The 57,671-nt window shown below is 62.8% G+C and carries 50 protein-coding genes (1 of these 50 only partly in view); 29 read left to right on the top strand and 21 right to left on the bottom strand.

Annotated features, from left to right (window positions below; translation table 11 throughout):
* Positions 1-317 precede the first annotated feature (317 nt).
* Entirely contained in the window at positions 318-1,451 is a 1,134-nt protein-coding gene (locus tag NCT05_RS29345) for an MraY family glycosyltransferase (RefSeq protein ID WP_033536894.1), read from the top strand.
* Positions 1,452-1,662: 211 nt separating this feature from the next.
* On the opposite strand, the gene asnB is transcribed toward NCT05_RS29345, so the two are convergent.
* The 6 genes from asnB to NCT05_RS29320 form a co-directional block, all read right to left on the bottom strand.
* Positions 1,663-3,684 (bottom strand): asparagine synthase (glutamine-hydrolyzing), encoded by a 2,022-nt coding sequence (gene asnB, locus NCT05_RS29340; protein WP_250503814.1) that lies wholly within the window; start codon positions 3,682-3,684, stop codon positions 1,663-1,665.
* 46 nt (positions 3,685-3,730) lie between these two features.
* Positions 3,731-4,864 (bottom strand): glycosyltransferase family 4 protein, encoded by a 1,134-nt coding sequence (locus tag NCT05_RS29335; protein ID WP_008346158.1) that lies wholly within the window; start codon positions 4,862-4,864, stop codon positions 3,731-3,733.
* A 215-nt stretch (positions 4,865-5,079) separates the two neighbouring features.
* Complete coding sequence (locus NCT05_RS29330; RefSeq protein ID WP_175980294.1) at positions 5,080-6,414, bottom strand: glucosamine inositolphosphorylceramide transferase family protein; 1,335 nt, start codon at positions 6,412-6,414, stop codon at positions 5,080-5,082.
* Positions 6,415-7,412: 998 nt separating this feature from the next.
* Positions 7,413-7,541: a hypothetical protein gene (locus NCT05_RS36870; protein ID WP_275446092.1), complete on the bottom strand. Its 129-nt coding sequence runs from the start codon at positions 7,539-7,541 to the stop codon at positions 7,413-7,415.
* Positions 7,542-7,748: 207 nt separating this feature from the next.
* On the bottom strand, positions 7,749-8,195 hold the full coding sequence (locus NCT05_RS29325; protein WP_250503813.1) for an NUDIX domain-containing protein: 447 nt from the start codon (positions 8,193-8,195) through the stop codon (positions 7,749-7,751).
* 331 nt (positions 8,196-8,526) lie between these two features.
* Entirely contained in the window at positions 8,527-10,638 is a 2,112-nt protein-coding gene (locus NCT05_RS29320) for a phosphocholine-specific phospholipase C (RefSeq protein ID WP_175980295.1), read from the bottom strand.
* 494 nt (positions 10,639-11,132) lie between these two features.
* On the opposite strand from NCT05_RS29320, the gene NCT05_RS29315 reads away from it, so the two are divergent.
* Positions 11,133-12,299, top strand: coding sequence for a YbfB/YjiJ family MFS transporter (locus NCT05_RS29315; protein ID WP_250503829.1), 1,167 nt, complete (start codon positions 11,133-11,135; stop codon positions 12,297-12,299).
* 24 nt (positions 12,300-12,323) lie between these two features.
* Here the strand turns inward: NCT05_RS29315 and NCT05_RS29310 are convergent, their stop codons facing one another.
* The gene (locus NCT05_RS29310; protein ID WP_008346150.1) at positions 12,324-13,730 is read right to left on the bottom strand and encodes a replication initiation protein; all 1,407 of its coding nucleotides are present in this window, start codon (positions 13,728-13,730) and stop codon (positions 12,324-12,326) included.
* Positions 13,731-14,373: 643 nt separating this feature from the next.
* Between NCT05_RS29310 and NCT05_RS29305 the strand changes: the two genes are divergently transcribed.
* The 3 genes from NCT05_RS29305 to NCT05_RS29295 all read left to right on the top strand — a co-directional run bounded on the left by NCT05_RS29305 (position 14,374) and on the right by NCT05_RS29295 (position 20,032).
* Positions 14,374-15,585 carry a ParA family protein gene (locus NCT05_RS29305; protein WP_033536892.1) on the top strand — a complete coding sequence of 404 codons (1,212 nt, stop codon included), beginning with the start codon at positions 14,374-14,376 and terminating at the stop codon, positions 15,583-15,585.
* Entirely contained in the window at positions 15,582-16,559 is a 978-nt protein-coding gene (locus tag NCT05_RS29300; RefSeq protein WP_034470099.1) for a ParB/RepB/Spo0J family partition protein, read from the top strand. Before NCT05_RS29305 ends, NCT05_RS29300 begins: the two co-directional genes overlap by 4 nt.
* Before the next feature lie 1,424 nt (positions 16,560-17,983).
* Entirely contained in the window at positions 17,984-20,032 is a 2,049-nt protein-coding gene (locus NCT05_RS29295; RefSeq protein ID WP_250503812.1) for a TonB-dependent receptor, read from the top strand.
* Positions 20,033-20,047: 15 nt separating this feature from the next.
* Here NCT05_RS29295 and NCT05_RS29290 read toward each other — a convergent pair whose 3' ends face one another.
* Complete coding sequence (locus tag NCT05_RS29290; RefSeq protein WP_008346145.1) at positions 20,048-20,521, bottom strand: hypothetical protein; 474 nt, start codon at positions 20,519-20,521, stop codon at positions 20,048-20,050.
* Between the two features lie 31 nt (positions 20,522-20,552).
* Positions 20,553-21,020 (bottom strand): zinc-finger-containing protein, encoded by a 468-nt coding sequence (locus tag NCT05_RS29285; protein ID WP_175980297.1) that lies wholly within the window; start codon positions 21,018-21,020, stop codon positions 20,553-20,555.
* Between the two features lie 375 nt (positions 21,021-21,395).
* Between NCT05_RS29285 and NCT05_RS29280 the strand changes: the two genes are divergently transcribed.
* The 5 genes from NCT05_RS29280 to NCT05_RS29260 all read left to right on the top strand — a co-directional run bounded on the left by NCT05_RS29280 (position 21,396) and on the right by NCT05_RS29260 (position 24,861).
* Complete coding sequence (locus NCT05_RS29280; RefSeq protein WP_250503811.1) at positions 21,396-21,665, top strand: hypothetical protein; 270 nt, start codon at positions 21,396-21,398, stop codon at positions 21,663-21,665.
* 322 nt (positions 21,666-21,987) lie between these two features.
* Positions 21,988-22,353 (top strand): hypothetical protein, encoded by a 366-nt coding sequence (locus NCT05_RS29275; protein ID WP_250441626.1) that lies wholly within the window; start codon positions 21,988-21,990, stop codon positions 22,351-22,353.
* Positions 22,350-22,772: a c-type cytochrome gene (locus NCT05_RS29270; RefSeq protein ID WP_008346138.1), complete on the top strand. Its 423-nt coding sequence runs from the start codon at positions 22,350-22,352 to the stop codon at positions 22,770-22,772. The genes NCT05_RS29275 and NCT05_RS29270 overlap by 4 nt, the downstream gene beginning before the upstream one ends.
* A gap of 2 nt (positions 22,773-22,774) precedes the next feature.
* Positions 22,775-23,821 carry a catalase gene (locus NCT05_RS29265; protein WP_250503810.1) on the top strand — a complete coding sequence of 349 codons (1,047 nt, stop codon included), beginning with the start codon at positions 22,775-22,777 and terminating at the stop codon, positions 23,819-23,821.
* Positions 23,822-23,940: 119 nt separating this feature from the next.
* The gene (locus tag NCT05_RS29260; protein ID WP_008346134.1) at positions 23,941-24,861 is read left to right on the top strand and encodes an AEC family transporter; all 921 of its coding nucleotides are present in this window, start codon (positions 23,941-23,943) and stop codon (positions 24,859-24,861) included.
* 6 nt (positions 24,862-24,867) lie between these two features.
* On the opposite strand, the gene NCT05_RS29255 is transcribed toward NCT05_RS29260, so the two are convergent.
* Together NCT05_RS29255 and NCT05_RS29250 are read right to left on the bottom strand one after the other, a co-directional pair.
* The gene (locus NCT05_RS29255) at positions 24,868-25,833 is read right to left on the bottom strand and encodes a LysR family transcriptional regulator (RefSeq protein WP_008346131.1); all 966 of its coding nucleotides are present in this window, start codon (positions 25,831-25,833) and stop codon (positions 24,868-24,870) included.
* Positions 25,834-25,846: 13 nt separating this feature from the next.
* The gene (locus tag NCT05_RS29250; RefSeq protein ID WP_250437530.1) at positions 25,847-26,692 is read right to left on the bottom strand and encodes a helix-turn-helix domain-containing protein; all 846 of its coding nucleotides are present in this window, start codon (positions 26,690-26,692) and stop codon (positions 25,847-25,849) included.
* Positions 26,693-26,979: 287 nt separating this feature from the next.
* Between NCT05_RS29250 and NCT05_RS29245 the strand changes: the two genes are divergently transcribed.
* From NCT05_RS29245 to NCT05_RS29200, 10 genes are all read left to right on the top strand, one after another.
* Positions 26,980-27,852 (top strand): transporter, encoded by an 873-nt coding sequence (locus NCT05_RS29245; protein ID WP_033536889.1) that lies wholly within the window; start codon positions 26,980-26,982, stop codon positions 27,850-27,852.
* 25 nt (positions 27,853-27,877) lie between these two features.
* Positions 27,878-29,602, top strand: coding sequence for an FAD-dependent oxidoreductase (locus NCT05_RS29240; RefSeq protein ID WP_250503809.1), 1,725 nt, complete (start codon positions 27,878-27,880; stop codon positions 29,600-29,602).
* 5 nt (positions 29,603-29,607) lie between these two features.
* Positions 29,608-29,976, top strand: coding sequence for a c-type cytochrome (locus NCT05_RS29235; protein WP_250441622.1), 369 nt, complete (start codon positions 29,608-29,610; stop codon positions 29,974-29,976).
* 23 nt (positions 29,977-29,999) lie between these two features.
* A complete protein-coding gene (locus NCT05_RS29230; protein WP_008346123.1) occupies positions 30,000-30,446 on the top strand; it encodes a nuclear transport factor 2 family protein in 447 nt (148 codons plus the stop codon).
* 137 nt (positions 30,447-30,583) lie between these two features.
* Positions 30,584-31,075 (top strand): cupin domain-containing protein, encoded by a 492-nt coding sequence (locus NCT05_RS29225; RefSeq protein ID WP_033536925.1) that lies wholly within the window; start codon positions 30,584-30,586, stop codon positions 31,073-31,075.
* A gap of 38 nt (positions 31,076-31,113) precedes the next feature.
* Positions 31,114-32,109 carry a hydroxyquinol 1,2-dioxygenase gene (locus NCT05_RS29220; protein ID WP_250503808.1) on the top strand — a complete coding sequence of 332 codons (996 nt, stop codon included), beginning with the start codon at positions 31,114-31,116 and terminating at the stop codon, positions 32,107-32,109.
* A gap of 90 nt (positions 32,110-32,199) precedes the next feature.
* Entirely contained in the window at positions 32,200-33,663 is a 1,464-nt protein-coding gene (locus NCT05_RS29215; protein ID WP_250503807.1) for an aldehyde dehydrogenase family protein, read from the top strand.
* Between the two features lie 14 nt (positions 33,664-33,677).
* On the top strand, positions 33,678-34,733 hold the full coding sequence (locus tag NCT05_RS29210) for a maleylacetate reductase (RefSeq protein ID WP_250503806.1): 1,056 nt from the start codon (positions 33,678-33,680) through the stop codon (positions 34,731-34,733).
* Positions 34,730-35,548 (top strand): intradiol ring-cleavage dioxygenase, encoded by an 819-nt coding sequence (locus tag NCT05_RS29205; protein WP_250503805.1) that lies wholly within the window; start codon positions 34,730-34,732, stop codon positions 35,546-35,548. Before NCT05_RS29210 ends, NCT05_RS29205 begins: the two co-directional genes overlap by 4 nt.
* A complete protein-coding gene (locus NCT05_RS29200; protein ID WP_250503804.1) occupies positions 35,545-35,865 on the top strand; it encodes a Rieske (2Fe-2S) protein in 321 nt (106 codons plus the stop codon). The genes NCT05_RS29205 and NCT05_RS29200 overlap by 4 nt, the downstream gene beginning before the upstream one ends.
* Here the strand turns inward: NCT05_RS29200 and NCT05_RS29195 are convergent.
* Positions 35,858-36,766 carry a lipopolysaccharide biosynthesis protein gene (locus tag NCT05_RS29195; RefSeq protein ID WP_175980308.1) on the bottom strand — a complete coding sequence of 303 codons (909 nt, stop codon included), beginning with the start codon at positions 36,764-36,766 and terminating at the stop codon, positions 35,858-35,860. The two genes, NCT05_RS29200 and NCT05_RS29195, sit on opposite strands and share 8 nt — an antisense overlap.
* 40 nt (positions 36,767-36,806) lie before the next feature.
* Here NCT05_RS29195 and NCT05_RS37050 point away from each other — a divergent pair, with 40 nt between their 5' ends.
* On the top strand, positions 36,807-37,220 hold the full coding sequence (locus NCT05_RS37050) for a hypothetical protein (protein ID WP_350029144.1): 414 nt from the start codon (positions 36,807-36,809) through the stop codon (positions 37,218-37,220).
* A gap of 254 nt (positions 37,221-37,474) precedes the next feature.
* On the opposite strand, the gene NCT05_RS29190 is transcribed toward NCT05_RS37050, so the two are convergent.
* From NCT05_RS29190 to NCT05_RS29175, 4 genes are read right to left on the bottom strand one after another with little or no spacing between them, the layout of a single operon-like run.
* On the bottom strand, positions 37,475-38,218 hold the full coding sequence (locus tag NCT05_RS29190) for a FadR/GntR family transcriptional regulator (RefSeq protein ID WP_250503803.1): 744 nt from the start codon (positions 38,216-38,218) through the stop codon (positions 37,475-37,477).
* A gap of 19 nt (positions 38,219-38,237) precedes the next feature.
* Complete coding sequence (locus NCT05_RS29185; protein WP_008346100.1) at positions 38,238-39,029, bottom strand: ATP-binding cassette domain-containing protein; 792 nt, start codon at positions 39,027-39,029, stop codon at positions 38,238-38,240.
* Positions 39,029-40,039, bottom strand: coding sequence for an ABC transporter permease (locus NCT05_RS29180; RefSeq protein ID WP_008346099.1), 1,011 nt, complete (start codon positions 40,037-40,039; stop codon positions 39,029-39,031). The genes NCT05_RS29185 and NCT05_RS29180 overlap by 1 nt, the downstream gene beginning before the upstream one ends.
* Positions 40,039-41,145, bottom strand: coding sequence for a sugar ABC transporter substrate-binding protein (locus tag NCT05_RS29175; RefSeq protein WP_250503802.1), 1,107 nt, complete (start codon positions 41,143-41,145; stop codon positions 40,039-40,041). Before NCT05_RS29175 ends, NCT05_RS29180 begins: the two co-directional genes overlap by 1 nt.
* Positions 41,146-41,470: 325 nt before the next feature.
* Here NCT05_RS29175 and NCT05_RS29170 point away from each other — a divergent pair, with 325 nt between their 5' ends.
* Positions 41,471-43,213: an IlvD/Edd family dehydratase gene (locus NCT05_RS29170; RefSeq protein ID WP_250503800.1), complete on the top strand. Its 1,743-nt coding sequence runs from the start codon at positions 41,471-41,473 to the stop codon at positions 43,211-43,213.
* A 3-nt stretch (positions 43,214-43,216) separates the two neighbouring features.
* Here NCT05_RS29170 and NCT05_RS29165 read toward each other — a convergent pair whose 3' ends face one another.
* Complete coding sequence (locus NCT05_RS29165) at positions 43,217-44,140, bottom strand: DMT family transporter (RefSeq protein WP_250503798.1); 924 nt, start codon at positions 44,138-44,140, stop codon at positions 43,217-43,219.
* Between the two features lie 99 nt (positions 44,141-44,239).
* A complete protein-coding gene (locus NCT05_RS29160; protein ID WP_008346095.1) occupies positions 44,240-45,007 on the bottom strand; it encodes a DeoR/GlpR family DNA-binding transcription regulator in 768 nt (255 codons plus the stop codon).
* 224 nt (positions 45,008-45,231) lie between these two features.
* Here NCT05_RS29160 and glpK point away from each other — a divergent pair, with 224 nt between their 5' ends.
* Both glpK and NCT05_RS29150 read left to right on the top strand, forming a co-directional pair.
* Positions 45,232-46,755: a glycerol kinase GlpK gene (gene glpK, locus NCT05_RS29155; protein ID WP_175980313.1), complete on the top strand. Its 1,524-nt coding sequence runs from the start codon at positions 45,232-45,234 to the stop codon at positions 46,753-46,755.
* A gap of 1 nt (position 46,756) precedes the next feature.
* Positions 46,757-48,319 carry a glycerol-3-phosphate dehydrogenase/oxidase gene (locus NCT05_RS29150; RefSeq protein ID WP_175980314.1) on the top strand — a complete coding sequence of 521 codons (1,563 nt, stop codon included), beginning with the start codon at positions 46,757-46,759 and terminating at the stop codon, positions 48,317-48,319.
* Positions 48,320-48,330: 11 nt separating this feature from the next.
* Here NCT05_RS29150 and NCT05_RS29145 read toward each other — a convergent pair whose 3' ends face one another.
* From NCT05_RS29145 to NCT05_RS29135, 3 genes are read right to left on the bottom strand one after another with little or no spacing between them, the layout of a single operon-like run.
* Positions 48,331-49,521, bottom strand: coding sequence for a porin (locus NCT05_RS29145; RefSeq protein ID WP_250441612.1), 1,191 nt, complete (start codon positions 49,519-49,521; stop codon positions 48,331-48,333).
* Between the two features lie 31 nt (positions 49,522-49,552).
* Positions 49,553-51,967, bottom strand: coding sequence for a glycoside hydrolase family 31 protein (locus NCT05_RS29140; protein ID WP_250503796.1), 2,415 nt, complete (start codon positions 51,965-51,967; stop codon positions 49,553-49,555).
* Between the two features lie 24 nt (positions 51,968-51,991).
* Positions 51,992-53,278, bottom strand: coding sequence for an MFS transporter (locus NCT05_RS29135; protein WP_008346087.1), 1,287 nt, complete (start codon positions 53,276-53,278; stop codon positions 51,992-51,994).
* Between the two features lie 304 nt (positions 53,279-53,582).
* Between NCT05_RS29135 and NCT05_RS29130 the strand changes: the two genes are divergently transcribed.
* From NCT05_RS29130 to NCT05_RS29110, 5 genes are all read left to right on the top strand, one after another.
* A complete protein-coding gene (locus tag NCT05_RS29130; RefSeq protein ID WP_008346085.1) occupies positions 53,583-53,981 on the top strand; it encodes a VOC family protein in 399 nt (132 codons plus the stop codon).
* A 73-nt stretch (positions 53,982-54,054) separates the two neighbouring features.
* Positions 54,055-54,696 carry a twin-arginine translocation signal domain-containing protein gene (locus NCT05_RS29125; RefSeq protein ID WP_008346083.1) on the top strand — a complete coding sequence of 214 codons (642 nt, stop codon included), beginning with the start codon at positions 54,055-54,057 and terminating at the stop codon, positions 54,694-54,696.
* Positions 54,697-54,732: 36 nt separating this feature from the next.
* Complete coding sequence (locus NCT05_RS29120) at positions 54,733-56,316, top strand: GMC family oxidoreductase (RefSeq protein WP_008346081.1); 1,584 nt, start codon at positions 54,733-54,735, stop codon at positions 56,314-56,316.
* A gap of 90 nt (positions 56,317-56,406) precedes the next feature.
* Complete coding sequence (locus NCT05_RS29115) at positions 56,407-56,736, top strand: ribbon-helix-helix domain-containing protein (RefSeq protein WP_033536923.1); 330 nt, start codon at positions 56,407-56,409, stop codon at positions 56,734-56,736.
* Positions 56,737-56,931: 195 nt separating this feature from the next.
* Positions 56,932-57,671 carry the 5' portion of an MBOAT family O-acyltransferase gene (locus tag NCT05_RS29110; protein ID WP_250479349.1) on the top strand. It continues 817 nt past the right edge of the window, so only the first 740 of its 1,557 coding nucleotides appear in the window; its start codon is at positions 56,932-56,934; its stop codon lies beyond the right edge, outside the window.

Genomic DNA, 57,671 nt, shown 5'->3' with positions numbered 1-57,671 from the left:
CGGCCCGCTGGGCTCTAACGCAGGGAAAAACGTACCGGCCCTCAGAAGAATATGCGCGCGAAGGTGGGCTTGCGTACGGACAAGGCGCGAATTTCAAAAGCGCGCATTAAGTCCTTTATATGGAATCCGTGTTTTAACGCGCTATTAATTTCGGGTTTGTATGAATAATCGGGGGAAGCCCCAATAAAATCGCAGTAGGCTCGGTTTCACACATTAAAGCGCCATAAATGCGTGGACAATGGCAGGGGTTGTACCTACCATAGGCTTTCGGGTATTGATATTCGAAAAGAGATGCGCCCTCTTCGTGAGTGAAAAAAATGTTAAACCTTGCGCTTGGCTTCATCAGTTCTTTCTGCATGACGCTACTTATAGTTCGATTCGCGGGACGCTACGGGGCGCTTTCCCTGGATCATGATTTGAACGGGGTTCAAAAGAACCATTCTCATCCGGTTCCGCGGGTCGGCGGCATCGCATTGATGGTCGCGGCCTGCGTGACGTTTCCCATCGCCGCGATCTTCGGCGGCAATCCGCGCGACGAGTCCCTTTTGCTGCTGCTTTGCGCAGCGCCCGCATTCGGAAGCGGCGTGATCGAAGACCTGACCAAGCGCGTGAGCGTGCGGGCGCGGCTCCTGAGCGCGATGCTGGCCGCGCTGCTCGGCGCGTTCATTCTCAACGGCGTCGTCGGCCGTGTGGATCTGCCGCTCGTCGATCCGATTCTCGCCGTCACGCCCATTGCGATCGGACTCACCGTGCTCGCGGTCGCCGGACTCACCAACGCGGTCAATATCATCGACGGTTTCAACGGACTCGCCGCCGTCGTGGCGATTCTGATCTTCGGTTCGATCGGCTATGTCGCGCATGAAGTCGGCGACCTGCTCGTGATGAGCACCGCGCTCACGATGATCGGCGCGATCGGCGGCTTCGCGATCTGGAACTATCCGGCTGCGTCGATTTTTCTCGGTGACGGCGGTGCGTATTTCATCGGCTTCACGATCGCCGAATTGCTCGTGCTGCTGGTCGCGCGGCATCCGAACGTCTGTGCGTGGTATGCAATGGTCGTCGCGATTTATCCGCTTTTCGAAACGCTCTTCTCGATCTACCGCCGCCGGATCGTGCGCGGGCGTCCGGTCGGCGCGCCCGACGGCATCCATCTGCACACGCTCATCTTCAAGCGAGTCGTGCGCAAAGGAACGGACCCGCGTCAGCGTCAGCGCAGAAACGCGCGCACGTCGCCGTATCTGTGGGTGCTGAGCATGATCGGCATCGTGCCCGCGTCGCTCTTCTGGCACAACCCGGTGGTGCTCGCGGTGACGGCGGTCGTGTTCGCGGTGGCGTACGTCTGGCTCTACACGGCGATCGTGCGGTTCAAGACGCCGCGATGGCTCCTCGGCAGTCAGCGGCGCAGCGTCGTTGCCAGCGCGGTTGCCGAGCAGACGACACATCACAAGTGATCCTGAGCAGTTCGTAGGAACGTAATCACGAAAGGCCCCGGTCGAATCGACCGGGGCCTTTTAGTTTTAGCGATGCAGTCAAGCGGTGAAGCAGCGATGCACTGAAGCCTGAGCAGTGAGGCGCGTGCAATCGACGCATAAAAAAAGGCCTTGATCGCTTCCGATCAAGGCCTTCGTCATTCGAACCGCGTCGAGCGCGGCGCATTCGATATCAGCTTGCGACGCTCGCGAGATCCGCCGTGCGCGACGCGAAGAGCGGGATCGACGATGCCTGCTGGTGCTCGAGCCACTGCTGGAACATCAGCACGTTCCACAACTGACGATGCCAGTTCTGCTCGCCCGACAGATGCTGCTGCCATTTCGCGCGCACCGTGGCGGCGTCGAAGAAGCCCTCGCGACGCAGCCGCGACGCATCGAGCAAGGCCTCCGCCCAGTCGCGCAGCTCGCCGCGCAGCCAGTGCGTGATCGGCACGCCGAAGCCCTGCTTGGGCCGCTCGATCATCGCGCGCGGCACATGGCGATAGAGCACCTGGCGCAGCGCCCATTTGGTCTGTCCGTCGCGCACTTTCATCGATTGCGGCAGACGCCACGCGAACTCCACGACGCGATGATCGAGGAACGGCACGCGCGTTTCGAGCGACACGCCCATCGCGGCGCGATCGACTTTCGTGAGAATGTCGTCGGGCAGATAGGTAATCATGTCGAGCGCCATCATGCGCTGCACGTCGTCGAGGCCGGTGAAGGCCGGCGCATTGCCGGTCATCAGCGTGGGCGGCTGGTATCCGCCGATCACGAGCGCGGCGGGGTCGTTCCATTGCGACATGAGATGCAGATACACCTCGTCGCGCGACTGGCACGACAGCAGTTCGGCGCCCTTGTGCAGCTTGTCGCCGACCTTCACGCCGCGCAGCGACGACGGCAGAATCGGCTCCATCAGGCCCGCCATGCTGTTCCAGCGCTTCGGCGAGATTCCGGCTATGCCCGATGCCGCCAGCTTGCGCAACGGCGCCGGCATCATCGTCATCTTGTCCCACATGCCCGGCGCGGTCTTGTAACGCTGATAGCCGCAGAAAAGCTCGTCGCCGGCATCGCCGGACAGCGAGACCGTGACGTGCTGCCGCGCGAGTTGCGAGACGAGGAACGTCGGCACCTGCGACGAATCAGCGAACGGTTCGTCGTATAGCTCCGGCAGACGCGGGATCACATCGAGCGCCTGGCGCGCCGTCACGTACATCTCGGTGTGCTCCGTGCCGAGATGCCTGGAGACGGCCTTCGCGAGCTTGGCTTCGTCGAAATCGCTTTCGTTGAAGCCGATGGTGAAGGTCTTCACCGGACGCGACGACTGCTTCTGCATCAGCGCGACGATCGTGGACGAATCCACGCCGCCCGACAGAAACGCGCCGAGGGGCACGTCGGAAAGCATCTGCTGACGGATCGCGTCCGTGAGCAGATGCTCGAGTTCATCGACGGCGTCTTCGGCGCTGCCCGCGAAACCGCGTGCGGATCCGTTGACCGCCGCATCGACGCCCGACCAGTACGACCACACGCGCGGCTCGCGCCGTTCGAGCGAGACGGTGAGCATCTTGCCCGGTTCGAGCTTGCGGATGCCCTCGAAAATGGAATACGGCGACGGCACGCAGCCGTGGCGGATTTGCAGCGTCAACGCGCCGCGATCGACGTTGTTCTCGAACGCGGGATGCTCGCGCAGCCCTTTGAGCTCGGAGCCGAACAGGAACGCGGCTTCCTCGCCCTGCCCTTGCCAGCCGTAGTAGAGCGGCTTTTCGCCGAGCCGGTCGCGCGCGAGCGTGAGCTGGCATTCCTGCCGGTCCCACACCGCGAACGCGAACATGCCGACCGCGCGCTCTATCGTCGCCTGAATGCCCCACGCATCGAAGCCCGCGACAAGCGTCTCGGTGTCGGAGCTGCCGCGCCACGCGGGCGCGCGTTGCGTGTCTTCGAGCTCGTCGCGCAGGTCGAGATGGTTGTAGATCTCGCCATTGAACGCGATGACATATCGCCCGCTGCCCGACGCCATCGGCTGATGTCCCGCCGACGACAGATCGATGATCGCCAGCCGCCGATGACCCAGCGCGATGCCGCGCAGATCATCGGTCCAGTCGCCCGCGTCGTCGGGGCCGCGATAGGCGATGGCGAGCGCCATCTTCCGCACCGTTGTCTTCGAGTCGCCCGCGCCGAAGCCGCGTCCACCCAGAAAGCCGACGATACCGCACATATTGGTTCTCCTTACGATCCGGCCATAGGCCGCGCTTATGCGATGCTCATTTCTCTTCGACGAGCCGCAGGTAGATATCTTCGAAACGCTCGCGCGCGCGCATCATCGTGAATTCGGCGTGGATGCGCGCTTTCGCCATCTGACCGAGACGAAGGCGCTCGTCGGGTTTCATGTCGACGATGCGATCGAGTCCCGCCGCGAGCGCGTCGCTGTTTTCCTTCTCGACGACCACGCCCGTATTCGCGACGAGCATGGCCGCGTCGCCCACGTCGGTGACGACGCACGGAAGCGCCATCGCCATCGCTTCGCCGACGACATTCGGAAATCCTTCGGTGCGCGACGACAGGCAGAACACATCCATCGCCGACAGGCACGCGGGCACGTCGCGCCGCTCGCCGAGCAGCACGAAGCGCGATGCGAATCCCGTCTGCGCGATCCAGTCCGCGAGCTCGCGATTGTTCGCGTCGAGATCGCGGCCGACGAGCATGAAGCGCACATCGGGATGACGCGCGGCCAGCATGCCCGCCGCGCGCACGAAATTCTGGTGATCCTTCACCGGATGAAAGCGTCCGAGCACGCCGACGACGACGTCGCGCTCGCCGAATCCGCATTGCTCGCGGATCGCGCTGCGTTGCTCCGGCGTGGCGCACAGGCGCGCGACGTCGAAGCCGTTCGGCACGACCATCATGCGGCTCGCGTCGTAGCCGACCGACACATGCGCGCGGCGCGACGCCTCGGCCGCGCAGACGATCGTCTGCGGCACGTAGTACGACAGCCACGCGCAAATCTTGCGCAGCAGCACAGTCACGCGCGAGCCGCCCGATCGGACATCGGTGGTGCGCACGCCCCAGACGATGCGCTTGTGCGCCGCGATCCGTCCGGCGAGCCCGCCGAGAAAGTCGGCGTGATACATCCACGTCTGAATGATGTCGGGGCGTTCTTCGCGGATCAGTTTCACGAGGCGCATCAACGCGCGCGGAAAGCCGAGCGGGGATTTCATGCCGAGGCTATGAACGTCGATGCCGCGCGCGGCGAGTTCTTCGCCGATCTTGCCGGTGGTCGTCAGCGAGCAGACGACGTGACGAAATCGCGGATCTTCGATGTGCGACTCGATGAGGCGCTGAAGCATACGTTCAGCGCCGTCCGCATTGAGCGCAACGATGACATGGAGAAGCTTCATGGTCCCGGCTGCCGTTTTTCTACGATGGGCCCGTCTCCAGGCAACCGACGCGCGCGTCGCTGGCGGCAATGCTTGTGCTGACGGGTGTGTTTTATGACGATGGGCTGCCTCGCCGGGGCACGCTCCGGCGAGTCATCAATGTAAGCCGGCGCGGTGGCACGCACTGTGCGACGTGCCACACGCCGGTTCTCCTGTCCGCGCGCGTCCTGCGGGCGTCAGGCGCGCCTCATCGCACCGCGCCACGGATTCCATTTGCGAAGCTGCGTCTTGAGATCGATGACCGTGATCCCGCCGACCGCATTCCACGTATGCAACCCCTGATGACCGCGCGGCGGCGTGCGAACCGACACCGTGCGCTCGGCATAGGTCGTCGTCGTGAGCTCGGTGATCTCGCGGAACGTCAGCGCCGCGCCGTATTCGCGCTCGCAATTCTGCGCGGGGCGAATCAGGCGGTTCTGGCCGTCCTTGAACAGGTTGCCCGCCATGCGCGCGAGGCGGCAGTCGGAAACGACCGGGTTCATCGGATGCGCGGTCCATTCGCCGAACGGGCTGTCGGAATAGAAAATCGACAGTTCGTCCCAGTTCGATCCGCCGTCCTCCGTCATGCTCGTGAACATCCACCATGTCTTGCCGTCGTGATGGAGCGTCGTATCGGCGGCGACGACATCGCGCATGATCACCTTGTGCAGCACCCATTCCGTCGGGAACGACGCCGCGCGGTACATCTCGATCGTGCGGTTGCCACAGGTCTCCGGAATCATGAAGACCTCGCCCTCATGCTCGAAGAGGAACGGATACGACAGGTGATAGTTCTTGTCGAGCACGACGCGCGGCGTCTCTTGCCAAGTCTGCGTGGCCGGATCGAACGCGATATGGCTGATCGTGCCGCGATTCGTGTCGTAGGGCAGGCTTTCGAAGAACAGGTGATAGTCGCCGTTCTTGCCGCGCCAGAGGAACGGATCGGCATGGAACTGCGACGTCATGCCGGGAAGCGTCACCCAGTTGCGGCTTTCGTCGCCGTCCGCGGACGGGGCATCGGTGCGCCGATACGCCAGGACCCAGTGTCCGCGCTGAACCAGCAGCTTGAGCGGCTGATTCAGCACTTTGCGGCCGAGATGGCGCAGCGCGAAGCACGCCGAAGTGAAACCCGACAGACGCGCGGGCCGAGCCTTCGGCTTGACGAGCGGAAGATCGCGCAGCGGCGGGTTCGCGTCGAGCCGCTTCTGCGCCCGGTCGACGAGAACGGCGACGCGCTGCAGGCTCGTCTGCAACGACTTCAGGAAGAAAAGCTTCTCCGGTATCGCGACATACGACTCGGCGAGCAGTCGCATTTCGCCGGAGTCGGGGGACTTCCAGACGGCCTGGATATGTGGCGTTCGGCACTGAAGCAGCGCTTTCCACAGCGCCTCGATGTTCTCGTGGCCGTCGTACAGGACGGTGATTGGAGCACGAACGTGAGCGCGTCGCGGTGTCTCTTCGGGGTCGCCGTAGAGCCGCTTCTCGATGCGCGTCCACCATTCAAGCACGGAAGGATATGCGGGTTGCGCCATTTTCTTTTCCCTCAGACAGCAGCGGATTCGCCAGTCGATAGAATTGAAATCTTTAGCTAAGCGCTTAACTGTCTTTTATATGTGTTGTGTTCCGGCGCTTTCGAAATGATGAACCTACATTTCATGATGATGCCGGCGAAGAAAGACTAGAGTCTGGGGCACGTGACTGCGGTGCGCTATCGCACACAGTTGCGACAGCTAAATAATGCGAGGATTTTGAACGGCTGTGCCGGAATGGCTGCGCAGTGCGATGGCCGGCACGCCTGGCGCTGGCCACGGGCCGATACGGAGGGAGACCTAACTTGTTGGCGGATCAGGAAATTTTGTCGCGGATCAAGGCTCGTCGCGGCGCACGGCGACCTCGCGCCTGCGATACCACGTAGGCCGCTTATGAGCCGGCTTGCTCATTTCATCTGCCTTATGTTTGGAAGAAGGCGAAAAGATAATTTCGAACACGGCCAGCAAAGCGAGGCCGATTATTGCGAAAAAAACAATTGCGCCTATAACACCGCCTACAGACATGCTTCCTCCGCGCTCGTACGCGTTGAATCAAGCATTAGATAAAACCTGCCGCTGAAAGTTTTGGCCGAATGAAATTTTGATTTATTCGCGGATTATATCACATCGGAAATCGGCCAATTTCCGCGTGACGGACCTATGTGGATGATTTTCGGACGGATGCGGCCCGCGCAAATCCCTGAACAAAAGGGTGAAAGCGCATCTTTTCCGTGGACCGCTCGCCGGGCAGCGCGGCCGCGCGGGCGGTCGAACGGCATAGTGCGGCGCGGGCCGGGGACGCGCATCGACCGCTGCGACGCGAAGGCCGGCGCGATTTATTCGGAGACCGATGCAGAGCGTATTACACGTCGAGATGCGGATTTCGAAAGACAACGGCGCGTCATTCGAATGCGCGCGTCGATATTCCCGATTTGCCGCCAGTCGTCTCGCCTATTTGACCGACGATTAACCGATCATTTCAGCAAGTAAGAAAGCGCGTTTCACGCGAGCCCCTCTTTTTCCGCGGGTTTGTCGGACGTTGTCAAGAGAATGTCCGCTACCGCCAATAAGGAAAGGCCGACCACCGCCACGAACCCGACGGTTCCGGCGAATAGGCTGACGAGCTTCATGGTTTCCTCCGCCAGTCAAAGGGCGAATGCTTCCGTTGCTCAAGCTGCCGCTCGCGTCCGACGATACTCGCCGGTGCGCCTGGCAACCGTCCCAACGCTAGCATAGGCATAAGTTCGCCGGAAAAGTATTCATTTCGTGGCGAAACAGGTGCCTTCGCGATTTGCGCAGACGAAAAAAGCCTCGATGCGACCGATCGGCGACCCGATTCAGCGCCCGCGCCTGCCGGCGCCGGCCGTCATGGCCGCATCGGCGTCGCCGTTTTTCCACACGTGCCGCGCCGGCTCCCGGCTGCCGCCCATCGCGCGGGTCAGGATCGCGCGTGTGCCAGGCGTCGCACTGACTTGCGCGAGTTGAGGCGCATCGATCCACAGCAACTCATGGAATCGCGCGCCGGCTTTCGGCCGCAGATGCACCTCGTCCGGTATCGCAATGCGAAAAACATGATGCAGATGATGCGCCGACGCCTGCTGAAACAGAAACGCCGCAGCGCTCGCCTCGACGCCGGTGTCTTCGTGCAGCGCTCGGATCGCTGCAACAATCGTCAATTCGTCGTATGCCACCGCTCCGCCCGGCAGAAGCCACGGTCCGCCACGCTCCCGGACCAGCAGCACTGACTGGCGACGAACCAGCAGCACGGTTGCTCGTTCTCTCATCCCCGTCTCCGTGTTGCACCCCAATTCGTTATTGGATCGATGCTGCGATACGGCGCGCGGCGTGCCATTTTGATTTCACCGTCGCGTCGAACCTGAGCGTGAATTGACGTGCACGTTCGATCTTCACAGGCTTTGTCGCGCTTCGCAATGCGTGATGTCCCACGTATGTGCGCTGCACGACGAGGCTGGCCGGCAAAAAATGCCCGCCTTTGCGAGACTTTGGGAGTGGACTCGAGCTGCGGAGTTCCGCTGGACTGGCGGATGGCGGAGGAAAAGTCGACGCGGCCGCGCGGGTCGATGCGCGCGGCCGGCAATGCTCGACGCGATTGCGTCAGGCGCCGAACGCCGGATCGCTCATGCTGTCGCGCCCGGTTTCGACGTGACCCGCGAGACGGCGCAGGAACGCGGAATCGGTGTCGACCGTGATTTCGATGTCATACCAGCCGTGCGCGTCGCGCAGATCGACGTAGAGCTGCTCCGTGTCGCCGCCCCGCACGCGCCGCGTGATCGTCTTCGATGGATCGTAGGCATTCTTCACGCTGAAGGTGCATGCCGCGGTTCCGCGGTTCGCGAGCCGCAGTTGCAGGTTGCCGTTGGCGACGTCGTAGCCTTCGGCGACATCCGGCGCGGCCTGCTCGCGCGACCACCAGTGCGACTGCGCGCTCGCCTTGCCCGCGATCCGCCGCAGAAAGCCGTTCGGGCCGTGCACGACGAAATCGAAGCTGCCGTCCGCGTTCGCCGCGACGCTGTCCGCGAGACGCTTGCGCGCTTCGACCGTATAGGTGCGAGGCGCATCCGCGCTCGCATTGCGATACAGCAGAAAGACCGCGCCCGCGCGTCCGGTGTTGACGAAGTCGAACGAGACGGCGTCCTTCGACGCATCCGGGCGCGCGCGCACGAAAAGCTCGTACGGCAATGCGCGCGCGGCGCGCACGCCGGACTCCTGCTTCGGCAGCGCCTGCGCGGCGGGCGGGACAGGCACATAGTCGGGATGGCGCTGCTTGTCGGGCGGAACGTAGCCGCTCGTCGCCGGCAGCGTCGGCATCGCGCTATTCGGATTGCGGAAGTCGAACGCGGACGTCAGATCGCCGCAAATCGCGCGACGCCACGGCGAGATGTTCGGCTCGGCGAGGTTGTGCGCGCGCCCGAAGCGTTTCTGGATGAAGCGGATCACCGAGGTATGGTCGAAGGTTTCGGAGCATACCCAGCCGCCTTTGGACCAAGGCGACACGACGAGCATCGGCACGCGCGCGCCCAGGCCGTAGGGGCCGCTCGCGTATTTCGCGCTGCCCGGAAAGATCTCCGCGCTGGTATCGACCGTCGAAAGACCGTTCGCGCTCGACGTCGGCGGAAACGGCGGGACGAGGTGATCGAAGAAGCCGTCGTTTTCGTCGTAGTTGATGAGCAGCGCCGTTTTGCTCCACAAATCCGGATTCGACGTCAGCACCTGCAACACCTGATCGATATACCAGGCGCCGTAGTTCGCGGGCCAGTTCGGGTGCTCGGAAAACGCCTCGGGCGCGACGATCCACGAGACTTGCGGCAGCGTGCCCGCCGCCACATCGCGCTTCAGGATCGAAAAGTAGTCGTCGCCGGCGACCGCGTTCGTGCCGCGACGCGCCTTTTCATACAGCGGACTGCCGGGCTGCGCATTCTGATACTGCTTGAAGTACAGCAGCGAATTGTCGCCATAGTTGCCGATGTACGCGTCGTCGGTCCAGCCCCACGAATTCTTCGCGTCGAGCCCCGTGCCGATGTCCTGATAGATCTTCCACGAGATGCCCGCGCGCTCCAGCACTTCGGGGAACGTGGACCAGCCGTAGCCGGCTTCCGCGTTATCGACGACCGGGCCGCCGCCGGTGCCGTCGTTGCCGACATAGCCCGTCCACATGTAGTAGCGGTTCGGATCGGTCGATGTGTTCGTCGAGCAGTGATACGCGTCGCAGATCGTGAAAGCGTCGGCGAGCTGATAGTGGAACGGGATGTCGTCGCGCTGCAGATACGCCATCGTCGTCGTGCCCTTGAACGGCACCCATTGGTCATAGCGGCCGTCGTGGAACGCGCCCTTCCCGTCCGTCCATCCGTGCGGCAAATCCTGCAGGAACTGCAGGCCGAGATTCGCGGCGTCCGGGTGGAACGGCAGCACTTCGCCCGCACCGGACGCGATCGGCTGATTGAACACCGGCTTGCCGTTGGGCAGCGTCACGGCGGTCTTGTCGCCGAAGCCGCGCACGCCGCGCATGGTGCCGAAGTAGTGATCGAACGAGCGGTTCTCCTGCATCAGCACGACGATGTGCTCGATGTCCTCGATCGATCCATGACGGTTGTTCGCGGGAATCGCGAGCGCCTGGCGAATGCCGAGCGGCATCACGTTCAGTGCGGCGGTCGCGCCTGCGGCCTGGGCGGCCGCGCGCAGAAAGTCACGACGGTTCGTGTTTTTCATTCGTTTTGCGGGAAGTAAATGGATGGGTCAGTCAACCGTGTGAATCACCGGTGTCGCGAGCGGTTCCGACGCGGCTCGCGCTATCGCGGGCTGCGCCGCTTCATCGGATGCGCCTCCTGTGGCCTGTTTCGCCCAATTCTGAAGCTCGCTCGTCGCGGATGGGCCGGATGTCGCGGATGTTTCGGACGATACGTCGCGCGTGAGCCCGGCGGAGGCCGATGATTCCGTGTCCCGCTCGCCGCAACCGCAAACGATTGCACTGGCGCAAACGACGAGACACGCCACGAGCGCGTGACGGCATGCAACAGTGGACATCGGGTTCTCCGGCTTCGGTCGCAGATCGATACAGCGCTGCGAAGCTTAGCCACGGCTTGTGTAAGCAATATGACCGGTCCGCGATACCATAGGCCGCGTATCGACAACAGGACGAAAAGAGCGTGATACAGCGTGACGATGCAAACGGGGAACTTCGCAGACAGGCGCTTCTGCTCGCGATGGCGCTATCGCTCGGCAGCGCCATCGCGCTCGGGCTCGCGCGCTTCTCCTACGCGCTGCTGCTTCCGCCGATGCGGCTCGACCTCGCGTGGAACTTCGCCCAGGCTGGCGCGATGAATACGGCGAATGCGTTCGGCTACCTGCTCGGCGCACTCGCGTTCTCACGATTGTCGATGCGCGCGCCGTCGCGCACGCTGTTCGTCGCGGGCTGCGCGCTCACCGTCGTCCTGATGGCGGCGAGCGGCACGACGACCGATACCGACGCCCTGCTCACGTTACGCGTCGCGACGGGAATCGGCAGCGCGCTCGTCTTCGTGAGCGGCGGCGTGCTGGCGGCACGGCTCGCATCGATGTCGCCGCGCGACGCCGGACTCGTCATCGGCTTGTATTACGGCGGCACGGGCTGGGGCATCGTGATCTCGTCGATACTCGTTCCGCTGACGGTCCTGCCGGTCGCGCACGGCTGGCGCGTCGCGTGGTTCGCGCTCGCCGCGGGTTGCGCGGCGTGTTCCGGCGCCGCCGTCTGGGCCGCGCGGCGTATCGAATCCGCGCAGCCTGTTTCGGCGACGCGTCAAGGTACGGACAGCGCCGCGGGCGCGCCGGTTCGGCGGCGGCGTTTCGCGCTCGCGCTCGCCGGATACGGGTGCTTCGGTATCGGCTATATCGGCTACATGACGTTCATCGTCGCCCTGCTTCGCAACGCAGGCATGAGCGCGGCGGTCGTGATCGGCTTTTATATCCTGCTGGGCGTGGCGACGGTCGTATCGGCGCGGATGTGGTCCGGGCTGCTCGATCGCATGCGCGGCGGTCAGGCGCTCGCGATCCTCAACGGACTGCTCGCCGCCGCAACGCTCATTCCCGCGATGTTCGCGCATCCGCTGGCGGCGTTCGTCTCGGGTACGTTGTTCGGCGCGACGTTTTTATCGGCGGTGGCATCGACGACGGCTTTCGTGCGGCACAATCTGCCGGCGAATCAGTGGCCGCGTGGGATCAACGCGTTCACGATCGTGTTCGCGCTGGGGCAGATCGTCGGTCCGGTCGTGATCGGACGGGTGTCGGACAGCGCCGGGCTCACTCGCGGACTCGTTTATTCGGCGCTCATGCTGGCTGCCGGCGCGGTGCTCGCGGGCTGTCAGAAAACCTTGCTGAATAGACAGGATGGCTGAGAAATTCTCGACACTTCGCGCAGATCAGATTCGGTTGCCCGCACGCGCCTTCTTCATCTTCGCGTAGACATGCGAGCAGAAGGCGTCGGCGACCACGCGATTGACGGTGAGAATGTTGTCGGCGCTCAGGCTCTCGCGTGAAACGCCCTGCTTCTCGATGAGCCGCTGCGGAATCAGCTGGCTCACGAACGAGTGACACAGTTCCTTGCGTGCCGGCGCATCGACGGATTCGAAGTACTCGCGGCCGGCGCGGATCTCCTCGCTCATCTTGGCTTTGGCCGTATCGTTCTGAACCTGAATGCTGGCTTCAAGATGCGCCTGCGCCGTATCGCGCGAACGGCGGTCCTTCTTGTCGTCCTCGAGTTGCTTCGCCTTGATCGACGCCATCTTCCGGTCCGCTTCGCCGATGCGGTAATTCCCTTCCAGCGCCTTGAACAGATAGCCGCGCGGGCTGACCGTCACCTTGCCTTCGTTGAGCTTGTATCGCGTGTATTCGATCGCCTGTTCGAGCCGCTCGTCGGTCCACACGTCGCGCCGCTTCGCGAGGCGCTCGAAGTCGGGGGTATCGAAAGCGAATTCGTTGTGCAGAAGCAGATACATCGAATCCTGAATGCCGGCGCGCGCCGCGTCGGCGCCCTGCTTCTTCGTGAAGCGGAAACGGATTTTCAGCTTGTCCGCCGGAACGCGATCGGCATTGGGCTCCCAGCTGACATCGAAATCGGAGACTTCGTTGAGCTGGTCGATGGCGGGCTCGAGGAACCGCTTCTTGAATTCCTTCACTTCCTTGCGCGATTCGCCGACCTTGCCGGGCCATTCGAGCACGTCTTCGAATGCGAACCACTCGGTCACACCGTGGCCTTCGCACGGAATGAGGCGGTCGTAAATCGCGCGGGCGAGCGAAAGCGAAAAAGCCGTCGATGCGCGCAGGCTCAGCCAATGCGCCTTGTACGGGCTGATCAGATATTTGATGACCCGCCCGGCAAGCAGGACGCACACGACGTTGCGCTCGATGTAGCAGTCACCCAGCAAACTGATGGTGCCCCACGAGTCCTTCTCGGTCAGTTCCTCGATCGACGGCGCGGTCATGATTTCGACGCGCGCCCGGGCCGCGGCTCGCATCTGCGCGATCAGATGACTGTGGTTGCGGCTGTCGTAGCGCATCAACCACTTGAAGTAGTTGACGTCGGCCGTGAACGTATAGACCTTGTCGTCGATGAGTTCTTCGGGCGCCTTCGTCGCAACGATGAAGTACGCCGCATCGAGCACGCGCCGCGCGGCGATGCCCAATCCGCCGACCCGCGTGAAGATGTTGTTGCGCAGGAAACCGATGTCCCTCGTCGACTCGCAGATCGCCGATCCCTGCGCGGACATGTCTTCGTAGATGTCCAGCGCCAACTGCTGCGGTGTGACAGTGAGGTCTTGGTTTTCCATGCTTCCGATTCGGCTTCGATCCCCGGCACTCTATCAGGCGAGCGAGGGGTGTCAACACAAAAACCACCCCGCTCCTGCTTGACGTTATCCGCACAAAAATCGCCCCGTTCGCTGAGGCGGATCACAATTTCCACCCCGGTCGCCACAATTTCCGCCTCGTGCGGCCCAATTTGCGGCGCCGTCCGCACAAAAAGCGCCCTAGGCGTCACAAAAAGCGCCTCTATCCACAGGGTTGCGTGTTGATTTTTAAGGGAAATGGGTGGCGCTGTTTGTTGGTGGGTGGGTTTAGGTTTACAAAAAGACTGAACTGACATCGACTGAGTTTACGCTCGCTGCGGCGAATGAATTTCGTTAAGTCGTTGAATCTAATATAGAAAAGCGGATGAGAGCGAACCGCACAAAAACCGCCCCCGGGGTGGTTTTTGTGCGGACGCCGCAGTGATTTCACGATGCTAAGGATTCAACTCGTTCTTCGCCGTCTACTCAATTCAGGGCACTGAGCGGCCTATTTAGAAAAGAACGAAAAATCAAGGGGTTGGATATACACCGCTGGCCGATCGGTTAAAACTCGACGCAATACAACCTTGTTTACGCGTATTCGTGTATTCTGCGCTTCGACGTCAATACTTGGAGAAAGCGCAGAATGGCAAACGTAGGCACGCTACCTATGGAAGACCGGAAGGTTACGCTCCGCGAAGTTGCTGAGTTCGCGGATAACCTGGAACCCTTCTCGGATAACCTTCGTGAACAGATTCTGGCGCCGCGTCCGCGTAAGCTCGCGCCGTTCTATACGATTAGCGAACTGGCCGAGATGTGCAATCTGACTCGGCAGCAGATTCAATATCTGGTCACGAAGGGCGAAGGCGGGCTTCCGACAGGCACGCTGAACGGCAGCGGCCGCAGCCGGACATTTACTCTGCCTGAAGTGCGCGTCTGGGTGAAGATGGCTTCCGATATCTACCAGACCCGGCTCGACGACAGCAACGGCACCTTCAGAGGCAAGGTGCTGACAACGGCTCAGTTGAAGGGCGGCTCCGCTAAAACCACAACGACGGTTTGCCTCGCACAGGCTCTGACGCTTCTTGGCCGCAAAGTATTGCTCATCGACCTCGATCCGCAAGCTTCGGCTTCGGAGTTGTGCGGTCTCTATGCCGAAAAGGAAATCTCCGGCGACGACACCGTGCTGCCCTATATCTACGATCAAAACGTAGAGGGCGGTCTCGGTGCGAGCGTGCAATCGACGTATTGGGATGGCCTCGACATCATCCCCGGCCATACATTCTTATATGGAGCGGAGTTCTTGCTGCCGGCTCGCCAGAAGACCATTCAGGGCTACCGATTCTGGGCGGTTTTGCGCGAGGGTCTCGAGCCATTGCGCTCGCAGTATGACTACATCCTGATCGATACGTCACCGTCGCTGTCGTATATGAATTTGAACGCGCTGCTCGCCGCCGACGCGCTCGTCATGCCGATGATTCCCGAGAATCTCGACTTCATTAGTTCGCTCGCGTTCTGGCGACTCTTCTCGGATGTTGCCGAAGACTTCCTTCCTTACGAGGAGGATAAGGTCTACGACTTCATCTCTATTTTGTTGTCGAAGGTGGATTACGGCAAGACGTCGTCCGCGCCGGTTGTTCGGCAATGGGCGCAAAGCGCATACGGGCGCTGGCTCGACCCGTTCGAGATTCCGGCCAGCTCGGTCATGAGCGGAGGCGCGCTTTCCTTCTCGACGGCACTCGACGTGGTCAGCACGCATTCAACGGCGAAGTCGCTTCAGCGAGTGCGGCAGCCCATGATGCAATATGCCAAATGGCTGGATGATATGTTCGTCAAATCGTGGAGGGAGTCGGCATGAGTAATAACATCCGAGAACAACTCATGGCCAAGACGGCCAACCTGCCGAAGCCCGCGGATTTCAAAGGCGAGAACAAAAAGGATAAGACCACTCGTGGCCCGCAGACGATGCCGGGAATCACGAGTGCGCTAGCTGCTGCACAGCTTCGGATCCAGGAACTCGAAGCCCGAGGTGTCGACACAGAAATCTCGGTCGATGCGATCGTGCCGAATCCATGGCAACCGCGTCGTCAATTCAACGAAGGCAAGCTTTCCGAGTTGGCGCGGTCGATCGGTGAGGTTGGGCTGTTGCAGGCGGTAACGGTTCGACGAGTCGGAGAATCGTTCCAACTCGTTGCGGGCGAACGACGCTGGCGCGCACATAAGCTGATCAACAAGGCGACTGTTCGCGCAGTTGTGATCGACTGCACGGATCAGGACATGGCGGCTTTGGCGTTGATGGAAAACGTGACGCGCGATGATCTGTCTGATTATGAAATCGCCATCGCGATTCGTCGTGCGGAAGCGGAATTTCCGAACCGAACGCGGCTCGCGGAAGCTATGGGCATTACTCGTAGCGACCTGTATCGGTTTCTTGCATATGATGCGCTCCCGGACTTCGTGAAGCGGGATCTGGATTTGAACCCGTCCGTGCTCGGAGCATCGTCGGCTCAGGATATCGCGAACGCACTGAAGAAGACGGGCGAACATGGACTCAAGGTGCTGCAAGAATTATGGCCGATGGTGCTGTCGGGCGACCTGGTTCAGACGAAGGTTGCGCCGAGTTTGAATGCACAGGCCAGCCGTGGAGAATCGGCGACGGATGCCGGTGGGCGGAGCATCCTGAAGATCTTCGCCGGAAAGGTCCAAGCCGGGAGCATCACGAAGGATGTCAAGGGACTGACCTTCAAGTTCAAAGCCGGAGTGATGACAGAGGAGCAGGAAAGTCAACTTAGAGAACACATAGGGAAGATGTTCTCGATTCGGTCTGAGTGATTTTTTGAACCCGCCTCGGCGGGTTTCTATGGGCGACAAACCAAGTTTCGCGTGACGAAAGATCAAGGTCGAGAGTGGCATGTGTCCGAATTCGGACACATGTCCGGGTTCGAGCGCGTAGGCACGATGCGCGACCATTGTTGCCAACGACCTTGGTGTCCGAATTCGGACACATGCCCCGGTTCGACGGCGTAGGCAGGATGCGAGACCATCGTTGCCAGCGACCTCAGTGTCCGAATTCGGACATGTATGGCCGGCTTGCCCGCCGTGGGCTGCAGGCGAGGCCTTCGCTAACGGGCCTCGATCGCATGACGGAGCGCACCAGCCGAAAAATGTCTTCCGCTCCGACAGCGCGACCGTACCGAGCGATCCGAATCCGGGAAGGCGCGACGCTGCTCAGCCGTGTTCGGGACTCGAGGCCACCGATCACTTCGCTCCTCACCAGCGGAAGCCGTTGCACGCTGAGTGTCCGAATTCGGACACTCAGTGGGAGACGAGAACATCAAAACTCACGCAGTGAGTACATCGATTGGACAGCATACGACGACGAATCTCCGGCAATCGGTACGCGTGGAGGAATGCTCTGCCCGCGCCTGTGCTCCTCGCGTCTATTCGCGAACACCGCCATCTTCATTCACACCCCAAGCCGACGGACCGCGACCTTCTGCTTGCGACCGCGGAAAGCGGAAGTGCTCGACGGCACTCGAAAATGAAAAACGCTGAGTACGTCCCTGTCTCGCCCAATGAGGCGCGCCGACGCCGTTACCGCTGTTAAACCTGCAACCCGCCTTGGCGCCCGATTGCCATTAGCTGAAGTGAATGGCGAGGGTCGAGGAGGAGTGGTGATTCTTTATCGTTGCCGCCAGAGACAAGAGCGGACCATGCGACGCTATCCAAACTGGTCCATTCGCCACGCCATACCTTGTAGTTAGCGTGCATGGATAACGAATGTCCGCGGACTGACTCAACGGTGGCTCAGGACCATCGCAAGGCGAACAAAATCGGTGCTCGGTGCGGCCGGCCGATCATTCGTGGCTAGCCAAAGACCAATGCGCCAACGTGACGGGTATCGAAACCTCTACTCGTGCGTGGAACAAAGCGGACCACAATAGCATTCAAAAAACCAATTAAAAATCAATTGGTTATATAAACAAACTCAACTTGTTTCACGAAAAGAGGTCCACCGAACAGTCCGGATCATCGCGAAGCAGCCCGGTCGCCAAGTCTGAACGCCCGAAAGACACCCGCAACTCGCCGTCTGTATCAAACACTACATAATCCGTAAAGTTCAAGTCGTCGACCATTGAAAATCACCATAATCCGACCGAGCCAAATCACGCGATACGTTATATCATCTCGCCGTTCACAGCGGAAACGTTATAACATCACATCCAGCGACCGTGTTCAATCCAAACCCAACATCAATGCCCGCCCGCGCCCTCAACGTCCTGCCTTGGACGGCGCTCCTAATCACAACTGCGGCCAGCGCCCAATCTCAACCGATAAACGACACATCGCTCCAACCGATCTTCGTAACCGCGAACCCGCTAGGCTCAAACGCTTTGGCATCCCCGACAAGCGTCCTCGACGGCACTGCCCTCACACTGCGACGCGCCGACTCCCTCGGCGAAACCCTGAACGGACTCCCCGGAGTCTCGACGACAACCTACGGTCCGATGGTCGGAAGGCCGATCATCCGCGGCATGGACGGGGACCGAATCCGCTTGCTGCAGAACGGCGTCGCGGCTTACGACGCATCGTCGTTGTCCTACGACCACGCCGTGCCGCAAGAATCGCTCTCAGTGGAACGGGTGGAAATCGTGCGTGGGCCGGCGGCGTTGCTCTACGGCGGGAACGCGATCGGCGGAGTAGTGAATACGATCGACAACCGCATCCCGCGCGACCCGATCAAAGGCGTGTCGGGACAAGTCGATGCCAGCTACGGCGGCGCCAACGATGCCCGCGCCGGCGCCGCCCAAGTCGAAGGCGGAAATGGCCGATTCGCCTTCCACGTCGATGCCTTCGATCGCGAGACGAGTAACGAGCGCATCCCCGGATTCGCGCACTCGGATGGTCAACGCGCGCTCGACGGCCCCGATGTCGCGCAACCCTACGGCAGCATCCCGAACAGTGACGGCCGCTGGCACGGCGGCGCCGTCGGCTCGTCCTACACGTGGACGGACGGTTACGCGGGCATCAGCTACAACGGATACGAGGCGAACTATGGCTCGGTCGCCGAGGACGATGTGCGTCTTCGCATGCATCAGGATCACATCGCGGCGTCGTCGGAGATACGCAATCTGCAAGGCCCCTTCAGCCGGTTGAAGCTCGACTTCGCCTACACCGACTACGAGCACAAGGAGATCGACGACGGCGAGACCGGCACGATTTTCCGCAATCACGGATACGAGGCGCGCATCGAGGCCCGGCACCGGAAGATCGGTCCGCTCGATGGCGCGATCGGCGTGCAACTCGGCCAGAACACGTTCTCCGCGCTCGGCGATGAAGCGCTCGTGCCGACATCGCAGACGACGAACGCGGCGCTTTTCGGTCTGGAAGAGTGGACGGTCACGGATGCGCTGAAGTTGAGGATCGGCGCACGCTACGAACACGTGAACATCGATCCGACGTCGGGTGGAAACGAAAAATTCGCCGATTCCCCGAAGCGCGATTTCAACGCAGGCAGCGTCTCGGCCGGCGCGCTGTTCAAGCTGAACTCGGCGTGGAGCCTCGCCGGCAATGTCGCGTACACGGAACGCGCGCCCACGTACTACGAGCTTTACTCGAACGGTCCGCACGATGCGACCGGCCAATATCTGATCGGCAACCCTGACGCGCAAAAAGAAAAAGCGATCTCGACCGATTTGTCGATGCGCTTCGCGCGCGGCGCGAACAAGGCGAGCGCGGGCGTCTTCTACAGCCGCTTTCGCAACTATCTGACGGAATTCAACACCGGCCGGCTCGTCAACGACGACGATGAACCCGTCGCGCCCGGCACCGACGATGCGCTCAACGAAGCCGTCTATCGCGGCGTGCGCGCGGAGTTCTACGGCGTCGAACTGGACGGAACCTGGCGCGTCTTCGACAAGGGCGCGCAACGTCTCGATGTCGAAATCGTCGCGGACTACACGCACGCGCGCAACATCGATACCGGCGAGGCATTGCCACGCATCTCGCCGCTGCGCGCGACGCTCGCGCTCGACTACGCGTATGGGCCGTACGGCGCGAGAACCGAACTGGTTCACGCGTGGGCGCAGCATCGCGTGCCGGAAAACGAACTGCCGACCGCGAGCTACACCACGCTCGGCGTCATCCTGACGTACAAATTTCGCGTCGGCGCGACGAACTGGCTCGCCTTTCTGCGCGGTCAGAACCTGACTAATCAGGAAGTGCGCTACGCGAGCTCGGTCGTGCGGGACATCGCGCCGGAAGGCGGCCGCAGCGTGATGATCGGCTTGCGTACCGCCTTTTGACGGCGAACGCGAGCGTCAAACGCGCGCCGACTTGCGGGCTTGCGTCGACTGATACGGCTCGCCGGCCTTGAAGCGTTCGAGCCGTTCGCTCGCAACCGACAAGGCCGCGAGCGACGCGCGCCGCAACTGATGATCGTAGAGCGACACGATCGCCGCGATCCGCTCGAAGTCCTCGGGCGCGAGGATCCACGAACCGGACGTGCGTCCGATGTCGAAGACGGCGGCCATCGACTGATCCGCGAGCAGCAGTTCTTCGTGCGAGAAATCGCCGTGTCCCGCTTCGGCGAGGAACTTGGCGAGATAAATCGCCTCGGTGACATGCTGCGCCGGCGCGACGTCCGACGAACCCGAGCGCAACGCCGTCAGCGACATATGCGCCACGAGTGCGAGCTCGTCCGCCACTGCGCGCGGGATGGGAAGCAGCTGCGCTTTGCTGAGCCGCGCGCGCGTCGCTTGCGGCGAGCGCTGAAAAGGAATAGTGCGTGACATGCGAGGACCGATGAACGTTGACCTTTTCAGGTTAACGTTCATCGATCGTCGAATCTGAAGGGTGCCGGGCGCGTTCCTGTTCAAAATGTTCGACGACGGCGATCGCGCGCTCGCATTGATCGGCGTCCAGCGTGTGGATGCTGCATTTCTCCGGCTCGACGCCGATCGCCTGCGCGAGCCACTTCATGCCCTTGGAGCGCGCCTCGAAAACATTGCAGCCGTCGCGCCGGACCTTCGCCTGCACGAGCGGTTCGAGAACGGCGTGCAGTTTCACTTTGAGATCGCGCAGGCGGGCATCGGCGAGACGGCCGAGCGGGACGTTACGCGTGCTGCGTGGAAAGATGCCGATCCACGCCTGACAATCGGCGCACAACCAGAGCGGGCCGTGGTCTTCGCGATACGGATAGGCCTCGTCGCCCGCGCGCGTCAGGGTCGCGGGCGCGCCGCAGTAATCGCAATTCGGATGAGGCAGAGGTTTGACAGGTCGGCCGACACGCATCGTCGAAAATCCCGGGCGGGAAATCCAATATAGCAAAACCGTGCATCGTCTTCGAAACGCCACGCGATTGAAAGCTCGATGCATGCCGCGATATCGCAATCTGCTTAAGCAAGCGCGTTCGCGCAGATGCTGCCATGCGCGCCGGCCAAGGAAACCGCGGATCGGGAATTTACTTTTCCGATCCGCGGTATAGGGTAGGAGTGCGTGCTACCCGCCACGCGCTTTCGGGGCTTACAAGCCCCATCCTCAAGTTCGATCAGAAGCCCGGAAGGCGCGGCGTTTCGCGCTCGAAACCGGGTCCCAGCATGCGTGCCCGCGAGTTCGTCGCAGGCTTGCAGTCCTCAATCGGTTTCTTGACTCAAGAAGGTGATGGCGATGAGAGCAACTCTTCTATTGGCCGCATCGGCCGCAAGCGTCTTCGCGATGAGCGCCGTCGCGCAAACGCAGAACATGCAGATGGCGCCGGCCCAAGGCAGCACCGCGCAGCAGAATGCGCAAGACGGCAGCACGGCAACGAACGATTCCAGCTATGGCGGAGCGATGTCGACGAGCAAGTCCGGCAGCGCATCGCGCGATGCCTCGACGGGCAGCACGATGCAACTCTGCACGCCGGGCCTGAGCTGCAACATCTATAGCGGCCAGTAGCAATGTGCCGAAGGCGGCGGGGACGCCTTCGACGAATTCGATCCTCGTTCCATTTCGCAGTCCCCCAATGGCGGGGCTGAATCCCTCCCGATGCATGGTTTTTCCAGACGATCGTTCGGTCGATAGTTGAGCCCATCAAAAGACGGCCGCTCATCGGCCCCGCGTGGCGATGCTTCCACACGACAGACTCTTGTCCGCAGCGAAATCAAATAGTCAGCCACGCGGATCTCCGGGCTTCACATTCGTCGAGGCCACGTTCGTTCTCTATGCATAAGCCCATCTGGACAGCCGCGACCGCGCGGCCCGTAAGGAGGTACCCGAAATGAGATCCCAACAGACAAAGCGTGCGACGTTCCTCGCGATCACGATGCTCACGTGCGCCAGCACCTTCGCCGCGACTGCCGCGACCGACGCCGATCCGCTCGCGTTCACGGTTCAGACGCCAACGGGCGGAACGTCACGCCTCATTTACGCCGATGACGACGGCTGGCGCCTCGACGATCGCGATGCGAATCTGAAGCCGACGGAAGCGCGCATCACGCAGGCGTCGACGGAACCGCAAAAGGAAGCGTCGGCGGGCGAGCGGCCGATGACCGTGTTCATCGACGGTCCAACGGGCTTCACTTACGTATGGATACGCGATCAGGGATGGAAGTACGTCGGCCGAATCTCAGGACGCAATCATTGATTCGCGCAGCGCTTGCCGGCATCGTCGGCGTTTGGCTGGTCGCCCATGCTCACGCAGCGGCCGCAGCCGACAACTCGCTGATCGATGCATGGCGGGCCGTGCGCGTCGCCGACTGCGCGCGCTGCCATGGCAAGGATCATGAAGGACTCGCCGCGCCGTCGATCGTCGGCTTTGCGCGCACGCAGAGCCGCGAGCGCTTCATCGCCGCGATTCTCGACGGCAATCCGCCGTTGGGTATGCCGGCCTATCGCGGCAACGCGCTGATCGAGAATCACATCGACGCGATCTATCGCTACTTCGCGGCGCGCGCCGACGGCAGCATTGCGGCAGGCGCGGTGCCGGCGCGTGAGTCAGACGAGTCAGCTGACGCACCTACACTTAAACAGCGCGCTATCACTCCAGGCGCGAACGGAGGTTGATCGTGAACTCCCCTCAATCCGCCGGCGACGGCGCCGGCTGGACCGACAAGCTCGATGACGCCGCCACGCTCGCGATGCTCGTCACGGCGATCGGCGCGCAGCAGACGAAGCTGGCCGCGAGCAAACACACCGGGCTGAACGGACAGGTCGATCGAGCGCAACATCAGAAGTCATTGCTCCGCGCTTTCGGATTGCTTCGGATAGCTGATGATATTCCGGATGCCGCGCGATTCGGCCCCTTCGCGAAGCACCCGGCGACGTATCGCGCCGCATGCCGCATCTCCAACGGACAGCCGTGTCCGCAGCCGGACACGTCGCCGGACGTTCGCGGCATCGCGCTCAAGTTCTTCACGGAAGAGGGCGCCGAAACCGATCTGCTGATGACCAACGAAGGCGGTCGCTCACATGCGCGCGACGCCGCTCAGTTCATGGCGGTCGCCGATATCATCGTCGCGTTGCTTGCGGAAGGCACGGTGAGCGGGATCGCGCAGGGCTTGCGCGAGATGATGATGGCAAGACTCGGGCCCGTCGAGGGCGCGCGCATTCTGGCGATCCTTTTCAAGGAAACCAGAGTGCATCACGTCGACAGCCTGGCGACGGAGCATTACTGGGGATCGGTCGTGCAACTGGGGCAGGCGGCGATCAAGTATTCGCTGCATCCGCATCCGTCGACGTCCTCGGGGACGAACGCCGAGCGTCATGGCGACAACTATCTGCGCGCCGATATCTGCAATCGTCTGGAGCAAGGTCCGGTCAAGTGGCAACTCGGCGTGCAATTCTTCGTCGATGAAGAAACGACGCCCGTCAACGATGCATCCATCGCGTGGAAGTCGGATGTAGTGACCATCGGCGAACTCGAAATCGATGCACCGCCATCCGTCGACGACGAAGCGCGTATCGAACGGCTCGCGTTCAATCCGGCCAACGGCTTCGCGCCGCTCGGCATCACGCACGCACGCAAGGATGTCTACGCGGCGAGCGCCGCGAATCGCGAGGAGCGAGGTGTGCTGTCGAGCGAGGAAGCGAGAGCGTTGCTGGCAGCACGCTAGCGGACGAGCGTCGCGCGGCTGCGCAAGATCGCACGTCGCGCGTCGTTTTTCTCCGATAATGATGCCCATTTCAGAAGCGAGCGCTCGCGCCGGGCGCTGCATCGATATCGGAGCCCGCCATGCATCTTGCCGGCATGATCCTTCCGATCTTTGCCATCATTCTCACCGGATGGGTGGCGCGCGTGTCGGGCTACATGCCGCATGCGCTCGCGCCTTCCCTGATGCGCTTCGCTTATTACGTCGCGATGCCCGCGCTGGTTTTTCTGACCATCGCCGACGAGTCGCTTCGCTCGCTGCTCGAATGGCGCTTTCTCGCGGCGTTCGGCGGCGGCTCGATGATCTGCTTCGCCGCCGTGTTGCTCGTCGCGCGCATCGTGCGCGGCGCGAGTCTCGCATCCGCTGCGATGCTCGCCGCTGCCGTCGCGATGACCAACACCGGCTTCGTCGCACTGCCGATCCTGAAGACGCTCTACGGCAAGCCCGGCGTGCTCGCGGCGGCGGTCGCGACGGTGTTCGTCGGCGCGATCATGTTTCCTGTGCTTGTCGTGCTGGTCGAGATCGGCCGGATGGATGCATCGCGCAAGATCGATGTCACCGCGCTCGTTCGGCAGATCGCGACCAATCCCGTCATTCTCGCGACGATTTGCGGACTGCTGTGGTCCGTCGTCGGATTGACGCTGCCGGTTCCTGTCGCATCGTTTCTCACGATACTCGGCGAAGCACTGACGCCATGCGCGCTCTTCGCGATCGGTCTCGATCTCACGCTCGACGAGTTGCGCGGACGCGTCAATCTCTACGCGCTGTTGACCGCGCTCAAGCTCGCGATCGTGCCGCTCGTCGTGTACGCGCTGTGCCTCGCGACAAGACTTGGTCACGACGCGACCATCGCCGCGGTCGTGTGCGCCGCCGTGCCGACCGCGAAAAGCGCATACGTGCTTGCTTCGGAATACGACGTCGAGAAGGGCGTGGTCGGCGCGGTCATCTCGATGACCACGCTCTTTTCGATCGTCACCTTGCTCGCGTGGCTCTACGTGCTCTAGTTGCGATCACACGTCGCCGAGTTCTTCGTCGACGTTGCGCTCTTCGTCATCGGGCGGCGAAATGCCGAGTGCCTTGTCCCATTGCGGCTCGCTCAGATAGCGCTCGCGCAGGAAGTCGACGAACGCTTTCACCTTGGTTGTCGAACGATGCGAAGTCGGATACACCGCGGACAGCCACAACGGCGGCGCAGCGTAATCGGGCAGCACGCGCACGAGACGGCGTTCGAGCAGATCGCTGGCGGCGACCATCGTCGGCAGATAGACGACGCCCGCGCCCGCGCGCGCGAACTCGAGCAGCAGATGCACGCTATTGGTTTTAAGCACCGCGTTGAGCGCGATCTCATAGCACTCGTTGCCCTTCATGAGCGGCCAGTTGTCGCCCCACGGATAGTGCGCGTAACGCGCGAAATCGTGACGCAGCAAATCGAGCGGCGTCTCGATCGCAGGCTCTTCCTTGAGATACGCGGGCGTCGCGCACAATACGCCGCGCACCGGAAAGAGCTTGCGCTCGACGAGCAGGTTCGACGCGGGCGGATAAATCTGCAGAGCGAGATCGAAGCCTTCCTGCACGGGATCGATCACGCGATCGTTCACCGTCACGACGAACTCGATGCGCGGATGCGCCTCGCGAAACGCGATCAGCGCCTGCGAAAAGTGTCCGAGCGCGAAGCCGGGCAAGACATGAACGTTGAGCGTGCCACAGAGCGATTGCGTTTCGGGAATCGCGCGTCCCGACAGCTCGTTCACTTTCGACACGAGCAGCAGGCAATCCTGATAGTAGGATTCGCCGACTTCCGAAAGCCGCACGGCACGCGTCGAGCGATGAAACAGCGCGACGCCGAAGTGCTCCTCGAGTTGCTTCACACGCGACGTGACAACCGATTTCGCCACGCCGAGCTGCCGCGCCGCGCTCGCGAAACTCTGCGCTTCGGCTGCGCGAACGAAGGCCTCCATCGACATGAAGAGGTCCATGCTTCCTCCTGGCTTATCCCGCGGCTTTTCTATAGCGCAGTGGCGTGGTTCCGAGCCGTTTCGAAAAGAGCGCCGTCATGTGTTGCTGCGACGAAAATCCGCACGCGGCGGCGATATCGACAAGCGGCGCATCGTCCGCGCGCAACATGCGCGCAGCGGCGCCGATGCGCTTCTCCAGCACATAGCGATAGAGCGAATAACCGGTACGCGCCTTCACGCCATCGAAGACCGCGCGCACGGGCAGATCGAGCTCGGCGGCGATATCCGCGCAGGACAGGTTCTGATCGATGTTGTCGGCGACATAAGCTGCGAGCGTTGCGAATGTAGCGTCCGTCAGCGCCGATTTACGTTCGCGCGCGGCGCGTTCGAGATGACGCGTCGTTTCGATCCACGCGAGCGTAGCGACGCACTGCAGTTCCCACGGATCGATCTTGCCCGATCCGTCATGCGCTTTCTGACGCGCATAGCGCACGAGATGACGGATCGGATCGGCGTCGAGATTGCTGCGGCTGCCCGCGCGACGCAACGGTTCCGCGTTGCGATCGGCGATGCGGTCCACGAACGCATCGGCATATCGAAACGCGATGAAGCCATGCCGCACATCGTGCGCGTCGATACGCATGCTGCCGCCGCGCGGATGATACGCGGCCGTTTCCGCGCGAAACGTGAAGGGCGCGGCGGGGCCGTCGTCGTAGCGCGTATCGGAGACGATCGTGCCGAGCAGCAGGCAGATCATGTCTGACGAATTGCTCAATTCCAGCGAATAAGGTCGCGGGCCCGAGATGCAGTATTCGAGTCCCGGAACGCCCGCGAGCTTGCTGAAGCGGTCGATGCGAGCGGGCGCTGCAATGGCGCTCATCGTTACGTCTCCTTTTCTCGCGGCTTTCGATGCCGCTGTCCACGCGAGTATAGATGCGAGCGCAAAGCTCTTGCACGCGCGATGGGTCGCCGTTTGCGAACGCCGCGTGCGTGCTTTGTGCGTGGTGTAAACCCGCATCCGCCGGAATCTGTAATTTCCGAAACCTGAAAGACCGATACGCCGCGCCTTCGTAACGTTCGCTCATACGACACGAACGACCGGAGACGACGATGCAAATGCGGCACCCGAAATCAAAGATACGACGACGTCACGCATGCGCGCTCGCCATGCTTGGCGCAACCTGCACGATGGCCCACGCGTCGGGCATTCCCTTCGCGACGGACCGTCCGCAAACGTGGCAGTTCAGCAGCGACTTCGAAGGCACTTATGATTCCTTCGGCCAGAACCTCGAATGGAATCACGACAGCCGCGCATTCGATTCACACGGCAATCAGGTCGCGGGTCCGGGCACGAACACCTTCGTCGGGCTATCGACGTTCATCCACTACTGGAAAGTGCCGTCGCTGCCGCATGTCGGCTTCAACGCGAGCATCACGGTGCCCGCGATCCGCACGCAGGGCTCGCAATTCTCGGCAAGCGGCATTGGCGATCCGCTCGTCGGCGGGCTCGTCTGGTACAACCCCGCGCCCGCGACGACGCTCGGCTTTCAGACCTATGTACAAGTGCCCGTCGGGCAGAACGCGGTATCGACGAATACGTGGTCGTTCTGGCCGTCAGTCTTCTATGACGACTGGTACGGACACCTGAACGTAGACCTCCTGCTCGGCGGCATTCTGCGCGGACGCACGCTGCGCTCGGGTCAGGACGATCTGAGCCCGGGCAACACGTTCCATCTGAATTTGCGTGTCGGCTACAGCATCTCGCCGCCCGACAACCCCTTCGCGATTCCTTTCGTCGGCCTCGACTATCAGACGAGCGGGGGCACCTTCAATCAGACGGCGGGGATGCCGCTTTCCAACAGCGCGAGCCGCGAAACGACCGTGGGACTCGGCGTGCTGTTCCAGTTCAAGCCGAATAGCCTGCCGTTCCTGCACCAGAAGATGTACGACCAGCTTTCGATCCAATACCAACACTCGGTTTCGGGCCGCAACACCACGCTCACCAACGGAATTCTCGTGCAGGCGTGGCACTACTGGTGAGCACATTCAAACGATGGAGACAAACATGAGTGAGACGAACAAGCTTTCTGCCGCATCGCGGCGCAGCTTCATCAAGGCCGCTGGCGCAGGAACGGCGGCGGCCGCGTTCGGCGCGGTATCGCTCACGGCGCGCGCGGCGAGCGATGTCAAGTTCGACGCGGAGTATGACGTGGTCGTGTGCGGCGGCGGTGGCGGCGGATTGCCGTGCGCGCTGTTCTCGCGCTGGCTGGGAAACCGCGTGGTGATTCTCGAGAAGGCAGGCAGCGTCGGCGGCACGGCCGCGAAGGCCGCGTTCTGGTACTGGGTGCCGAACAACCAGCCGATGCGCCGCGCGGGCATCGCCGATCCGAAGCCTGATTACATGCGCTATGTCGCGCGTCTGTCGCGGCCCGAGCAATACGATCCGTCATTGCCGAAGCTCGGTCTGTCCGACTGGGAGTACGAGATGTGCGAGGCGATCTACGACAGCGCATCGCCGGCGGCGGAGTTGCTCGCGAGCAAGGGCGCGCTGCCGTATCGGCATGAAGGCGCGGTGCCGGATTACTGGGCCGAGTTGCCCGAAGACAAGGCGCCGCGCGGCCGCGTGCTGTTTCCTAAAGACGGCTTGCCGAGCATGTCGGACGGCGGCCGCGTCGCGATCCGCACGATGAGCGCGGCAGCACGCCGAGACGGCATCGACATCAAGACGGGTTATCGCGTGCAGAAAGTGCTCGTCGATGAAACGGGCGCGGTGATCGGCGTCGAATCGCTGACGGAAGAGGGCACGCTCTTTCGCGTGCGCGCAAAGAAGGCGGTGATCTTCGCGACCGGCGGCTTCACGCACGATCCCGAGTTGCGCAAGAACTTCCTGCACGGCGCGGTGTATGGTGGTTGTGCAGCGCCAACCAACGAAGGCGATTTCGTGCGGATTTCCAGCGCGCTCGACGTGCAGTTGCGCAACATGAACTACTCGTGGATGGCGCCGATCTCGCTCGACAAGGCCATCGCGAAGGATGGCTCGCTGTCCGGCATCTTCACGCCCACGGGCGATTCGATGCTCTACGTGAACAAGTACGGCAAGCGCGTCGTGAACGAGAAGCTCGCATACAACGAGGTGTGCGCGGCGTTCTCCGAATGGGACGGCGCGAAGGGCGAGTATCCGAATCTCACGCTCGTTTCCATCTGGGATCAGCAGGCGCAGGAGCATTGCGCAAGCGATGACTACGGCAGCCTCATCGTTCCCAAGGGATCGAACGACCGGCACGTACTGCGCGGCAACACGCTTGCGGAACTGGCGGGCGCGATTCGCGAACGCATGGCGAAGTACCAGAGCGCGCTCGGTAGCGCCACGTTGAGCGACGACTTCGTGCGCAGTCTCGACGGGACGATCAAGCGTTTCAACGGCTTCGCGAAGACGGGCGTGGATCAGGACTTCCATCGCGGCGAGCGCATCGTCGAGAAGCTTTTCAACGGACCCGTATCGAAGAAAGCCGATCAGAAGAACGAGACGATGTATCCGCTCTCGGCCAAAGGACCGTATTACGCGGCGCTCATCGTCGCAGGCAATCTCGATACCAAAGGCGGTCCGAAGACCAATTCGCATGGGCAAGTGCTCGATACGCGCGGCGAGCCGATCAAGGGTTTGTACGGCGTGGGCAATTGCGTGGCGTCGGCGTCCGCGCGTGCTTACTGGGCGGGCGGCGGCACGCTCGGACCGATCATCGCGTTCGCGTATCGCGCGGCGCAATCAGCCAATGGAGGTCAATCATGATTCGGATGGCTAACTTAATTACGATATTCGCGCTCGCCAGTTCTGCGGCACATGCGCAGCAGGACAGCGTCGCGATCGGCAAGAAACTCACGACGAACAACTGCGCCGTGTGCCACACCTTCGGCAAGGGCGAACCCAACGGACAAGGGCCGAATCTCTTCGGCATCGTCGGCAAGCCGATGGCATCGGAGCCCGGATTCAAGTATTCGGCGGGCATGAAGGCGGCCGCGTCGGGCAAGGTCTGGGACGACAAGCTGCTCGACGCGTGGCTCACCGACACGCAAGCCGTCGCGCCCGGCAACGCGATGACCTATTTCGAAGGCGACGAAGCACGGCGGCAAAAAATCATCGCGTATCTGCGCACGCTGCATTGAATCCGACATCAGGAGACTAAAGCATGAACCCCATCACCATGAGCGACGAACAGCGCAAGACCATCGCGCTCGAATATCTGCGCAGGCTCGATCGCGGCGCAGCATTCTTCGATCTCTTCGACGATCACGCCGAAGTGTATTTCCCCAAATGGGGCATCGCGACAGGCCGTGCGGCCTTTGAACAACTCTTCGCGGACCTCGGCTCGATCGTCGCGAAGTTCAAGCACGACCTCGCGTATCTGAACGTGATCCAGCAGGGCGATACGGTGGTCATCGAAGGCACGAGTTACGGCACGACGCAAAGCGGCGTCGACTGGCGCGCGGGCGTCACGCACGCGGGCCGCTGGATCGATGTCTTCGAGATCCGCGACTTCAAGATCCAGCGCTGCTTCATCTATCTCGACCCGGATTACGAAAGCGCGGACACGCAGCGCTATCCGTGGCTCGCGGATAAAAACGCGCAAAAGTAAGTACTTTCCCTAGGGCTGCGATCGAGCACGCATCGTTCGGCAAACGCGAACCTCGATTCATTGCCTCGCAGCCCTCGCCGCCCTAATCTTGATTCCAGCGCGACACCGCGAACGTGACCGCGGACATGGAGACAGACATGCAACAGACCCGACTCGGCAGCCTCGATAACTATCGCAAAGGCAATATCGAAATCATCAAGGGACAGGCATCGCATTACGTGATGTCCAACGTGTTCGACGTGGCGAGCCAATCCGCGCCGTACGAAAAAGTGGTCGTCGGCAAGAACCTCAAGTACGTGATCGAAACGCTGCGCGCGGAAGGCGTGTCGGCGTGGTTCACGGCATCGCACGATGAATTCGTCGTCGCGCTCGATGGCGAGATCGACGTGCACTTCATCAAGCCTTCAGATGGCGCGCTCGTAAGCGCCGATATCGAAGGCTCGGTGAAACTCGAAGGCGAACCCTCCGGCCAGAAGATGGGCTTCGTGCGCTTGCGTCGCGGACATCAGGCGCTGCTGCCTGCGGGCGCGGCGTATCGCTTCGAAGCGAGAAAGACCGGCGTGCTGCTCGTGCAGACGATTGCCGGCGCGGAATCGGTCGAGAAATGGGCCGACATCTGCATCCAGTAACGCCGCCGCGAACTCTCATCTTTCGGAGCAAAAACATCATGGATCAAGCCATTTTTCTGCAAAGCGTCGTCGCCACCGACCCCGATGCGTCCACCGGCTATCGCACGTTCAAGCTCGGCGAGTTCGAGTTCAGCCGCGACGCGTATTTCGTCACCGTGAAGTGGCCGGCAGAAGGACAGACGCGCTCGCATCAGATGCACGCCGACGACTTCCTGCGCGCGATGATGCGCGACGTCGCGTGGGGTTTCTTCTACGGCTGGGTCAATTTCGATGAAGTGATCGGCACGCGCAATCACTACGGCAAGGTCGACATGTATGCCGGCGCGTACAACGCGAGCTTCCGCGAAGCGGGCGTCGATTACACGCAGCAATTCGAAACGCCGATCATCATGGCGACGTTCAAGGCAATCCTGAAGGACTGGGTGAACGAAGGCTTCGATCCGTTCGCGGCTCCCGAGGAAACCGGCTCGGCATTCGGCGCCAAGCACGGCGACAACATCGCGGCGATCGACCGCACGCGCATCGCGACGAAGCGCATGCCGGGCCTCGAAGGCGATTCGCCGTTGCGCGACGACTTCCCGGTGAATCGCCAGTTCGCGGACGTATCGCAAGACGAGCCGGAGATTCACGCGGAGCCTGGATTCGAAGGGCAATTGCACGCGTTCAGCCTCTTCAAGTATCTGTCGCGTTCGGACGTGACGTGGAATCCATCGGTCACGTCCGTGTGCAAGCAAAGCCTCTTTTGCCCGACGACCGAGGAATTCGTGCTGCCGGTTTTTCACGGCAACGATCGCGTCGAGTGGTTCCTGCAACTGTCGGATCAGATCATCTGGGATGTGGCCGACAAGGACACCGGCGAGCCGCGCGCGCGCATCACGATGAACGCCGGCGATATCGCCGCGATGCCCGCCGACATCCGCCACAAGGGTTATTCGCAGAAACGCTCGATGCTTCTCGTCTGGGAGAACGCGACGCCCGATCTGCCGAGGCGCTACGAAAGCGGCGAACTGCCGCCGTATCCGGTCGCGTTCTAAGCCGCCTACGGTTTCCCTTCGACAAGAACGATGCCTTGAAAAAGGCGTCGCGGGGAACGCTTCGTCTTCAATCTTCGACACGAGCAAGACATGCAAACGCAACTCTTCATCGACGGCCGCTTCGTGGCCGCCCTGTCCGGCGAAACGCTCGCGACACTGAATCCGCACGACAACAGCGAGATCGCGCAAGTCTCGATGGCCGGCCGCGAGGATGTCGATCGCGCGGTTCAAGCCGCAAAAAAGGCATTCCCGGCGTGGAGCGCGATGGCGGCGGCGGATCGCGGACGCCTGCTCCTGAAACTCGCCGACGCGATCGAAGCGAACGCCGATGAACTCGCGCGCCTCGAATCGATGGACACCGGCCATCCGATTCGCGATACGCGCAATCTCGACGTGCCGCGCACGGCCGCGACGTTTCGTTATTTCGGCGGCATGGCCGACAAGTTCGAAGGCTCGGTGATTCCTGTCGAAGCCGGCTTTCTCAACTATCTGACGCGCGAACCGGTCGGCATCGTCGGACAAGTGGTGCCGTGGAATTTTCCGCTGATGTTCACGAGCTGGAAGATGGCGCCCGCGCTCGCGGCGGGCAATTGCGTCGTGATGAAGCCCGCCGAACTCACGCCCTTGTCGAGCCTCGCGATCGCGCAGTTGATGGCCGAGGTCGGCTTTCCGGCGGGCGTCGTGAACGTGCTGCCGGGTCTCGGTCACGTCGCGGGTCAATACATCGCGGAGCACCCGGAGATCGGCAAGGTGGCGTTCACCGGATCGACGGCGGTGGGCCGCAAGATCGTGCAGGCATCGAGCGGCAATCTGAAGAAAGTGCAGCTCGAACTCGGCGGCAAAGGGGCGAACGTCGTGTTCGGCGACGCGAATCTCAATGCTGTCGTGCAAGGTTCCGCGTTCGGCATCTTTCATAATCAAGGGCAGGCGTGCATTGCGGCGTCGCGGCTGATCGTGCACGAATCCATCGCCGATGACTTGCTCGAACGCTTCACGTCGCTCGCGCGCTCGATCCGCATCGGCGATCCGCTCGATCCGTCTACGGAAATGGGTCCGCTCACATCGCAGATGCATCGCGATCGCGTGCTTTCGTATGTCGATGTCGCGCGGGAGCAGGGCGGTCGCGTGCTCGCGGGCGGCAAGTCGCCGGACGCCGCGGGGCTCGCGAAAGGCTGCTATGTCGAACCGACCATCGTGCAGGCGAAGCCGACCGATCGCGTCGCGCAGGAGGAAGTGTTCGGCCCGTTCGTCACCGTCAGCACGTTCAAATCGGATGAAGAAGGACTGGCGATTGCCAACGGCACCGAATACGGCCTGGGCGCGGGACTCTGGACGCGCGATCTGCAACGCGCGCATCTCTTCGCGCGGCAACTGAAGAGCGGCATGGTGTGGATCAACTGCTACAAGCGCGTGAGTCCGGGATCGCCTTTCGGTGGCGTCGGCGCGAGCGGATACGGACGCGAGATGGGCTTCGAAGTGATGCGCGAATATACTCAGGCAAAGTCGGTGTGGGTGAATGTCGACGCCAATATTCCGCCTTACTATCCACGTTGAGCGCACCCGAAATCATGCAATCGTTCGTTTATCAGGGCATGCCGTCGCGCGTCGTGTTCGGTGCGGGAAGCATCGAACACGTCGAACGCGAGATCGAACGTCTGGGCGCAAGGCGCGCGCTCATTCTCTCGACGCCTCCGCAACGCGATCAGGCCGAAGCGCTCGCCGAACGCATCGGACATCGCGCGGCGGGCGTGTTCGCCGAAGCGGTGATGCACGTTCCCGTCGAAACGGCGCGCGCGGCGCGGGAGTATGCGGAGCGCATCGGCGCGGATTGCGCGATCGCCATCGGTGGCGGCTCGACGACCGGTCTCGGCAAGGCGATCGCGTTGACATCGTCATTGCCGATACTCGCCGTGCCGACCACTTACGCAGGCTCGGAAATGACGCCGATCTACGGCCTCACCGAAGCCGGCTTGAAGAAGACCGGCCGCGACATGCGCGTGCTGCCGAAAACCGTGATCTACGATCCGCAACTCACGGTCTCGCTGCCTGCGTCGCTTTCAGTGACGAGCGGCATCAACGCGATCGCGCACGCTGCCGAAGGACTGTACGCGCAGGACGCGAATCCCATCGTGAGCCTGATGGCCGAAGAAGGCATTCGCGCGCTCGCGCAAGGGATCGGCAAGGTCGTCCGGAATCCTGAGGATATGAATGCGCGCAGCGATTGTCTCTACGGCGCTTGGCTGTGCGGCGCGGTGCTCGGAAGCGTAGGCATGTCGTTGCATCACAAGCTGTGTCATACGCTCGGCGGTACGTTCAATCTGCCGCACGCGGAAACGCATACCATCGTGCTGCCGCACGCGCTCGCCTATAACCGCGATGCCGCGCCCGGCGCGATGAAGCGCATCGCTCGCGCATTGGACGCCGACGATGCCGCGCAAGGCACATTCGACCTCGCACGGGCGAACGGCGCGCCGACCGCGCTCAAGGACATCGGCATGAAGGAGAGCGATATCGACATCGCCGTCGATATCGCGTTGAAAAGCCCGTACTGGAATCCGCGTCCGGTCGAACGCGCGCCGCTGCGTGCGCTGATCGAAGCGGCCTACGAAGGACGACGACCATGAACGAACACCTCACGCAATCCGTCGCCGACGCCTTCGGCCAATGCGCCGATGCGCGCACGAAGGAGATCGTCGTCGCGCTGGTGCGTCATCTGCATGCGTTCGCGCGCGAAGTGAACCTCACGCACGACGAATGGCGACGCGGCATCGAGTTCCTCACGGCGACGGGCAAGAAGTGCGACGGCATCCGGCAGGAGTTCATTCTGCTGTCGGATACGCTGGGGCTTTCCATCGTGCTCGACGACATCAATCAGCATCACGATGAAGCCGCGACCGAGAGCAGTCTGCTCGGCCCGTTCTATCGCGATGGCGTGAAGGAATCGGCGTTCGGCGCGAACATCGCGCAAAGCGATGGCGAGCCGGTTTTCTTTTATGGCACGGTCGGCGACGTGAACGGCAAGCCCGTCGCCGATGCGCTGATCGAAGTCTGGCAGACCGCGCCGAACGGCATGTACGAAGGGCAAGACCCGGATCAGCCGGAAGGCAATCTGCGCGGGCGCTTTCGCACGAATGCCGACGGCGCGTACGCGTTCCATTCGATCAAGCCGACGAGCTATCCGATTCCGACCGATGGTCCCGTCGGCCAGATGCTCGTCGCTACGGGACGTCATCCGATGCGTCCCGCGCACATCCACTTTCGTATCGACGCACACGGCTACGAGCCGCTGACAACCGCGCTCTACTCGTCCGACGATCCGTATGTGAACTCCGATGCAGTGTTCGGCGTGAAGCGCTCGCTCGTCATCGAGTATGTGGCGAAGGAGGGCGGTTACGAGGTGGCGCGCGATTTCACGCTGCTCGTGAAGGAGCCCGCGTGAACGTTCTTTGCGCGCTCGACGACATTCCCGATGGCGGCGGCTTCGAAGCCGCGCCATCGGTTCTCGTTCTGCGACGCGGCGGCGATGCGTGGGCGTATCGCAACGTTTGCCCGCATTTCTCGGTACCGCTCAACTACGAGCCCGACGCGTTCTGGACCTATGAAGGCGCGCTGCTGATGTGCGCGCATCACAGCGCGATGTTTCGCTTCGAAGACGGCGTGTGCGTCGATGGTCCATGCCTTGGCGCGAGTCTCAGGCACATACCCATCCGCATCGACAATGGCCGCGTGCTGATCGAAGGCGAAAGCATCACATAGGATGCGCCGCGACGAAGTTCTTGTACGCGGCATAGGCGTCCTTCTGCGTGTGGCCGTCGTTCTCGAGCAAGCCGTATGCGCCGCCGCCCGGAAGACCCGCCGGATCGTCGTAGAGTTGGTACGTCTGAACCGATTCGATGCCGTAGGTCGATGCGAGCGCGACGAACTGCGCCAACATCTTGTTGCCGACGAGATATGCCGCGATCTGCTGATCGGTGCCGAAGTTCGGGCGCACGCCGGCCTCGTTGATCCAGATCGGCTTGCCGAGCGCCTGAAGCGCCGCGAGCACGTTGTGACAGCCCGTGCCGCCGCACGCGTTGGTGATGTCGTTCATGTCCGAGTACCAGTGCCACGCGGTGATGTCCCAATTCACGACCTCATGCCCCGTGCTGCCATCCGGCTCCGTGCCGGCCGCGAGCATTTGCGCGAAGCCGTAGTGCAGCCAGGTGCCGCCGCCCAGAATGATCTTCCCCGACGTATCGACCGACTTGATGCCCGCGATCATCCCGCGAATGACGCCGCGCAGGATCCTGAACTTGACGGCATCGTATTGCGACGGAAGCACGCCATCGACATTGCCGAGCAGCAGCGCCGATTCCATCTCGTTCGTGACCTCGTAATACGCATAGCGGCGCGAACTCGCCGTCTGTTGGCCGAGCGCGAAACCGGCGTTGTAGCCGTCGGTTTCGTTGATGAACGTGGCGATATCCATCAGGATCACCGGATACACGGTGACGCCGCCTGCCGCCATGATGTCGGCGATGCCCGCGAGCTTGTTCGCGGTGCCCTGGCTATAGACCTCGTTGCGATACAGCTTCGCGCCGAGATCCTGCAATTGCGAAAGCTGCAGCGCGGGGCTGGAGATATCGTAGGCGCCGCCTTCATTGTTGTGACCGTTCACGCCGTAGAAGAGTCGCGCGGACGGCGTCGGCGTCGGCGTCGTGGTGCCTGTGTTGCCGGTGCTCGCGTTATCGGTGCTCGTGCTATCCGTGCTCGACGCGGGAGCGGGCGCGCTGGCCGTGGGCGAAGATGTGCCGCTCGACGCGGTGTCGTCGGAGGTGTCGCTCGCGGTGGCGGGCGGGCTCGTCGTGAGCTTGGTCGTCCCCGTGCCCGATGGCGATGTATCCGATCCCGTCACGCTCGCGGAAGAAGCCGACGCGCTGCCGCTCTGCGCGGCGCTACTCGATGATGCGTTGTCGCTGCTGCCGCCACCGCCGCCGCCGCATGCGGCGACCAACACGCTCACCGCTGCAACGAGCGCAATAGACTTGAATCGGATGAAGCGGAAGGCCGGAGCGAAGTTCGTCATTTCAATACGGATTACTAAGTGGCTGACATCCATCTCCACGAAGTAGGCGTACGTTGCGCGAGTCGTCCGGACGAACGCGGACGGACCGGTAACGGACCTTCGTCCCGCGTCGGACGCAGGAACGGTGGAATGCTTGTCGATTAACCCCGGTGAGCCGTCCGGAAGAGGGCGCTGCCGGACACGTGGGGCGAAGAGGAGACCGCGTCGAAGCCGGTCTCAATAGGGTTTACGGCAGGGATGAACGGGACTTGAACGAATTTCGTCCGATGCAAACGTTACGACGCGAAAGATCGGGAAAACTTACCCGGAGAGGGGACGGTCCGGTTCGAGCGCCGCGCCGCCGAGGATGGACGTGGCGTCGGCGCGTGCGTTGTCGAGCTGCACGACGCTCGCCTGACGCGCCGCGAGCGCATCGCGGTTCGCGATCGCGGTGAAGATCGCCTTGTGACGCGGTAGTGACAGCGCGTGCGTATTCGGGTGGCGGCTCGTGAGCTTGATCGACTCGCTGAGCGCGAGCGACAGCATGTTGCCGATATACGCGAGCATGTCGTTGTGCGTGGCCGCCATGATCGAGCGATGAAACTCGAGGTCCGGAACGAGCAGATCGGCGGCGGTCTGCGCACCTTCCATGCGCTCATACGCAGCGCCGATGCGCGCGATGTCGTCATCCGTCGCGGAGATGGCCGCGAGCGCGGCGGCGGCCGGTTCGATGATCTGGCGGACTGTCATCAGCGAGCGGAAGAACTCGCCTTCGGGAAGATGGTTGATGGTCCAGACGAGCACGTCGGGGTCGAGCATGTGCCATTCGTCGCGCGCGCGCACGACGCTGCCCACGCGCGGCTTCGATACGACGAGCCCCTTCGCGACGAGCACGCGCGTCGCTTCGCGCAGCACGGGACGGCTCACGCCGTAGCTTTCGCAGAGCGTGGGCTCGGCGGGCAGACGCTCGCCCGGCGCAATGCGCCCGCTGACGATCTGCATGCCGAGCTCCTGCACGATGCGTCCGTGCATGCTCTTGCGTTGCTTGGGGTTGCGGTAATCCATGACGCGCAGCTCGAAACGGCTATTGAGCGGTCGTCGCGCGCATCGCCCGATATTCCCGTCTCACGATATCCATCAGTTCCGCGACCGATGTGTTCGCGCTGCGCTGCTCGTAAGTCACGCGGCCGCGCTGCATCAACATGATGCGATCCGCGATGTCCAGCGTCTGCGCATAGTTGTGCATGATCATGATGATCGAGAGGCCGCCCTTTTCCTTCAAACGCATCACGAGATCGATGATGAGCGCGGCCTCGCGCGCGCCCATCGCGGCGAGCGGCTCGTCGAGCAACAGGATTTTCGCGTTCGAATGCACCGCGCGCGCGACCGCGATCGCCTGACGCTGACCGCCCGACAGACGCTCGACCGGCAGATCGACCGAAGGCACATGTACGCCGATATCCTCGAGACATTGCGCCGCGCGCTCGCGCATCTGCTTGTGGTCGACGAGCCTGAACGGACCGCGCCGCACGATCTCGCGATTGAGGAACATGTTGTGATAAATCGACAGCGAATTCGCGAGCGCAAGGTCCTGATACACGCATTCGATGCCGAGCGCGCGCGCATGATCGACGGACTTCAGCAGCGTTTCCTCGCCGTGCACATGCAGCGTGCCGCTCGTCTGCTGATGAAAGCCCGTGAGAATCTTCACGAGCGTCGACTTGCCCGCGCCGTTGTCGCCGAGAATGCCGAGAATCTCGCCACGGCCGAGCGTAAGCGACACGCCGTCGAGCGCCGTCACCGCGCCGAAGCGTTTGACGAGCTTGTCGCCGCGCAGCGCGAGATCGGTGGCGGCTGCTGCTTGCGGGTCTGCCATCACCGTGCTCCCTTGCGGCGAATGCGGCCGATGTGGATATTGAAGATCATCGCTGCGAGAATCGCGGCGCCGAGAATGATGTTGAACGTGAACGCGTTGATGCCGATGAGCGTGAAGCCATCGCTCAGAATGCCGAGCACCGCCGCGCCGAGCAGTCCGCCGACAATCGTGCCCGAGCCGCCCGTCAAAGGCGTCCCGCCGATCACGGCAGCGGCCACGGCGAGGAACATGATCTGATTGCCGCCCGCTTGCGGATCGATCGACGTGATGCGAAAGCTTTCGAGAATGCCCGTGAATCCGGCGAGCACCGCCGCGAGCACGAAATTGCCGAGCCGCAGCCGGTTCACATGAATGCCCGCTTCGCTCGCGCCGAGCGGATTCGCGCCCGCCGCCTGCGTGTGCAGACCCCAGCGCGTATGCCGCAACAGCACATGCATGACGAACGCGATCGCAACGGTCCAGATGATCTCGCTATAGCCCCACGCGCCCATCACGGCGGCGAATTCCGGCGAGCCCGGCGTCGCGGCGGGCGTGCCGCGCGAGACGGTCAGCGTGATGCCGTTGATGAGAAAGAGCGTGCCGAGCGTCGTCACGAACGAAGGCAGGCGCAGAAAGACCGTCACCGCGCCGTTCACGAAGCCGATGATCGCCGCGGCGATGAGCCCCGCGATCACCGCGAGCCACATCGGCGCGCCCGCTTCGTTCGCGAACACCATCATGAACGGCGCGAATGCGAAGACCATGCCCGCCGACAGATCGATGTCGCCGCCGATCATCAGCATGATCTCGCCGAACGCGATGATCGCGACCGGCGCGACATACTGCGAAAGGTTGACGAGGCTCGCGTTGCTGAACAGGAAGTCGTGGTTGATGAACTGGAAGTAAGCCGCGAGCAGCACGGCCACGAGGAGGATGCGCAACTCCGGCGCCCAATGCGACGCCCACGCACCGCGCGGACTGGCGATCCGCGCGGGCGTCGTTGCTTTACGGGGTTCGTTCACTGTGTTCATCAGGACTTGATGGCCCCTTTCATCGGCACGATTTGCGGCTTGGTGGTCTTGCCTTCATAACGCGTCGACGTGTTGAGATACGGCTCGACCGTATCCTTCGTCACGAACTTGAGACCGGTATTGATGTTCGCCGGCCCGACGAGCCCGCCCGACGCGAGGAACACGAACGCTTCCATCACCGTGTAGAAGCCCTGCACATACGGCTGCTGGTCGATGGTGAAATCGAGGAAGCCTTCGTGGATGAGCTGGATCGTCTGCGGCAACAGATCGAAGCCGCCGCCATGCACGCCCTTCGACGGCAGGTTCGATTCCTTCATCACTTGCGCGACGCCTTGCGTGCTGCCGGCATCGACTGCGAACATGCCTTTCAGGTCCTGATGCCCGAGATAGAACGACTTGATCTTCGACAGTTCTTCGTTGACGGTCGCGCCCGTCGCAACGGTCTGAATGTCGATCTTCTTGCCGGATTTCTTGATCGCATCGCTCGCGCCGTCGAGACGCGGCTGAATGTTCAACTGTCCCGGCGTCGCGATGAAAAGCGCGACCATGCCGCTGTCGATCATGCTGGCGATTCGCTCGCCCATCTGATAACCCGACAGATACAGATCCTGTCCGATGTAAGCGAGCCGCGGATTCGTCTTGCCGCGCGGCGCATCGGCGTTGTAAGCGAATACGGGAATGCCGGCGTCGAGCGCGGCCTGAATGGGCTTGTCGAATGCGTTCGGATCGACGATCGGCACGGCGATCGCATCGGCTTTCGCAGCGATCGCAGAATTCACCGCGCGCACCATTTCGCCCGCGTCGGACGTGGCCGAGCCGGTCCACTGATAGTCCATGCCGAGCATGGAGCACGCATCCTGAATGCCGTATTGCGTCGGCACGAAGAACGGGTTCGTCGTCACATGATTGACGAACACGATCTTCCATTTCTTGTGCTGCGGAAACGCCGCTTCGGCCGCCTGCGCGGACGAGATCAAACCGCCGCCACCGGTCACGCCGCCCAGGAGCGACAGCGCCGCGCCGAGTCCCGCGCCCTGCATGATGCCGCGCCGGCCCGCGCTGATGAGCTTGCTGTCGTTTGCGTCGTCATCCCGATTCTGCGCCATGTGTTCCTCCGGTCTCTTCTTCGTTGGTCGATGGGTCGACTCATCGTCGATCGCTGTCAGATACTGGGTTTCACGGCACGTCATACACACGCGGCTTTCATCGATGAAAGAACGAAGCGTTGCGGATGACCGTGCGAACAGTGCGAGAGGGCGATTCGAGAGCGCGGCGTTTTGAACTAGTAATTGGGACGACGAAGCCCGCGCGCTGACTTCAATAGACAAACTATATGCAGAGTGTTTTGACGTGGCGATTAGCGTTTTCCCGGTACGCCCCATCGATATAGTCATGCTATTTATAGGTCTTTCCCATCAAGTGATCAAAGCCATGAGCGCCCCAAAAGCCAAGCTCCGTTCGGCCGCGTGGTTCGGCACCGCCGACAAGAACGGGTTCATGTACCGGAGCTGGATGAAAAACCAGGGCATACCGGACCACGAGTTCGCGGGCAAGCCGATCATCGGCATATGTAATACGTGGTCCGAACTAACGCCGTGCAATTCGCACTTCCGCAAGCTCGCCGAGCACGTGAAGCGCGGCGTGTTCGAAGCGGGCGGGTTCCCCGTCGAGTTTCCGGTGTTCTCCAACGGCGAATCGAATTTGCGTCCCACCGCGATGTTCACGCGCAATCTCGCGAGCATGGACGTCGAGGAAGCGATACGCGGCAATCCCGTCGATGCGGTCGTGCTGCTCGTCGGCTGTGACAAGACGACGCCCGCGTTGCTGATGGGCGCGGCGAGCTGCGACGTGCCCGCGATCGTCGTCTCGGGCGGACCGATGTTGAACGGCAAGCACGAAGGACGCGACATCGGCTCGGGCACGGTCGTATGGCAACTCAGCGAGCAGGTGAAGGCGGGCAAGATTTCGATTCACGAGTTCATGTCGGCGGAAGCGGGCATGTCGCGCTCGACGGGCACCTGCAACACGATGGGCACTGCATCGACGATGGCGTGCATGGCCGAAGCGCTCGGCGTCACGCTGCCGCACAACGCCGCGATTCCGGCGGTCGATTCGCGTCGCTATGTGCTCGGGCATCTGTCGGGCATGCGTATCGTCGAAATGGCGCTCGAGGATTTGCGTCTGTCCAAGCTGCTCACGCGCGAGGCCTTCGAAAACGCGATTCGTGCGAACGCGGCGATCGGCGGATCGACGAATGCGGCGATTCATTTGAAGGCGATCGCGGGGCGCATCGGCGTGAAGCTCGAACTCGACGACTGGACGCGCATCGGTCGCGGCACGCCCACGCTCGTCGATTTGCAGCCTTCGGGCCGCTTCCTGATGGAAGAGTTCTACTACGCCGGGGGCTTGCCCGCCGTCTTGCGGCGTCTCGGCGAAGCGAACCTGATTCCGCATCCGGATGCACTCACCGCGAACGGCCACACGCTGTGGGAGAACGTGAAGGAAGCGCCGCTCTACAACGACGAAGTGATTCGCCCGCTCGACAAGCCGCTCGTCGCCGATGGCGGATTGTGCGTGCTGCGCGGCAATCTCGCGCCGAATGGCGCGGTGCTGAAGCCGTCGGCGGCGACGGCTGCGTTGCTGAAGCATCGCGGGCGCGCGGTCGTGTTCGAGAACTTCGACGACTACAAGCACCGTATCGCCGATCCCGATCTCGATGTCACGGCGGACTCCGTGCTCGTCATGAAGAATTGCGGGCCGAAGGGTTATCCGGGCATGGCGGAAGTCGGCAACATGGGCTTGCCGCCGAAGCTGCTCGCGCAAGGCGTGACGGACATGGTGCGCGTGTCGGATGCGCGCATGAGCGGCACGGCGTACGGCACCGTCGTGCTGCACGTCGCGCCCGAGGCACGCGCGGGCGGGCCGCTTGCGATCGTGCGCGATGGCGACTGGATCGAGCTCGATTGCGACAACGGCGTGCTACGCATCGACATCGGCGACGATGAAATCCGCGCGCGCCTCGATGCGTGGAACGCGGCGAAGAGCGAGATTCCCGAGGATAAAACGGGTTATCGCAAGCTGTACGTCGAGCACGTTCTTCAGGCCGATGAAGGTTGCGACTTCGACTTTCTCGTCGGATGCCGTGGCGCGGAAGTGCCGAAGCATTCGCACTAGCCGCTATCTGCGCGGCTTCCATGTGGCGATGGCGACGCCGAGCACGGCGACGCCCATCGCATACCATGCGGTCCTCGGCAGCACTTCGTCGAGAAAGAAGTACGACAGCACGGCGGCTGCCGGCGGCACGAAGAAGAACAGCGACGCGACCTGCGAGACCTTGCCCGCACGCGTCATCGCGAGCAGCAGCGTGATCGCGATCAGCGAATTGCCGACGACGAGATACGCGAGCGTCGCGATGAATGTCGGCGTCCATTGCACTTGCGTGTGCTCGAAGAGCAAGGCCATCGGCGCGCAAAACACGAAGCCGACGCTGTATTGCACGAGATTCGATGTCACCGGATCTTGCGCGGTCCCCAGGCGCTTTTCATAGAGCATCGCGGCCGTGATGCCGACGAGCGCGCCGATCGCCATCAGCACCGGACCGAGCGATTCCGCATGCAGCGGCCCGCGCGCGACGATCACGCCGGCCGCGCCCGCGAGCCCGAGCAGCAAGCCGATCCATCTGCGCACGCCGATGCGTTCGCCGACGAACTTCGGCGCGAGCACGCCGACGAGAATCGGCTGCAACGACACGATCAGCGCGAGCACGGACGTCGCGATGCCCGCGGTCATCGACAGATAACTCAGTCCGAAGTACATCACCTGCACGAGAAAGCCGACGACGCCGAGATGCAGCCACGCGCGCGCGTTGCGCGGCCATTTCGGACGCTTCACGGCGCATACCGCGAGCAGCACGCCGACGCTCAATGCGAAACGTATTGCGAGAAACGTCAGCGGCGACGCGTAATGCAGGCCGGTTTTCGCAATCGGAAAGCCCGCGGACCAGAGCAGCAGAAAGAGAATCGGACCGCCGGTCGTGAGCCAGCGGCGTTCGTTGTGCGTGCTGCGGTCTTCCTTCCGGCCGATGTGCGGCGCTTGCGCCATGTTCGCGTCCCCGTGCTTGTAAGCGGATGCTGTCAAAGTACCCGATTGTAGTGTCCGCGACGCTGCGGACGACAAGGACCGTTCGCCGATCGCGTCGCCTTAATCCGCGACATGCACGGCGACATCGGCGAGACTTTCCGCGATCCATTCGGGCGGCGGGGCGTCGGTGAAGAGCGCGTCGATCTGGCTGAGATGCCCGAGTTTCACGAGCGCGGCGCGGCCGAACTTCGAATGATCCGCAACGAGAAACACCGTGCGCGACTGCTCGATGATCGCCTGCGCCACGCGCACTTCCGCGATGTCGAAGTCCCGAAGCGTGCCGTCTTCCTCGATGCTCGAAATGCCGATGATCCCGAAGTCCACCTTGAACATCCGGATGAAGTCGACGGCCTGCTCGCCCACGACGCCCTTGTCGCGCGCGCGCACTTTGCCGCCCGCGACCATCAGGTCCGCGTCGGACTCGTCCGCGAGAATGTTCGCCACGTTCAGGTTATTCGTGATGACGCGCAGGCCCGTATGCTGGCGCAGCGCGCGCGCCACTTCCTCGGTCGTCGTGCCGAGATTGATGAAGAGCGTCGCGTGATTCGGAATCTCCGCCGCGACCCGCCTCGCGATGCGACGCTTCTCGTCGAGAAACATCTGCTGACGCGCCGTGTACGCGGCGTTCTCGGAGCTCGTCAGCGCGCTCGCGCCGCCGTGATATCGGCGCAGCAGGTTCCGATCGGACAGCCAGTTGACGTCGCGCCGGATCGTCTGCGGTGTGACGTCGAATTGCGCCGCGAGGTCTTCGATGGTCGCGAAGCCGTCTCGGGCGACGCGATCCAGCAGCGCGCGCTGCCTGCCGTTCAGTGCTTGGTCGGATGTCATCGAAAGCTGCTCGGAATCGCAAAAAAATGAAAATTATCGGATGCGCGCAGTGTACGACGAAAGCCGCCGCCGACCAACGCCGGCTCTGAAATTGCCGGTTCACATGCGCTCGAACAGTGCGTCCGCCATCTTTCCGTCGGCGCCACGCGATGCTACGATGGTTGAAAACGAATATTCAGATTCGTATTCGAACATTCTCCGAACCGGCTGTCTGGAGTGGCCGCATGAGCCAGCGACGTTTTATCCTTGCCCTCGACCAGGGCACGACCAGTTCCCGCGCGATGCTGTTCGCCCATTCGGGCAGCGTGATAGCGAGCGCGCAGCGGGAGTTCGCGCAGCATTATCCGCAGCCGGGGCGGGTCGAGCACGATCCCGCCGACATCTGGCAGTCGCAACTCGCCGTCGCGCACGAAGCGATGCAGAAGGCCGGCGCGCGGGCTTCGGATATCGCCGCCATCGGCATCGCGAATCAGCGCGAAACCACGCTGCTCTGGGACCGGCAAACGGGCGCGCCCGTCGGACCCGCGATCGTCTGGCAGGACCGCCGCACCGCCGCGCATTGCGCCCGTCTGATCGAATCCGGCGCGGAATCGCTCATCGAAGAAAAGACGGGCTTGCGCATCGATCCATACTTTTCCGCGACCAAGCTCGCGTGGCTGCTCGACAGCGCGCCCGGCCTGCGCGCGCGCGCGTGCCGCGGCGAATTGGCGTTCGGCACCGTCGATAGCTGGCTCCTCTGGCAACTGAGCGCAGGCCGCCGCCACGTAACCGATGTATCGAATGCCGCGCGCACCGCGCTCTTCGACATCCGCGCAGGCGCATGGGACGACGGGCTGCTGGCGCTCTTCGATATCCCGCGCGCCGTGCTTCCCGAAGTCGTGGCATCGAGCGGAGCGATCGCCCATACCGACGCCGCGTTGTTCGGCGCGCCGATTCCGATCACAGGCGTCGCCGGCGACCAGCAGGCCGCGACCTTCGGGCAGGGCTGCGTCGAGCCGGGCCTCGTCAAGAATACCTACGGCACCGGCCTTTTCATGCTGATGAACACAGGCGCGCAGCCGGTCGCATCGCGGCATCGGCTGTTGACCACGATCGGCTGGGAATTCGGCGGGCAGCGCACCTACGCGCTGGAAGGCGCGGTTTTCATGGGCGGCGCGATCGTCCAGTGGCTGCGCGACGGTCTCGGGTTCATCGAAAGCGCGGCGGAAATCAGCGCGCTCGCCGCGCAATGTTCGTCGAGCGAAGGCGTCGTGCTCGCGCCCGCATTCGCGGGTCTGGGCGCGCCGTATTGGGATCCCTACGCGCGCGGCACGCTGCTCGGCATGACGCGCGGGACGAATCGCGCGCATATCGCGCGGGCCGCGCTCGAAGCCATCGCGTTCCAGACGGTCGATGTCCTCGACGCGATGGAAGCCGATGCCGGCATCGCCGTGAGCGAGCTGCGCGCGGACGGCGGCGCGTCGCAGAGCGACCTGCTGATGCAGATTCAGGCCGATCTGCTCGGCCGTCCCGTCGTGCGCCCGAGCGTCACGGAATCGACCGCGCTCGGCGCGGCCTGCCTCGCCGGACTCGGATCGGGCTTCTGGTCGAGCCGCGACGAAATCGCGAGCGCGTGGCCGCCCGCGCGCCGGTTCGAACCCGCGATGGCGTCGGCGGAACGCGCGATGCACATCGAGCGCTGGCATCGCGCGATCGATCGCGCCCGCGCCTGGGAACATCCCGCCGAAGAACCGCTTTCCACGGTCTGACATGAAAACGAACATGCCATCCGGACGCGCGGCGCTCTTGCGCGAAACAGATCAGACGCCGTTCTTCGATGTCGTCGTGATCGGCGGCGGCGCGAGCGGTCTCGGCACGGCCGTCGATGCGGCGTCGCGCGGTTATCGGACCTTGCTGCTCGAAGCGCGCGACTTCGCGAAGGGCACATCGAGCAAGGCCACCAAGCTCGTGCACGGCGGCGTGCGCTATCTCGCGCAGGGCAACATCCCGCTCGTTCGCGAAGCGTTGCGAGAGCGCGGACTGCTCGCGCGCAATGCGTCGCATCTCGTGCACGCGCTCGGTTTCATCGTTCCCGCGTACCGGCTCGGCGACAAGCTGACGTACGGCGCGGGCCTCAAGATCTACGACTGGCTCGCGGGCTCGCTCAACCTGCGCGCGAGCCGCAGCCTCGATCTCGCCGAAACCCGCGCGAAATCGCCGATGCTCGCCGAATCGCTGCACGGTCACGCGCTGCGCGGCGGCACGCTTTATTTCGACGGCCAGTTCGACGACGCGCGTCTCGCCATCACGCTGATGCGCACGCTCTTCGATCTCGGTGGCGTCGCGCTGAACAATGCGGCGGTGCGCGGCGTGCAGTTCGATCGCGCGGCGGGGCGTCATCGGCTGGAGGTGGAGGACGTCGAAAGCGGCGACCGGTTCGCGGTGAGCGCGCGCTGCGTCGTCAATGCGACGGGCGTCTGGGTCGATTCGATCCGCGCGATGGCCGAGCCCGGCGCGCGCCCGATCGTCGCGCCGAGCCAGGGCGTGCATCTGACCTTGCCCGGCCGCTTCCTGCGCAGCGATAGCGCGATCCTCGTGCCCAAGACGCAGGACGGGCGCGTGCTGTTCATCGTGCCGTGGCACGGTCACGCGATAGTCGGTACGACCGACACGCCGCGTCACGACTTGCCGCTCGATCCGCGCGCGAGCGACGAGGACATCGATTTCATTCTCGCGACGGCTGCCGATTATCTGTCCGTCAAGCCGACGCGCGACGATGTCCTGAGCGTATGGGCGGGGCTGCGTCCGCTCGTGAAGAGTGACGGCGCGGCATCGACCGCGTCGTTGTCGCGCGAACATACCATCGAAATGAACGCGACCGGCATGATCACCGTGACGGGCGGCAAGTGGACCACGTACCGTCTGATGGCGCAGCAGGTGATCGATCTCGCCGTCTCGAAGCAACTGCTGAGCGCTGCGCCGTGCCGAACGGCGTCGTTGCCGCTGCATGGATCGACGGCGGAGCAACACGGCTACTACGGTTCCGATGGGGCAATCATCGATCGTCTGCCGGGCGCGCAAAACGTTCTGGTGAAGGCGAGCGGCCTGACCGAGGCGCAGACGCGCTTCGCGGCGCGGGCCGAACTCGCGCGCTGCGTCGAGGATGTGCTCGCGCGGCGCAATCGCGCGTTGTTTCTCGATGCCGCCGCCGCCCGCGATGCCGCGCCCGAAGTCGCCAGAATCATGGCCGAAGAACTCGGGCACGGCGCGCAATGGCAAGCGGAGGAAATCGCGCGTTTCGATGCGTTCGCGCGAACCTGGATGCTGTCGTAGCGGCGCGTCGATCAGAACGCGTGCCGGATGCCGACCATCGCGACGAACTGCGACGGTCCCGACGAAGGCGACGCGTTCTGCGAATCGCCGACGACCGCCACGGCATTCGCAATCGCCACGCCGCCCGTTCCGCCCGACGCGATGAGCGACTGACCCCGCGCGTGCTGATACGCCTGCAGCGCATAGAACGTAGTGCGCGCCGACAGGCTGTACGTTTCCTCGAACGAAATCTGGTGATACTGCGCCGCATCGCCGATGCCGTTGGCCCTGCTCGCGCGCGTGTAGCTGTAGCCCGCCGCGACATTCACCGCGGGCGTGAACCGGTAAGTGGCGATGGCGCCGTAGCTGTTGAACACGGCTTCATCGGCGAAAAGCGAGCGCGAGCCCGGCGCATAGTGCACGTTGGAATAGTTGAGGCCGAGCATCAGATCGTTGTACGTGTAGCGCGCCGCCGCCGCGATCAGTTGCGCGCTTTGTGCGCTCGCGTAGCCGTTGTTCACCGGCGAGTTGATCGCGAAGCTCCCGAGCGCCGGGCTGGTCGCGATGTCTTTCAGCTTCACGTAGCCCGCCGCGATCGCGAAAGGCTTGTAGTCGTAGCGAAGCGCGGCACTGAAGTTGCTGCCGCTCGCGATGCTGCCCGGCACGCCGCCGAGCGCGTATTGCACGCTGAACGCGAGACCCGCGATCACCGGCGACGCATACGTGACCGCGTTGTTGAAGCGCAGCGTGGTGTCGAGGGCATCGACGTCGCCGGGATGCGCGCCGGTCGCGCCGGTCAGCACGCCCGTCGGTCCGAGCGCGCCGACCATGCTGAAGTAAGGCGTGTACTGGCGGCCGAGCGTCAGCGTGCCGTAACGCTCGTGGCTCAAGCCCGCATAGGCTTGACGATTGAACATCGCGTTTGCGCTGGCTTGCGCGCCCGTCAGCGAATTGAAGCCGCTTTCGAGCCGGAAGATCGCCTTCGTGCCGCCGCCGAGGTCTTCCGCGCCGAGAAGCCCGAACTTGCTCGCCTGCAGATTGCCCTGGCTCATGTAGACGTTGGACTGCCCGCGCTGGTTGCTGACATACGCGAACGCGTTATCGACGACGCCGTAGAGCGTGACGCTGCTTTGGGCCGTCGCCGTGCCGCTGAACAGGGCGACGGCGAGAGAAATGGACGTGAGGACGCCTGCGCGCGTCCGTGCGCGATTCAAGGACTTCATTGCTGATTACTTTCCCGTGAAGTGTTGAGGCTCAGTCTGCAAGACGCAGCGTGATATGACGCCAGCCGTCCGCGATGCGCTCGCCGGCCAGCTCGCCCGTCGCGCAGGTCGCGACGCGCGTATCCGATGCAGGCACGCTCACGCGGACTTCGTTCTGTACGCGTGGCATCGCGCCGTGGCGTTCTATCGCGATGCGCAGGCTTCGCGCATCGCTTTCGATGACGACGCGCCAGCGCCCGTGCACGCCGTCGCGCCACGCTTCGGTTTCGCCGTCGTCTTCGATGCAATCGCCGCGCGCGACGCCGGCGCCCGCGCAAGGCAACGCGATGAACGCGCGTTCATCGGCGGGACGCGCGAAGTGCTGCTCCGCGATGTTCAGCGGAATCACATGCCCTTCGCGGATCAGCATGACGGGGCGATCGTGCGGCGCGGGCAGCGTGACCGTTTGGCCGCCGTCGAAGACTTCGCCGCTCCAGTAGGACGACCAGCGCGCGCCCTTCGGCAGATGGATGCGTCGCTCGCTTTGCGCCGCCTCGACGACCGGCGCGACGAGCAGCGACGAGCCGAGCATCATGTCGTCGCCGTCTTCGAGGCAGAGCGGATCGTCGGGGAATTCGGCGAACATCGGACGGAGCACCGGTTCGTACGCGCGATGCGATCGCCACAGCAGTTGGTACAGGTACGGAATAAGCCGGTAACGCAGCTTGATGAGACCGGCGATGAGATTGGTAGTTTGCGGATACATCCAAGGCTCGTTGACGGTGCCGTCGTCGTTCCATGAGTGGATGGAAAAGCGCGGCAGAAAGATGCCGAACGCGACCCAGCGCGACAGCAGTTCAGGATCCGGCGCGGGCCCCGCGAAGCCGCCGATGTCATGTCCGCTGTTCGACACGCCCGACATCGCGAGACCGAGGCCCATCTTGAGATTGAAGCGCAGCGTGTCCCACGACGTGTAGTTGTCGCCCGACCACGTCTGCACATATCGATGCATGCCGACGCCGCCCGAGCGCGATACGAGAAACGGCCGCACGCCGGGCGCATGTTCGCGCTGCGCGTCGCGCGAGCCGCGCATCATCAGTTGCGTCTGCAGGACCTTGGCCTCGCGCGCCGGAAACGGCTCGCCGAAGCCGCGCGCGATTGCATCCGCGCTCCAGATTTCGAACTCGTTGTTGTCGTTCCACGTCGCGGCGATGCCGTGCGCGAGCAGGCTTTCCTTCACGCGCGCTTTCCACCAGTCGATGGTCCGCGGATTCGTGAAGTCGAGATACGCGCCGACTTCGTCCCAGAACTGCACCCACGCCGGTTCGCCGTCGCGCGTTTCGATCAGGAGACCGGCATCGGCGACGGATTCGAACAGCGGGTGATCCCGCAGCAGACACGGCTTGATGTTCGGACACAGCCGCACGCCTTCGCGCAGATAGCTCGTCACGAAACCGTCGATATCGGGAAACTTGTCGCGATTCCAGTTGAACACGTAGCGCTTGCCGCCAATCGACGTATAGCCCGACGAAAGATGGAACGAATCGCACAGGATGTCGTGCTCGCGGCATCGGTCGATGAATTCGGCCATGCGCTTTTGCGCGTGGGGGGCGTCGGTGTAGCTCATCGTCGAGCCGGAGTAGCCGAGGCCCCACTTCGGCATCCACGCGGGACGACCCGTCAGCCATGTAAAGCGGCGCACGGCGTGAAGCGGCGTGTCGGGCGACGCGATGAAGTAATAGTCGAGATCGCCGTGCTCCGCGATGAAGTGCCGATAGTGCCCGTGATAGTTGTCGAGCTCGCGGCCCATGTCGAAGCGGCAATCGGCGAGCGTGTCGTAGAAGAGACCGAAGCCCGTCGATGTCTCCGGCTGCCACGTCACGTAGAACGGAATGTGCTTGTAGAGCGGATCGGTCGTGCGGGCGTTGTAGCCCATCGCATCGACGTTGCGCATCTCGTAGCTTTGATTCGCGCGGTCGAGCGAACCCGCGCGTTCGCCGAGTCCCACGTACATTTCGCCCGGCTTGCGCGCGATGTAGTGATACACGCGCTCGTCCCACCAGCCGAAGTTGTACGCCTGCGTCTTGCGATCGTTCATGACGTGATGCCACTGGCGGTCGCGCACGATTTGCCACGAGCAGAAGCCGCCGTCGAGCGCAATCGTCAAGCGGATCATCGCTGTCTCGATGACGACGTGTTGGTCATCGTCCGACATCGTGAACGGTGCGCTCGCGAAGCCGCTCGTATCGTAGCGGTCGCGTCCTTCGAGCGGCACGTCGTCCTGTCCGGGCGCGATCGCCCAGGTGCGCGGCCCGCGCAGTTCGCCGTGCGGCAAGACCAGCACGCGGATGATGTCATCGGCGAGGACGAACAGTTCGATGCCCGCGCCATCGGCGGAACTCAGCGCGACGCGGTTGTCCGTTCGCTCCGAAATCGCGAAACGCGGACGATTCTTCAAGTTGGCCATGATGTGTCTCCCGTTCATTCGATCTCAGGCGGCCCGATGCGCCGCGCCGGGCGGATTCGCGTCGCTCGTCACGCCGCGCATCAGCACGACGAGCAGCGCCGCGCCGATCAGGTCGAACGCGCCGAGCGCGGCGAAGAGCGGCGTGAAGCCCACCGAATCCGCGAGCGCGCCGACGACGAGCGAAAAGCCCAGTCCGCCGATCCACGCCGCCATGCCCGCGAAGCCCGCGGCGGTGCCGACTTCGCCGGGCTCGAAGACATCGGCGGCGAGCGTGTTGACGAGCGCCGAGATCATCTGATGCGCGAAGCCGCCGACGCAGAACAGCGCGATGGCTTCATACGGCGACGCGACGAGCCCGATGCACGCGGGCCCGATCATCATGAACGCGCCGAGCACGACGCCCGCGATGCGCGACGCGATGAGCGGCACGCGGAAACGCTTCATCAGAAACGGCGAAAGATAGCCGCCGAACAGCCCGCCGAGATCGGCGGCGAGAAACGGCAGCCACGCGAACATGGCGATCTGCTTGAGGTCCATGTGACGCTCGGTCGCGAGATAGAGCGGAATCCAGAAGCTGAAGGTTTGCCACGCGGGTTCGGCGAAAAAGCGCGCCTGCGCGATGGCCCAGAAGCGGCGCGTGCCGAGCACTTCGCGGATGCGGCGTTGCTCGCCCGGGCGGTTCGTCACGGGCGTTTGCCCTTCGATGATCGCGTTCTTCTCCTGCTCGCCGATCTTCGGATGCTCGCGCGGCCCGCGATACAGCCAGTACCAGAACGCGGCCCAGACGAAGCCCATCGCGCCGGTCACGACGAACGCGCTTTGCCATCCGTAGCGCAGCGAAAGAAAGACGACGAGCGGCGGCGCGAACAGCGAGCCGAGCGACGTGCCGGCGTTGAAGTAGCCGACCGCGACCGACTTCTCGCGATTCGGAAACCATTCGGCGACGACCTTCATCCCCGCCGGAATCGCGACGGCTTCCGAGAGGCCCATGAGTCCGCGCAGCGCCGCGAGCGACACCCAGCCGCCGGCGAGCGCGTGCGCCATGCCGGTCGCGGACCAGAGGCACGCGAACAGCGCGAAGCCGAGCCGCAGTCCGATTACATCGATGATGAGTCCGCACACCGGCTGCATGATCGTATAGCCGACCTGAAACGCGGCGACGACATAGGAATACTGCTGCGTGCTCATGTTCATGAGCGTTTTCAGCTCGGCGGCCATGACGCCGAGCGCGTTGCGCGAAAGATAGTTGACGATCGTGCCCGCGCAGACGAGCGCGATGATCCACCAGCGCAAGCCGATGACTGTTTTCAAGATTGAGTCTCCGTTGTTCTCGACGGGCGATGAGCGGCGGCGCGCCGTGCCCTTTCTGTTCGGCTATCGCGATGATCGAATTCGAACGTTCGGCATCGAAAAGCCGGTTCAATCCTACTCTCGGCGACCGAAATTTATCTCAATTGCGACAAATAGTTTCGTTTCAGCGTTCGGATGTTCGTTTGCGATCATGTGGCGTCGAGCCAATGCGCAAGCCCCGGGCAAACGCCTACGCCCGATTTAACCGGCCATTACCCTTTGCGCGCGCGGCTTCCTAAACTTCACTAAAAAGGGGGAGGCGCTCATGTCAAAGCTCATTCACACGATGATTCGCGTGCAGGACCTGCAACGCTCGCTCGATTTCTACGAGAAGGCTTTCGATCTCGGCGTCGCGCACCGGCTGGACTTTCCGGACTTCACGCTCGCCTATCTGCGCAACGACGAAACCAACGCCGAGCTCGAACTCACCTGGAACAAGGGACGCGCCGAGCCATACACACATGGCGACGGCTACGGCCACGTCGCGGTGAGCGTGCCGGATGCGAAGGCGGAGCGCGAGCGTCTGATCGGCCTCGGTCTCTCACCCAACGATGTGCGCGAATTCAAGAACGACGACGGCTCGCTCATCGCGCGTTACTTCTTCATTCAGGATCCGGACGGCTACAAGATCGAAGTTCTCGAACGGCATGGACATTACGAATAGTCAGATAGTCAGCGGCATCACGCGGGACCACACACATAAATAAGCTGTTGCAGTGCCCCACAAGGAGAGAGACATGCGAGACACGATCATCCCGATCGTCGCGCAGCGGCGCGCGCACGACGGTGAAGAGCATCACGACCACGACGACATCGCCGCGCCACCGAACATCGCACTGACGCGACGCGAATTTCTGCGCGGCACCGGCGTGCTGGTCGGCACCATCGCGGCGACCTCGATCTTCGCGAGCCTCGCGCCGAGCCGCGTCTGGGCGCTCGAAATGCAGGGGCTCGACACGCATCAGGGCGAAGTGCTGCTGCAAGTCACGCGACAGATCTATCCGCACGCAACACTCGATGACGCCGTCTACGCGCTCGTCGTCAAGGATCTCGACGCCAAGGCGAAAGCCGATCCCGCCGTGCGCCAGCAACTCGCCGACGGCGTCGCGCAGCTCGACGCCAAAGCCGGCTCCGACTGGACGAGGCGCGGCGCGAACGACAAGGCGCAGGACGTCGCCGCGCTCGCGGGCACGCCGTTCTTCAACACCGTACGCAGCACGGCCGTCGTGTCCCTGTACAGCAACGCGCTGGCGTATCAGCACTTCGGCTATGGCGCATCGAAGGGCGATGGCGGCTATCTCTATCAGGGTTTCAACAACCTGTCATGGCTGCCCGATCCGCCTCTCGCGAACAGCGGTCCGATTCCGAAAGACAGCTAACCCATTCGAGCGATCCGACGGAAAACGGAGACAGACATGTACACGGACAACAAGGTGCAGTTCAGGCACAACGACGATCACGTCGTGGTGATCATCGGATCGGGCGCGGGCGGCGGGACGCTCGCCAACGAACTCGCGCAGAAGGGCGTCGACGTGGTCGTGCTCGAAGCAGGCGCGATGCACACGCAAGGCGATTTCGCGACGGAAGAGTGGAGCGCGTTCAAGCAGCTTTCATGGCTCGACAATCGCACGACATCGGGCAACTGGCGCGTCGCGAAAGATTTCCCCAACCTGCCCGCGTGGATCTGCAAGACCGTGGGCGGCACGACGGTCCACTGGGCGGGCGCGAGCCTGCGCATTCAGCCGCACGAGTTCAAGGCCAAGACGACTTACGGCGACGTGCAGGGCGCCAATCTGCTCGACTGGCCGGTGACGCGCGCGGAGCTCGATCCCTACTACGACCGCGCCGAAAAGAAGATGGGCGTCACGCGCACGAACGGCAATCCGGGCCTGCCGGGCAACAACAACTTCAAAGTGATGTCGGCGGGCGCGGCGAAGCTCGGCTACAAGGAGTGCAACACCGGCCATATGGCGATCAACAGCACGGTCCGCGACGATCGCACGCACTGCTTTCAGCGCGGCTTCTGCTTTCAGGGCTGCCGCATGGGCGCGAAGTGGTCGACGCTCTATACCGAACTGCCGCGCGCGCAGGCGACGGGCCGCATGGAATTGCGCCCGCAATCGCATGTCGTGAAGATCGAGCACGATGCGCGCGGCAAGGCGACGGGCGTCGTCTATTACGACAAGGACGGCAAGCTGCAACGGCAGAGGGCGCGCGTCGTCGCGGTGGCGGGCAATGCGATCGAGACGCCGCGGCTCCTGCTCAACTCGCAGTCCAGCAAGTTCCCCGATGGCCTCGCGAACGGCTCGGGCCAGGTCGGCCGCAACTACATGCGGCACACGACAGGCTCGGTCTACGGCGTGTTCAACGACAAGGTCGAGATGTTCAAGGGCACGACGATGGCCGGCATCATCGAGGATGAATCCGTGTTCGATCCGAAGCGCGGCTTCGCGGGCGGCTATCACATGGAGACGCTTTCGCTCGGGCTGCCCTTCTATGCGGCGTTTCTCGACCCCGGCTCGTGGGGGCCGAACTTCGCGGCGGCGATGGATCAGTATCAGTACACGGCGGGCATGTGGATCGTCGGCGAGGACATGCCGCGCGAACAGAACCGCATCACGCTCAACACCGACGTGAAGGATCAGTACGGGTTGCCGGTGCCGAACGTCCACTTCGACGATCATCCGAATGACGAAGCGATGCGCCAGCACGCGTACAAGCAGGGCAGCGCGGTGTACGAAGCGGCGGGCGCGAAGGCGACGTATCTCGTGCCGCCGTATCCGTCGACGCACAATCTCGGCACCGCGCGCATGAGCGCGAAAGCCGCCGACGGCGTCTGCAATTCGCATGGCCAGACGCACGAAGTGGCGAACCTGTTCATCTCCGATGGCAGCCAGTTCACGACGGGCGCGGCGGAAAACCCGACGCTCACCATCGTCACGCTGGCGATCCGTCAGGCCGACTACATCGCCGGCCAGATGAAGCAGCGCAGGGTTTGACGTGATTGCCGATGATCGCGTAGCGGAGTAGTTTGTTCGGTCGGCCGTCGTGCGACGAGCATGGCGGCCCGTTTCCTGGAGATCAACGTCATGTGTCGGGTGTACATCAACGCCGATCCGATCCTCTATGAATCGCGCACGCGTTCGCTGCGCATTCATGGTGTGATCACTACCGTCCGGCTCGAAAATCTCTTCTGGGACGTGCTGCACGAAATCGCCGGGCGCGAAAATCTCACGACGAGCCAGTTCGCCGTCAAGCTCTACGACGAACTGATCGCGCTGCGCGGCGAAGCGCCGACCAACTTCGCGTCGTTTCTGCGCGTGTGCTGTTTGCGCTATCTGTCGATGCGCGAGGCGAAGCAGGCAGCCGAAGGCGAGGCGGCGGGCGCGGTGGCCCTGCGTGTGCTGAAAGCGGGCTAGTTCGACGCATTCCTCATTGAACGCGAGCGCGCCGGCCTTCGGCGTGCCCCTTTCCGTCAGCCAAAGCGATGGTGACATCGGCCAAGCGCCGCCCGCCGTCCCATTCAGCATCTAGCATCCTGTTCGACCGACAACGAACGACGACGCATCCGCGGTGATGCACGCCCGGACGCCGTTTGCCGCGGAGTCTCGAGCATGCTTTTCAATTCCTATTCGTTCATCTTCGCGTTTCTTCCCGTGGTTTTCGTCGGCGCGTTTCTGCTCGGGCGCTATAGCCATCGGCTCGCTGCGCTCTGGCTCGGGCTGGCGTCGCTTTGGTTTTATGCAATATGGACGCCACGCTTTGTCGTGCTCTTGCTCGGTTCCATCCTGTTCAACTATGCGGCCGCGTGGTGGATCGGCAGGGAAAGCGAAAGGAAAAGCGGCCATCCGAAGCTGATTCTTATCGGCGCCATAACAATCGATCTGGGTCTGCTCGGCTACTATAAATACGCCAACTTTCTCATCGATTCATCGAATCATCTGCTGGGGATGAATCTTGCGGCGCTCGACATCATTCTGCCGTTGGGAATCTCGTTCTTTACGTTCACGCAGATCGCCTTTCTCGTCGATGTCTATCGCGGCATCGCGCGCGAATATAACTTCGTCAACTACTTACTGTTCGTCACGTATTTCCCGCATCTGATCGCAGGACCGGTGCTGCATCACAGTCAGATGATGCCGCAGTTCGGCAATCCGAAAACCTTCCGGATGAATCCGGAGAACATATCCGCCGGATTGACGGTTTTCGTGCTGGGGCTCGCGAAGAAAGTTCTGATTGCAGACACGCTGGCCAAAGGCGCCGTGCCCCTTTTCAGCGCGGCGAGTGCGGGCGTGCCGCTGACTTTCTTCGAAGCCTGGACGGGCGCGCTCGCGTACACGCTCCAGTTGTATTT

The sequence above is a fragment of the Caballeronia sp. AZ7_KS35 genome (assembly GCF_023631045.1).
GTDB classification, from domain to species: Bacteria; Pseudomonadota; Gammaproteobacteria; order Burkholderiales; family Burkholderiaceae; genus Caballeronia; species Caballeronia zhejiangensis.
The sequence above is the reverse complement of the archived record's forward strand: the minus strand, read 5'-3'. Positions and strand labels throughout refer to the sequence as shown.

Excerpts from the sequence above, each read along its gene's own strand:
- NCT05_RS29345 (WP_033536894.1), top strand. The coding sequence starts at position 318 with ATGTTAAACCTTGCGCTTGGCTTCATCAGTTCTTTCTGCATGACGCTA.
- asnB (WP_250503814.1), bottom strand. The coding sequence starts at position 3,684 with ATGTGCGGTATCGTCGGCTTTCTGGGTGGACGCGGCTTCGGCGCGGGC.
- NCT05_RS29335 (WP_008346158.1), bottom strand. The coding sequence starts at position 4,864 with ATGAAGCTTCTCCATGTCATCGTTGCGCTCAATGCGGACGGCGCTGAA.
- NCT05_RS29330 (WP_175980294.1), bottom strand. The coding sequence starts at position 6,414 with ATGGCGCAACCCGCATATCCTTCCGTGCTTGAATGGTGGACGCGCATC.
- NCT05_RS36870 (WP_275446092.1), bottom strand. The coding sequence starts at position 7,541 with ATGAAGCTCGTCAGCCTATTCGCCGGAACCGTCGGGTTCGTGGCGGTG.
- NCT05_RS29325 (WP_250503813.1), bottom strand. The coding sequence starts at position 8,195 with ATGAGAGAACGAGCAACCGTGCTGCTGGTTCGTCGCCAGTCAGTGCTG.
- NCT05_RS29320 (WP_175980295.1), bottom strand. The coding sequence starts at position 10,638 with ATGAAAAACACGAACCGTCGTGACTTTCTGCGCGCGGCCGCCCAGGCC.
- NCT05_RS29315 (WP_250503829.1), top strand. The coding sequence starts at position 11,133 with ATGGCGCTATCGCTCGGCAGCGCCATCGCGCTCGGGCTCGCGCGCTTC.
- NCT05_RS29310 (WP_008346150.1), bottom strand. The coding sequence starts at position 13,730 with ATGGAAAACCAAGACCTCACTGTCACACCGCAGCAGTTGGCGCTGGAC.
- NCT05_RS29305 (WP_033536892.1), top strand. The coding sequence starts at position 14,374 with ATGGCAAACGTAGGCACGCTACCTATGGAAGACCGGAAGGTTACGCTC.
- NCT05_RS29300 (WP_034470099.1), top strand. The coding sequence starts at position 15,582 with ATGAGTAATAACATCCGAGAACAACTCATGGCCAAGACGGCCAACCTG.
- NCT05_RS29295 (WP_250503812.1), top strand. The coding sequence starts at position 17,984 with ATGCCCGCCCGCGCCCTCAACGTCCTGCCTTGGACGGCGCTCCTAATC.
- NCT05_RS29290 (WP_008346145.1), bottom strand. The coding sequence starts at position 20,521 with ATGTCACGCACTATTCCTTTTCAGCGCTCGCCGCAAGCGACGCGCGCG.
- NCT05_RS29285 (WP_175980297.1), bottom strand. The coding sequence starts at position 21,020 with ATGCGTGTCGGCCGACCTGTCAAACCTCTGCCTCATCCGAATTGCGAT.
- NCT05_RS29280 (WP_250503811.1), top strand. The coding sequence starts at position 21,396 with ATGAGAGCAACTCTTCTATTGGCCGCATCGGCCGCAAGCGTCTTCGCG.
- NCT05_RS29275 (WP_250441626.1), top strand. The coding sequence starts at position 21,988 with ATGAGATCCCAACAGACAAAGCGTGCGACGTTCCTCGCGATCACGATG.
- NCT05_RS29260 (WP_008346134.1), top strand. The coding sequence starts at position 23,941 with ATGCATCTTGCCGGCATGATCCTTCCGATCTTTGCCATCATTCTCACC.
- NCT05_RS29255 (WP_008346131.1), bottom strand. The coding sequence starts at position 25,833 with ATGGACCTCTTCATGTCGATGGAGGCCTTCGTTCGCGCAGCCGAAGCG.
- NCT05_RS29250 (WP_250437530.1), bottom strand. The coding sequence starts at position 26,692 with ATGAGCGCCATTGCAGCGCCCGCTCGCATCGACCGCTTCAGCAAGCTC.
- NCT05_RS29245 (WP_033536889.1), top strand. The coding sequence starts at position 26,980 with ATGCTTGGCGCAACCTGCACGATGGCCCACGCGTCGGGCATTCCCTTC.
- NCT05_RS29240 (WP_250503809.1), top strand. The coding sequence starts at position 27,878 with ATGAGTGAGACGAACAAGCTTTCTGCCGCATCGCGGCGCAGCTTCATC.
- NCT05_RS29235 (WP_250441622.1), top strand. The coding sequence starts at position 29,608 with ATGGCTAACTTAATTACGATATTCGCGCTCGCCAGTTCTGCGGCACAT.
- NCT05_RS29230 (WP_008346123.1), top strand. The coding sequence starts at position 30,000 with ATGAACCCCATCACCATGAGCGACGAACAGCGCAAGACCATCGCGCTC.
- NCT05_RS29225 (WP_033536925.1), top strand. The coding sequence starts at position 30,584 with ATGCAACAGACCCGACTCGGCAGCCTCGATAACTATCGCAAAGGCAAT.
- NCT05_RS29220 (WP_250503808.1), top strand. The coding sequence starts at position 31,114 with ATGGATCAAGCCATTTTTCTGCAAAGCGTCGTCGCCACCGACCCCGAT.
- NCT05_RS29215 (WP_250503807.1), top strand. The coding sequence starts at position 32,200 with ATGCAAACGCAACTCTTCATCGACGGCCGCTTCGTGGCCGCCCTGTCC.
- NCT05_RS29210 (WP_250503806.1), top strand. The coding sequence starts at position 33,678 with ATGCAATCGTTCGTTTATCAGGGCATGCCGTCGCGCGTCGTGTTCGGT.
- NCT05_RS29205 (WP_250503805.1), top strand. The coding sequence starts at position 34,730 with ATGAACGAACACCTCACGCAATCCGTCGCCGACGCCTTCGGCCAATGC.
- NCT05_RS29190 (WP_250503803.1), bottom strand. The coding sequence starts at position 38,218 with ATGGATTACCGCAACCCCAAGCAACGCAAGAGCATGCACGGACGCATC.
- NCT05_RS29185 (WP_008346100.1), bottom strand. The coding sequence starts at position 39,029 with ATGGCAGACCCGCAAGCAGCAGCCGCCACCGATCTCGCGCTGCGCGGC.
- NCT05_RS29180 (WP_008346099.1), bottom strand. The coding sequence starts at position 40,039 with ATGAACACAGTGAACGAACCCCGTAAAGCAACGACGCCCGCGCGGATC.
- NCT05_RS29175 (WP_250503802.1), bottom strand. The coding sequence starts at position 41,145 with ATGGCGCAGAATCGGGATGACGACGCAAACGACAGCAAGCTCATCAGC.
- NCT05_RS29170 (WP_250503800.1), top strand. The coding sequence starts at position 41,471 with ATGAGCGCCCCAAAAGCCAAGCTCCGTTCGGCCGCGTGGTTCGGCACC.
- NCT05_RS29165 (WP_250503798.1), bottom strand. The coding sequence starts at position 44,140 with ATGGCGCAAGCGCCGCACATCGGCCGGAAGGAAGACCGCAGCACGCAC.
- NCT05_RS29160 (WP_008346095.1), bottom strand. The coding sequence starts at position 45,007 with ATGACATCCGACCAAGCACTGAACGGCAGGCAGCGCGCGCTGCTGGAT.
- glpK (WP_175980313.1), top strand. The coding sequence starts at position 45,232 with ATGAGCCAGCGACGTTTTATCCTTGCCCTCGACCAGGGCACGACCAGT.
- NCT05_RS29150 (WP_175980314.1), top strand. The coding sequence starts at position 46,757 with ATGAAAACGAACATGCCATCCGGACGCGCGGCGCTCTTGCGCGAAACA.
- NCT05_RS29145 (WP_250441612.1), bottom strand. The coding sequence starts at position 49,521 with ATGAAGTCCTTGAATCGCGCACGGACGCGCGCAGGCGTCCTCACGTCC.
- NCT05_RS29140 (WP_250503796.1), bottom strand. The coding sequence starts at position 51,967 with ATGGCCAACTTGAAGAATCGTCCGCGTTTCGCGATTTCGGAGCGAACG.
- NCT05_RS29130 (WP_008346085.1), top strand. The coding sequence starts at position 53,583 with ATGTCAAAGCTCATTCACACGATGATTCGCGTGCAGGACCTGCAACGC.
- NCT05_RS29125 (WP_008346083.1), top strand. The coding sequence starts at position 54,055 with ATGCGAGACACGATCATCCCGATCGTCGCGCAGCGGCGCGCGCACGAC.
- NCT05_RS29120 (WP_008346081.1), top strand. The coding sequence starts at position 54,733 with ATGTACACGGACAACAAGGTGCAGTTCAGGCACAACGACGATCACGTC.
- NCT05_RS29115 (WP_033536923.1), top strand. The coding sequence starts at position 56,407 with ATGTGTCGGGTGTACATCAACGCCGATCCGATCCTCTATGAATCGCGC.